We start from the raw sequence: 56,148 nt of genomic DNA, 5'->3' as shown, positions 1-56,148 counted from the left end.
TTTTTGCGGTTAATAATTTATAATTTCCTAAATCCTCTACCTTATCAACATCAACGTTTAGAAGATTTTCGCTTTGATTTTCAGCAATCTTTATAAATTCAGACCTAATTCCTAATTTGATCTTTTTATCCTTTAAATTAGATAAGTTTGTACTTGTTTTTATAATTGTATTATTAATTTTTACACTATCATTTGAAGATGCTTCAGTTTCAAATAAATTCATAGCTGGGGAACCAATAAAATATCCAACAAAAGTAGTGTTTGGTCTTTCAAATAATTCTTTGGGAGTACCTGATTGAACAACTTCACCTTCACTCATTACAATGATATTGTCTGCAAAAGTCATAGCTTCATTTTGATCATGTGTTACATAAACAAGGGTTGTTTTGAATTCTTCATTTATTTCTTTAAGCTTTCTTCTTAGTCTAAACTTTAAATCAGGATCAATAACTGTTAAAGGTTCATCCATTAAAACTGCCGCAACATCCTCTCTAACTAGTCCTCTTCCTAAAGATATTAATTGCTTTTGATCTGCTGTTAATTTTCTTGCAGGAGAATTTAAAAAAGATTGCAAGTTTAGTATATCTGCAACAGATTCTACTCTTTCATCAATTTTATCTTTTAAAAAATCTCTACACTTTAATGGAAAAGCTAAATTTTCATAAACTGTCATTGTATTATAAATCACTGGAAACTGGAATACCTGAGCTATATTTCTACTTTCTGTTTTGAGATCTGTTACATCTTTATCATCAAATAATATATTTCCTGCAGATGGTCTTACCAAGCCGGAAACAATATTTAACATAGTTGTTTTTCCACATCCTGAAGGTCCCAATATTGCATATCTTTTTCCATTTTCCCAAGTCATAGAAAATGGATTTAATGCATAGATAGGATTTGGATCATTTGGATTATACGAATGAGAAATATTATTTAAATCAATTTTAGACATATGAGCCTCCAAATGGTGATGAGGCTAAAGTTCCACTTTCATCAAACGCATATACCTTATTAATATTAAAATTAATTTTTATTTTATCTTTTATATTAAAATTCATAACCTCTTCTATTGAAGTTATAATTTTTGTATCTCCTCTTGTAAGATGCAGTAAAGTTTCCGAACCACTTATCTCAGCTAACTCTACTTCAAACTCAAATCCACCTTCACTTAATTCTATATCTGAGGCTCTAATACCTAAATTGAAATTATTACCTTTTAAATTAGACAAATGGCCTGGCAGTTCTATCTCTATTCCTTCAAACTTAATTTTATTAGAATCAATATTTGCTTTTAAGATATTCATAGGAGGGTCATTAGAAATTTCGGCGACTTTTAAAGTTTTTGGGTTTTCAAAAATTTCTTTTGCAGGGCCTACTTGTAATACTTTTCCTTCATCTATTACTGTAACTTCACCATTAAGCTCCATAGCTTCTCTAGGATCGGTAGTTGAAAAGATTACAATGCTTTCATCTGAAAGACCGTGTGAAAAAATACTTTTAAATTCTTCTCTTAGTTGTTCTCTTAATTTATAATCAAGGTTCACTAGAGGCTCATCAAGCAATAAAATTTTTGCATTCTTTACAAGAGATCTTGCTAGAGAGACTCTCTGTTGTTGACCCCCTGATAATTCTTGAATTTTTCTATTTTCATACCCTTCTAGCCCTACTGATTTAAGTGATTTTAAAACCACATCCTTTATTTCTTGTTTGGCTACTTTCCTTTGTTTAAGAGGGAAAGCGACGTTTTCAAAAACATTTAAATGAGGGTAATTGATAAACTGCTGATAAACCATAGCAACATTTCTTTCCCAAACTGGAACTTTTAAAAAATCTTTATCCTCAAATTTTATTACTCCAGTATCAGGAGTCAATAATCCGGCTATAGTTTTTAATAATGTTGTTTTGCCCGACAAAGTTCTTCCAAGAATAGTATAAAGGTTTCCTTTTTTAAAATTAAAAGATACTTCGTTAAGATGGAACTGTTCATCTGGTTTATAAGATAAGTTTTCAGCAACTAAATTCATTATTTAATAGCTCCTGATAGATTTCCTTTTGATAAATATCTTTCAACAATAAATGCAACTACAATTAATGGTGCAACTGAAACCAATGCTGAAGCAGATAAACTCCACCAGGGTGTAATCGAAGAGTTTAAAGCTACAATTTTTACTGGCAATAGTTGTACTTCAGTAAAAGTTAAGATGAAGGCGAAGAAAAAATCAATCCAACCAAATATTATGCAAAACATCCCGGCAACAATTAAACCTGGAACTGAATTGGGCAATACTACTTTAAAAAAAGCCTGATAGGGATTACATCCATCAATTAATGCCGTTTCGTCTATCTCCCTTGGAACTTTATTAAAAAAATCAACCATAATCCAAACTGCTATTGGCATTAATAAAACAATATAAACAACGATCAATCCAATTAAACTGTCTAATAAATTGATTGCCCCTAAAAATAAAAAAAAAGGAATTGATAAAACTATTGGTGGCATAATTCTTTGAGAAATAAAGAAAAATGTAATGTCATTATTTTTTACAAAACCTGCTTTGAATGTAAATCTAGAAAGTGCATAAGCAGACAATGTTCCAAGCACTATACTAATAAGGCTTGCCGTACATGTTACAAATAAACTATTAAAATAAGGTTCAATAATATCAACCCCACCATTTGCTGGAGATTTAATTAAAACTTTCCATCCTTCTAATTTTGGTTCAAAATCAACCCAAGGAATATATGTGGCACCACCATTTACCGAATTAAAATCCTTAAAAGAAGTTGTAAGAGCCCAAAGAAAAGGTGCAACTACAAATACTGTCCAAATCGTTATGAAAGAATATTTTAAAAATTTATATAATTTTGCCATATCTAATCTTTTAATAGTAATTTAGTTAGTCCTTTTGCAATAAAAGTTAAGCTTATGATCATTATAATTAAATAAGTGAATGACATTGAAGCCGCATAACCCATCTGAAATTCTCTTAATCCTTTAATAAAAATGTAAAAACTAGAAGTCTCCGTTGAGGTACCTGGGCCTCCAGAGGTTAAAACGTAAACAGTATCCATTATTTTTGAGGCTTCAATTAATCTAATAATAATTGCTCCAATTGATATTGGTGCCATTAAAGGAAATGTTACATAAATAAATTTTCTGATAGGACTTGCTCCATCAATGGCAGCTGCCAGAAATGGTTCCTTTGGAAGTGACAAAAGACCTGCTAATAATAGTAAAAACATGAAAGGTGTCCATTGCCAAACTTCTACAATGATGACTGTAATTTTAGCTAATGTAGGATCTGTAAGCCACTTAGGTGACATTCCAAAATTTGACAATATGTCATTTACTGGACCTAAAGATTCATGAAAAAAAGTTCTCCAAATAACGGTCATAATTACAGGTGTGGTCATCATGGGAATTAAAAACAGGACTCTAAAAAATCTTTGAAACTTAATATCTTTCCAAACCATGTGTGCTAAAGCAAATCCAATTACATACTGAAGTATGACAGTGGTAACAGATAAAAAACTTAATCTAAAAAATGATTGCCAAAATCTAGGATCATCTGTGAACAATCTAATGTAGTTTTCAAGACCAATAAAGTTTAATCCATTATAACTATTCCATCCTGATAAACTTAAACGAACAACAAAAATTATTGGAAATATTAATATTCCAATAAGCACAAATAAACCTGGAAATAAAAAAACGTATTTATGTTTAAAATTCATGATTTTAATATCTGATTATACTTTATGTGACCGCTTTTTATAAGCGGTCACATACAAACAAACTAAAAGTTAATATTATAACTTGTTGTCTTCCATTTTAACACCAACAGCGTAGTCTTCTTGAACATTCTTCATGCCTACTCTGTTAACTATTGCTTCCCACTCTTTTGCAACTTCGTCTAAAGCTTCTTGTGGAGACAATTGCCCCGCAAGTGCTTTGGAAGTTCCAGTGGCAACTGCACTAGTGAACTCAAATACCCCTCTAACTCTTAAAGGGAAAACTCTATTTTTACTTTTTTCCATATCTTTAAGTGTCTTAGTGTAACTGTTCGCAATCTCTGGATCCCAACCCATAGTATCAATATAAAGTTGTGGATCAAAATCTGAGTTCTTAAATGGGTTAACACCAAAGTTACCAATAGCTAAGTCAGCTTGGTGATTTGCACCGTTAGAAAAGAAACATAGGTAATCAAACGCCATGCTTTTAACTTTACTTTTCTTAGCAACACCTACTGCCCAACCCCATACAATGTAAGGAGCTTGGTTGTATCTATTTTCCCATCCATTAGTATTTCTGTTCCAAACTTTATCTGCACCTGGAAGAGGAGCTGCACCTACTTTGTTTTTGATAGGGCTATCATCTTGCATCGCTGCGATGAAAGCATCATCCCATGAAAAACTAAATAGAGTTTGACCACCACCAAATGATCCAATTTCATCACCTAGTCCAAAGTTAATTCCTCCTGGAGGAACATACTTAGTGGCCTCTACCCAATCAGTTAAAGCTTCAACAAATCCTGGGTTGTTAATATTTGGTTTCATAGTTTCTAAATCAAAAAAGAAACCACCTGGAGTACTTAGATTTTTAGCATACGCAACTGATCTGCTGAAAAAAGCTGCAAACATTAAGTCATCTTTTTTCATAACTTCAGCTGAACCATACTCTTTTTCTCCATCTCCATCCCAGTCCCAGCCATTAAAGTATTTAGCCATTTCGCCATACTCTTTCCATGTTCTTGGAACTCTTAACTCTTTACCAGTATCCGCTTTATATTTTTTTTGCATTTCAGGATTATCTATTACGTCTTTTCTGTATTTTAGATAATGTCTGTCACCATCAACTGGATATTGATACATAGTTCCGTCCCAAGATGAAACACCTACATGAGATTTCGTTACATCTTTCATCTCTGTAGAGTTCATATACTTTTTAGGTACTGGTGCTAGATATTGTCTCCAGTCATTAATAAAGTTAGAAAAGCCAAATACGATATCGTATGGAGCTTGACCAGCCTTAAAAGGAACCATAGCTTTTGCATACAAATCACCTGCTGGTGTATGTGTTACATCAACTGTTGCTCCAGTTAACTTAGCAAACTGTTCAGCATGAAGAGCTGTAGGCTGTCCAATTACTGGTACAGCATGCGTGTTAATCTTAAGAGTTTTTCCTTTGTAATTTTTCTTAGACATTTCTTCATAAGAACAATCACCAGCAATGTCTCCAGTAGCTTTAATATGTGGAAATTGATCACTCCACTTATCTGCATATGCCATCGGACTGAATATCAAAACACTTGATATTGCAGCACTTAAGCATGTTTTTATTATTTTCATTTTCTCTCCCCTTTATGTTGTTATGGAACTAAAACAGCTCGTCCCTTAACTTTACCTTCGTTAAGATCATGAAGTGCTTTATTAGCATCGTCCAGTTTATATTCCTGCATGGAAAGTTTAACCAAACCTTTATTGGCTAGTTCCATTAGTTCATACAGCTCAGACCACGTTCCCACTAAATTTCCTACTATATTTTTTTCAGCAATAATTACATCTACTGCTAAAATTTTTATTTCTTCTCCGTAACCTACGATATAATAATAACCACCACCTCCGGTCATATTTAGACCCATAGATGTTGATCCTTTTTCACCAACAAAATCAATTACAGCTTCTGCTCCTTTGCCGTTTGTAAGCTCCATAATTTTTTCAACTTCATTACCGTCAATCAATACGCCTTCATCTCCCCCTAAAGGCATTGCATGATCAAGCGCTGTTTTTGATTTTTCAACAATAATAATATTTGCTGCACACATTGCTCTTAAACATTGAATTGCAATATGTCCTAATCCACCTGCTCCAATTATTACACAGCTTTGGCCTGGTAATAAATGTCTAGAAGCTTTTTTTACAACTCTGTAAGCAGTTAAACCAGCATCAGAAAAAGGTGCTACATCTTTTGGTGTTAAAACTTTTGGTAGTTTTATTAAATTTCTAACACTAGTTTTTAATAATTCTGCATATCCACCTTCTTTAATATTTAGTCCAGGAAAAGCACCAGCTTCAGCATGCATATCATTTCCTCTTCTACAATCGAGACATGTTCCATCAGTTCCAGATATTAGAGGATGTAATATAACTTGATCACCTTTTTTAAAATTTGTAACATCTTTTCCAACTTCTTCTATCCAACCTGCATTTTCATGTCCCATTACACATGGAAGCAATTTATCATCTGGGTCTTGGATATGTTTCCATACTCCTTCAATAATATGTAAATCAGTTCTGCATACCCCTGCAGCACCTATTTTAACAATTACATCTGATGATTTTTCTAACTTAGGATCGGGCATTTCTTGTTCTGTCACCCATACTTTTTCTTTCATTTCTGGGTCGTACTTATGTAAAACTTGTGCTTTCATTAATTTCTCTCCTTAATTTTTATAAATCTTATTAAAAAATCGAATGAATAAGGAGTCAATGAAGGTTTTAAGTGTACAGAAAGTTTACAAATACAACCTGGAGTTGGTTGTTGAATGCTATAAATAAATCTAAAATTTAATTATGACAAATTTAACATCCGCTAATAAGGAGTATAATAATATTCTCAAAAAAAGAGGAATGACCTCATATCAAATGAGTGGGGACATCTCTGATAGCTGGTCAAGATGTATAGCTGAGGGTTTAAATCCATTTAAGAGTCCAAAACAAAGCGTAATCACTGCAGCTGAACTTAAGCAAGTTAAAGAACAAAATGAGTCTCTTAGAAAAATAATTATTCCTGAAATAGAACTTTTATATTCTCAAATAGCAGGCACAAATTTTATGGTTGCTTATTCAGATGATAAAGGTTTAGTTTTAGATACAATTTATGACAAGACATGTCTTCAAACTGATGTTGGAAAAACTGTAATTCCTGGCTCTATATGGGCAGAAAAAATTTGTGGCACTAATGGCTTGGGATTATCAGTTGAGATTAAAAAACCAATTATAGTATCGGGTAAGGAACATTTTTTCGTTGCTCATGAAAAAATATCATGTTTTGCCAGTCCTATAATAAACTATGATGGTAAAACAATTGGTATCATTGATGCTTCAACAGACACAAAATCAAGAGAACAGCATACATTAGCTTTAGTTAAATTAACAGCTAGAAGTATTGAAACAAAATTATTTATTAAAAAATTTACTAATGAATTAATTTTATCTTTTCACCCTAGATCAGAATATCTTTCAACTACGAGTGTTGGATTGTTAGCTATCAATGGTGATGGGGTCGTGGTTGGGGCAAATGGAAATGCTAAAATCATGCTTCATGGAATGGTAGATTTGAAAAATCAAAACTTTAATAATATTTTTACTAATACGTTTTCATCAATAGCATCTGATTTATTAAATAATAAGATATTAAAAATAACTGATCACCTGGGATCATCAGTGTTTGTAGTTAAGAGTCAAAACTTTGCTGAAAGTAAGATTAAAGAGACAAATATATCAAAAAAATTATACGCATGTAAAAATTGCAAAGATACAAAAATCAAAAGAGAAAAATGCGTATTAATAAGATCAACTTTTTTAGAGACAAATAATATTTCTGTCGCTTCAAGAAAGCTCGGTGTGTCTAGAACGACAATTTACAAACATTTAAATTAAAAATTTATTCTATTGGATTATCCCAAGCATTGGCACTAATTACTTTTAGTTTACTTTATTTTTACAGTTGCCTGTATTAAAAAACTCATCAATATTATCAATTGCAAGATTAGCCATTGCAGTTCTAGTATCTTTAGTTGCACTTCCAAGATGAGGAAGAATAAAAGCTGATTTGATTTTTAAATAACCTGGATTTAAATTTGGTTCACCTTTATAAACATCTAAGCCAGCTGCATAAATTTTTCTTCTATTTAAAGCATCAATTAAAGCATCATCATCAACTATATCTCCTCGAGCAACGTTTGTAATTACTGCTCCCTTTGGAAAATATTCAACTGTTTCTTTATTAATTAAATTAATTGTCTCTTTAGTTGCTGGACAACAAATTGATAAAACATCTGAAACTGAAAACAGACTTTTAAGACTATCGTGATAGATAGCTCCTTGTTCTTTGTCATCGCTTAATTTTGAACGATTGTGATAATGAATAATCATTCCAAGTGATTTTGCAATCTTTGCAATTTTTTGTCCAATTCTTCCCATGCCCAAAATACCAAGTCTAGATCCTGTCAGCTGTTTTCCTATTAAATAATCTGCCGACCATTTCCAATTACTTTCTTTTGCAGCTTCAATTCCCTCAGCTGCTCTTCTGCAAGCACCTAAAATTAAAAGAATTCCAATTTCTGCTGTAGCGTCTGATAAAACTTCAGGAGTATTAGTTACTACAATACCTCTTTTTTTTGCAGCTTCTAAGTCAATGTTTCCAAAACCTACTGCAAAATTTGATATAACTTTTATGGTTTCGGGTAATTTATTAATTGTTTCTTCGTCCATTTTATCAGTTAGAGAAGTTAAAACTGCATCACACCCTTGACTTAATTCAATCAGTTTTGATTGAGAATAAAGCTCATCATTAGTATTTAATTTAGCCTCAAAAATTTTAATTGCTTTATCTTCACAGTCTTTAAGCAATTTCCTTGTAACTAATATTTTTTTCATATGATATTTTTTTGTTAATTTAAATCAAAAATTTTTCCAGGATTCATAATATTATTTTCATCTAAACTTCTTTTAATTGCTTTCATCACAGGAATATTGTCAAGGTGCTCTCTTAGAAGATAGTGTTTCTTTTGTAGACCAATTCCATGTTCACCTGTTATAGTTCCTTCAAGCTCAAGTGCTTTGTTAATCAAATTATCACTGTATAGTCTAATTCTTTTTTGTTTTTCTTTATCTTCAGGGTCATATAAAATAATGGAATGAAAATTTCCATCTCCTACATGACCAACCATCGGAGCTGTTAAATCTAGTTTTTTAACTTCCTTCTCTGCCCATGAAATACATTCAACTAATCTTGATATAGGCACACAAACATCTGTGGAATATACTTTCATGTTATTTCCTAAAGCTTTAACAGAATAATAAACATCATGTCTTGCTTTCCATAATTTTTTTTGTTCTTCGGGTGAAGATGCCCATTGAAAGTCACTTCCATTATTATTTTTAGACAATTCTTCTACAATGCTTATTGCTTCATTATTTGTCATTTCACTTCCATGAAATTCAAAAAAAAGAGTTGGTGAGGGTTTAATATTATCTAATTTAGAATATTTAATACTTATCTCCATTTGATCTTTGTTTAGCATTTCAATTCTTGCTATTGGAACTCCATACTGAATTACTTCTTGTGCCGTTTTAACTGCTGAATCTAAATCTGGAAAATAACAAACTGCACTCATTATACTTTCTGGAATTGGTGACAACCTAACTTGTACCTCTGTAATTATACCAAGTGTACCTTCCGAGCCTATAAACAGATTTGTTAAATTATACCCTGCTGAAGTTTTTTTAGTTCTAGCACCAGTTTTAATAATATCTCCATTTGGCATAACTACTGTTAGACCTGAAATTACAGTTCTCATAGTTCCATATTTAACTGCCATAGTTCCAGAAGCAGATGTTGATGCCATTCCACCAAGAGCAGCATCTGCTCCTGGGTCAATTGGAAAAAAAACTCCATCTTCTCTTAAATATTCGTTTAATTGTTTTCTTGTAACATTTGCCTGAACTCTACAATCGAAGTCTTCAGCATTAACGGACAAAACTTTATTCATTTTCTCTAATGAAATTGTGATACCATTTGAATTACCAACTGCATTTCCTTCTAGAGAAGTTCCCGTCCCAAATGGAACAACGGGTATTTTGTGGTCATTACACAATTTTAAAATTTTAGAGACCTCTTCATTGGTTTCAGGAAAAACTACTGCTTGCGATAAAACTGGATCATAAGTATCCTCACCTCTTGCATAATTAGCTCTTGTAGACTCTGAAGTTGAAAATCTTCCATTAAAAATTTTTTTTAATTCACTTTGAACATGTTCATTCATAACAACAATATTATTAAAATTTTTTGATAAAATACAGCTTATTTAGCAAGCATTTTTTTGATATTTTCTAATGCATTAGAAATGTTATCTTGTGAAGCAGCAAAGCTGAATCTCACATAATCACCACAAGTTTTACCAAAAGCAGTTCCAGGAACTATTGCTACGCCAGCCTCATGCATAGCTTTCTTGCTAAATTCTGAACCATTCATTCCAGTACCTATTACTTTTGGAAATGCATAAAATGCACCTCCTGGCAAACTACATTCAACTCCTGGCAAACTATTTAAACCATCATGAATTAGTTTTCTTCTTTGGGTAAATTTTTCCATCATTTCATGAATTGAGTCATCAGGTCCATCTAAAGCTGCAATGCCTGCAAATTGGGCAGCTGCGTTTACACATGAAACACTGTTAATAAGTAATTTATTTACATGCTCGACTAAATTCTCTGGCCAAAAACTCCAGCCTAACCTCCAACCTGTCATCGAGTAGGCTTTGCTCCAACCCTCTAGAACAATCAATCTATCTCTTAATTCTGGATAATTAAAAAAAGTTGGCATTTCTTTATTGTCAAAAATTTGTCTGCTATAAATTTCGTCACTTAAAATTGTTACATGTGGATGCTTCTTTAATCCTTCAGCTAACTTGTCAATTTCTGGTTTTTCTACAAAACTTCCTGTTGGGTTATTTGGATTAATTAAAATTAGCAATCTAGTTTTATCAGTAATCAAAGATAAAATTTTATCTGCACTAAATTTTAAATCTTTATCTTCTGTTAAATCATATGGTACAGCTGTTGATCCAGTGTAATTAATCATAGACTCATAAATTGGAAAAGCTGGCGTTGGATGAATTATCTCTGCTCCTGGTTCACCAAAACACTGTATTGCATAATGCATAGTGGGTTTTCCACCTGGCATGATTAAAATTCTTTCAAAATCTACATCTGCATCATAACGTTTTTTAATCCATCTTGTGACTGCTTGTCTACATTCTGGTATTCCATTCGACATTACGTATCCATGATGACCATCATCTAAAGCTTTCTTTGCTGCTTCAACTACATGTTTAGGTGTCTTAAAATCTGGTTGACCTAATCCCAAATGTATCATTGGGTTGCCCTGAGCTTCCAGTTTTTTAGCTTCTGCCAAAATTGAAAAAGCGCTTTCTGTACCAAGTCTTTCAAGTGATTGTGCAAGTTTCATAATATTTTGCAACCTAGCTGAAAAGTTTGATGTTGTCTATTATTGATTAAGTAAAACTATCTATTAAAATTATTTATTATTTTTATAACTAATTAATTACGGTAAATAATTTTTGAATTATCTAAATCTTTAACACTTTTACATCCCATAAGTATCATATTTCTTCTAATTTCTTTGTGCATATTTTCCAGAAGTCTCTCAACTCCTTTTTGTCCACCTGCTCCAAGACTAAATAAAAAAGCTTTTCCAAAACTACAAGCTGTCGCACCTGCTGCTAAAGCTTTTAAAACATGAGTTCCTCTTCTAACTCCTCCATCTAATATAATTTCCAATTTATCTCCGACCGCATCAGATATTGCTTTTACTTGATCAAATGGAGATCTAGAACCATCAAGTTGTCTTCCTCCATGATTTGAAATCATGATAGCTGTGCAACCAATATCTATAGCTTTTTTAGCATCTTCTACTGACATAACACCTTTTAAAGCCATTGGTTTATTCCATTTTTTTATACAGTACTCAGCATCTTTCCAATTCATAGCAGGATCATATTGTTCGTTAATATATTCCATTACTGATTTTGCAATATTTGTTCCCTTATCAGTTTTGTTTTTGATATTAGCCAATTCAAATTTTTTGTTAGTAAAATAATTAAACACCCAACCTGGTCTCATAGCAAAACTTAATATGCTGTCTAATGTAAATTTTGGAGGTGTGGTAAAACCAGTTCGATGATCTCGCTCTCTATTTCCAGCCACTAATGTATCAACTGTAATACACATGCCATCAAAATTAGCTCTACTACATCTTTCAATTAAATCATCTGTTATTGATTTATCTTTATGAATATACAATTGAAAAAGTTTAGGCCCACTAGATATATTTGCAACTTCTTCAATTGAAAATGATGCCATTGTAGACATGCTATACATAGTGTTAAATTTTTCTGCTGCTCTAGCTGATGCTTTATCTCCCTCTGGAGTATAAAGACTCTGCATTGCAGTCGGCGATAGAAATAAAGGCATATCTAACTTTCTTCCAAAAACTGTAGTCGATAAATCTGGTTCTCCAACACTGTTTAAAATATTAGGAATTAAATCACAGTCATTAAATGAGTCTGTGTTTCTATGTAATGTAACCTCATCATCAGCACCACCATCTATGTAATGAAAAATTGGTGCTGGTAATTTTTTTTTTGCTAATTTTCTAAAATCATCAAAGTTATAACAATCATTTATATTCATAATTTTATTTTCTAAATCTTAGATTATTTCTGTTTAGGTCGCTTATTTTGGTACAACCCATTAATTTCATATCTCTTACCAACTCAGTTTTATATTTTTCTATTGCTCGCTCAACACCTGCCTGACCTCCGGCAGCTAAGGCATATAGATACAATCTACCACCCGAACAAGCTTTGGCACCTAATGAAAGAGCCTTAAGCATGTGGGTTCCTCTGTGTATACCTCCCTCACAAATGACATCTAGTTTATCTCCTACAGCATCAACAATTTCTGCTAGCTGATCAAATGGGGCTCTAGATCCATCAAGCTGTCTTCCTCCATGGTTCGAAACCATTATACCTGTACATCCAATATCAACTGCTCGTTTTGCATCATCAACACTCATAATACCTTTTAATGCAAAATGACCTCCCCACTGAGAACAAAGTTTTTCGGCATCCTTCCAGTTCATAGATTGGTCCAACATAGTAGAAAAATAATTCCCGATTGATGTGTTGGTATCTGTACCTTCTTTTACGTGATCTTGAAGGTGAGGAAGTTCAAATTTTCCCTTTGTTAAATAATTAATCCCCCACATTGGCTTTGTAGCGAAACTAAATAAACTTGATAATGTTAATTTAGGGGGTGAGGTAAAACCGGTCCTTAAATCTCTTTCACGATTTCCTCCGGTAATCGTATCTACTGTTAAAGCCATAACATCAAATTTAGCTGCTTTAGCCCTTTCCAAACAAGCATCATTTAAACCCCTGTCTTTATGAAAATAGAATTGAAACATCTTTGGAGTATCAATCATAGAAGATATTTCTTCCACACTTACAGTAGCTAATGCTGAAACACCAAACATGGTATTAAATTTTTTTGCAGCTTTTCCGACTGCCCTTTCACCATCATAGTGAAATAATCTTTGTAAGGCTGTTGGTGCCAAATAAAAAGGTAGCTCTAACTTTTTTCCAAAAATTGTTGTTGATAAATCAACATTCTCTACACCTCTTAATACATTTGGAACTAAATCAACGTCATCAAATGCACTGGTGTTTCTAGCATAAGTAATTTCATCATCTGCAGCTCCATCAATATAGTGAAAAATGGGAGATGGTAATTTTTTTTTAGCTAAATTTCTAAAATCACTAAAGTTGTGACAGTCTTGTAAATTCATTATTTTAATTAAAAGTTTTTAATAAAGTTAAACATGTAGCTATTTGCCCCAGGATTTTTGTCCCCTAAACTGGCATTAGATACATGATTGTACGATAATCCAACTTTAGAATTTCCAGAAAAATCATAAGAAAACTGAATTTCAGATTTAAATTCAAGTACATGACCTAAATCTTTTCCATCTCCTTTGTGGTACAAGCCAGGTGCAAAACTTGGTGTAAATGTTAAAGCACCCATATCTATGTTCCATTCAATACCTGTATAGACATATGCAGCTGAATTTTCTGTTATGAAACCACCAGTAATTGGTGAAATATTTCCCACAAAAGTGTTTCTTTCTAAATCTTCGTTTTGATGTTGAAAACCAAACAACATCGCTGATTGTTTATCATCACTAAAATCAAAGTTACCAGTGAAAAAATTATACTGGTGGTTGCTATTTTCAGCAGCAAGTAATTTAGTAGCAGTGAAGAATATAGCTAAAAATATATTTAATTTTTTAATACTCATTCTTTTTATTATCAGATTATTTTGATTTTTTTAAAAATTTATTAAATATTATTGCACCCCCTAAAAAGAATATCAATAGAGGTAATAACCATAGAAAATAAGTATTTTTATTAAATAAAGGATCATACAAGATCCAATCACCATATTTACTTTGAAAATAAGAATAAATTTGTTTTTCAGATAATCCCTCTTTAATCTTATTATCAACTAAAATTTTTAAGCTATTTGCAAACTCAGAGTCGGAGTCATAAATAGATTGTCCCTGACAAACTAAACAACGTAAGTTTTTAGTAATTTTACTTTTTAGAGCCTCATTATCTGCCTTCAAACTGTTGATAGGAAAAATAAAAAAAATAATCAAAAAAAATTTTATTATCTTCATTTTATATATGATTTAATTTCTTCAGCAGACTCTTTATTAAGTGGTCCTATATATTTTTTTATAATTTTTTTATTATTGATTAAAAAAGATTCTGGAACACCATAAGCGCCCCACTCAATGGCATTAGTACCTTTGTCATCAAAAATTATTTTATCATAAGGATTTCCAAGTTCCTCTAAAAAAATTTTAGCATTTTTTTTTGTGTCTTTATAATTCATGCCCACAACTTTTAATTCATCATTTTTTTTCAATTGCATTAAAATTGGGTGTTCATCTCTACAAGGAACACACCAAGAAGACCAAATATTCAATAGATATAATTTATCTGATTGAAAAATTTCAATTGTATTTACAGTCTGGTTGGTATCAAATAATTTAACTAAAGATGATGGCACTTCATAATTTGATTTTGAATCTGGAATGTAAATATTTGTTTCTTGAAGACCTTTATAAAGAATTATAAAAATAATTATAAAGATAATAACAATTGAAAATGGGAGTAATTTATTATTCATATCCTTTTTTTATAAAGCTAATTAATCCTCCTGTACTAATTAAAATTACCGATATCCAAATCCACAACATAAATGGTTTTACTTGATATCTAACATTTAAATATTCTTGGTTTTGCACAATGTTGATAACAATAAATTTATCAGATAATAATGTCGTTTTGATATCAGCTTCACTAGTAGCAATATTTGGTTGATTATATATTCTTAACTCGGGTGATAAATTTACTGATTTGCCTTTAGAGTCTTGAACAGTAAATTTCGCAATTATAGAATTATAATTTTTTTTCTCTTTTTGACTGATGCTCTCAAAAACTATTTTTGCCTTTGTATTCTCAAAAGTTTCTCCTACTTTTAAGTTTGTAATAATTTCTGTTGAAAATAAATTGTTAAATAAAATACTTAAAATTAATAAACTAAAACCAAAATGAGCTGTATTTTGTGATAAATTTTTAAATCTTTTGCTGAAAAAGTCTCTTAAAGTAGTAAAAAATAAATATAAGGCACTCGAGATTAATATCGAATTAATTAAAAAATTAGAGCTAAAATTTTTAACAATAAAAATAGATAACAAAATTGAGATTGTTAATACTGTAAATAAATAAGCTTTATCCTCTAAATTTGACTTAATCCATTTTAGCTTTGGTCCTATTGCCATAATCAATAAAAAGGGAATTAAAAATGGTATTATTAATTTATGATAAAAAGGCGGCCCAACTGATATTTTTTGAGATGATAGAACATCCAGAAAAATTGGATAAATTGTACCAATCAAAACAACCGACAAGAAATACATCATAAACCAATTATTAATTATTATTGCTGTCTCTTTACTAAGTAAAAAAAAGCTATTTGAATTACTTTCGTTAGTTTTATGAAAAAAGAAAAAAATAAATAATGATAAAAAAATTAGAGAAAATAAAAAAATTAATATAAATAAACCTCTTTCAGGATCATTTGCAAAAGTATGTACAGAATTAAGTATGCCTGATCTAACCAAAAATGTACCACTCATACTAAGAGCAAATGTAGATATTGATAAAATTATTACCCAAGAAGTTAAAATTAATTTTTTTTCTAAAACTAAAATACAATGTAAAAGTGTTGTTAATGCTAACCATGGCATCAAAGAAACATTTTCGACTGGGTCCCAAAACCAAAAGCCACCCCAGCCTAACTCATAGTATGCCCAAATAGATCCTAACAGAATTCCAAGAGTTAAAAAAAACCATGAACTTAAAACCCATTTTTTTATATGTGATGCCCATTTTTTTGAAATTAAATTTAGACATGTAGCAGCTAAAACTGAAGAAAAAATAATAGATGAACCAACATATCCTAAATATAAAATAGGTGGATGAATCGCCAGAGCAGGATCTTGAAGTATTGGATTAAGTCCCAACCCTTCTGTTGGTATTGGATAAATATGATTAAATGGATTTGATGTTTTGATCAAAAAAATAAAAAAACCTACAATTATGATCTGCTGAAATACTAAGGTTAATATTCTATATTTAATTGGTTGATTTTTAGTCTTTAATAAAAAAATAAGGATAAATAATGTTAAAACAAGCAACCACAATAATAAGCTTCCTTCATGATTTCCCCAGGTGCCAGCAATTTTATAAAAAATTGGTTTAGTTGTATGTGAGTTGTTAAAAACAGTTTCATTACTAAAATCAGATACAACAAATGATAAAACTAAACATAAAAAACTAATTACTACTAGAAAAAATTGCAAAAATGTAAATGATAAAATTTTAGTATCTACAACTTTTGAGTCTTTAAAATTTTTTGCAGAGAAATAAAAAAGAATTAATCCAAAAAAAAGTCCTAAAATTAATGAATAGTTTCCAATTGCACTAAATATCATCTTACTTTTCTCCAAGTGCTTGTTTTACCTCAGGAGGCATATAATTTTCATCATGTTTTGCTAAAATTTTAGATGCAGAAAAAAAATTTCTGTCTTTTAAAAAACCTTCTGCAACCACTCCCTTTTCTTCTTCAAATAGATTTGGGATTGCTCCAGTATAGGTAACATTTATTTCATTTTTGAAATCTGTAATTACAAACTTAACTTCATTAGAATTTATTGAAATAGAGTTTTTTTTAACCATTCCACCAACTCTAATTTTTTTTTTGTTTAATTCTGGTAAGTCTTTAATTTCTGAAGGTGATTGGAAATATACTACGTTTTCTTCAAGTGATTTTAAAACAAGAAATGTTGTAAGTATTAAAGTAATTAAAATAAGTACTACAAACAAAAATCTTAATTTAACTTTACGACCATACATGGTTTAAAAGTTAATTGTTTGTGGCGTTAGCTAAAATTTCTTTATTAATTCTTTGAGATTTTGCAGCTTCTGCTTTTTCAGAGTTTAGAGATCCAAATTTAGCTACAAATTTATTTTGTTCTTTAATAAATTGAACTTTTGTAATCAAATATAGAGCTGAAAAACTTAAAAGTGTAAAACTGAATGCAGACAATACGTAAACTCCGTATCCGTTCATAAAAAGTAATTCATTTATCATAGTCTATCTAAGCCTTTATTTTTAATTTTTATCAGTTCTGTATTATATTTCATTAAGAAAATTAGCAATGAAAAAAGAGCAAATGCCGCAGTCATTATTAGCAAAGGAAAAAGCATAGATGAATGAATTGAGCTTTTTGATAAAATATTAATTGATGCTGGTTGATGAAGTGTGTTCCACCAATCTACAGAGTATTTAATAATAGGAACATTAACTATACCTAGTATGCTAATAAAAGTTGAGATCTTGAAAACCTTTTCTTCACTTTCATAAATTCTCCATGAAATAAGGTACATTGCATAAAATAATGCTAAAATTAACATAGATGTTATTCTTGCGTCCCAAGCCCACCAAGTTCCCCAAGTTGGTTTTCCCCATATGGCCCCTGTTACTAATGCAATAATATTAAAAACAAATCCAGAAGGCGCTAAACTTTTTGCAATTAAAAAAAAATTTTTATTTTTAATTATAAATCCACTAATTGATAAAAAAGTAATACTTGAAAAAATTCCCAAAGAAATCCATGCAGCTGGAACGTGCACATACATAATTCTGACAGCATCACTTTGCTTGTAATCTTCAGGTGACAAAATTAGTGCTTCCGTTAATCCAACGGAAAACACAACCACAAATAAAAAGAAAACATATTTTGGAGCTTTAGAGGTTATCTGAAAGATCTTGTTTGGATGAAAAAATTTAAACATATTTATTAATGATTTTTAGTATGAAAAGGATTTCCGATCAAGAATGCAGAGGGAGATAATAATGTGAAATTAACGTTTAACACTCTTGATCAGAATATGAGAATAATTTAGTTAATTTATATGGCTTAGATTTGAGCTAAATGTGTTTGAAAAATGATACTATTAATTAGACATTTTAAAATAACTAGAGCCTTTTTTTCCTGAAAAAATCTCTTCAATTAAAGGATGCTTTATTGGCTCATCAGAGTCATCCATAAGAAGATTTTGTTCTGAAACATAAGCTTCGTAAGTTATTTCGTCATTTTCAGCTAATAAATGATAAAAAGGTTGATCTTTTCTTGGTCTCACATTTTTAGGAATAGACTGATACCATTCTTCAGAATTATTAAATTCAAAATCTACATCGTAAATTACACCTCTAAATTCGAAATGTTTATGTTTAACAATGTCTCCAATTGAGAATTTTGCTTTTTGGATTGGCATACGTAGTAGTATGGGTATTTAAAAATAAAAATCAATGCTAAAAAGATTAATGTTTTGCGATGTGGCAAATATGTTAATATCTTTTTAGTGAATAAATCTTTTTTAAAATTTGTTACAGATTTTGGGCCATTAGCTATATTTTTTTTCTATTACTATAATAGTGGTAAAAATTTATCAGTTGCTATTCCTCCACTTATAGTTGCAACTTTATTTGCATTAACTGTTGTTTGGTTTTTTGAAAAAAAAATTCCAATGATGCCATTAATAAGTGGAATATTAATTACATTTTTTGGTGGATTAACTATTTATTTTAATGATCCAATATTTATTTATGTTAAGCCAACAATTATCAATATTTTATTCGCTATGGCTTTATTTTTTGGAAAATATTTTACGAAAGAGCCTGTATTAAAAAAAATTATGGGTAAGTCAATTCCTCTCTCAGATTTAGGATGGGAATTGCTAAATAGAAGATGGATGTTCTTTTTCTTTGGCCTTGCGATATTAAATGAATGTGTTTGGAGAACACAAACGGAGGAGTTTTGGGTAAACTTCAAAGTATGGGGAATGTTGCCAATAACCATTGTATTTACAGGTTTTCAAATACCATTAATCAACAAACATAAAATTGATGCCTAGTAATCTAAAACTAGTAGTAAACAACCCTAATAAACAAATAGAAGAAAGACAATTTTTTGAAAGAGATGAACTCAAAGTTATCTTAGATTTATATGCAAAAATGGTTTCGGAAGGATCGTGGAAAGATTATGGTTTAAGTATCTCTAGCAAGCAAGTCAGTTTCAGTGTTTTTAGAAATGCTGCTGAAAATGCTCTATATAAAATTTGTAAAAATTTTAAGCCAAAAAATAAAAATCTTAAATACCTAATAACAGATACAAGTGGAAAAATTTTAAAAAACTCTTTTGAACTTAAATCTTTATTAAAAAATACAAATTGGAAAAAGTTACAAAAATAAAATTATCTTCTTTGTCCAAACAATCTTAGTAGCATTATAAATAAGTTTATAAAGTCTAAGTAAAGTGTAAGAGCACCCATCACAGCTTTTTTACCCATGACTTCGCCTGTATCACTTACAGCATACATGTTTTTAATTTTTTGAGTATCATAAGCTGTTAAGCCCACAAAAATTAAAACACCTAAAATTGATATTACAAAATACATCATTGAAGATTTCATAAAGATATTAACTATTGAAGCGATAATTATTCCTATTAAGCCCATCATTAAAAATGAGCCAAGTTTTGTTAGATCTCTTTTAGTTGTGTAACCGTAGATGCTCATTGCTCCGAAAGTCGCTGAACATATAAAGAAAACTCTAGTAACACTCATTCCAGTGTAAACTAGTAAAATTGAAGATAAAGATAGGCCCATTAGTCCTGCAAAAACCCAAAAAGTAGTTTGTGCTTTTGAAGCGCTCATCTTATTAATTCCAAAACTCATATAAAAAACTATTCCTAAAGGCGCCAACATTACAAGCCATTTTAGTCCAGACATATAAATTGCATTACCTACTGAGGTTAAACCTACGATTGATCCTGCATCGTTTGTAACTACTGACATTTTAAATGTTAATAATGCAACTATTCCTGTTAATAAAATTCCAGTTGCCATGTAATTATAAACTTTTAACATGTAGGCTCTTAAGCCTTCATCCATTACAACTGTTGACTGTTGAGCTACTTTAGCTCTGTTTAATATTCCGTTTTTATCAAATTTCATAATGAGTAATATATAATAGTCTTTTACTAATTATTCAAGATACCTTAAAAAGATTTAAAATATCCAAAATAAACAAAAACCATTATGAATTATAAAAAACTAGGCAGTACCGAACTTGATGTAAGCACAATTTGTCTCGGTACGATGACTTGGGGTGAACAAAACACTCAAGAAGAAGGTTTTGAGCAAATGGATTATGCTTTAGATCAAGGTGTAAATTTTTGGGATACCGCTGAATTATATGCTGTGCCCCCAAAAAAAGAAACTTACGGTGATACCGAAGTAATTATAGGTAACTGGTTTGAAAAGACAAAAAAAAGAGACCAAGTAATACTTGCATCAAAAGTTGCTGGTCCGGCAAGAGATTACTTAAGGAATGGAGAAAATAGTTTCACAGGTCCCAACTTAGAGTCTGCTTTAGAAAATAGTCTTAAAAGACTTAAAACAGATTACATTGATTTATACCAACTTCATTGGCCTGAAAGAAATGTAAATAATTTTGGAAGTCTAAGTTACACTCATAAAGAAAATAATTGGAACCAATTTGAAGACGTACTTGGAGAATTAAACAAATACATAGATAAAGGTAAAATCAGATACGTAGGTTTATCAAATGAAACTCCATGGGGTGTAATGAATTATCTAAAAGTTTCCAAAGAAAAAAATTTACCAAGAATGATGTCTATTCAAAATCCTTATAGTTTATTGAATAGATCGTACGAAATTGGATTATCTGAAGTATCAATTAGAGAGGAAATTGGTTGTCTTGCTTATTCTCCTCTAGCAAGCGGATATTTAACCGGTAAATATAGAAACAATAATTTTCCAAAAGGTTCAAGAATGGAACGAGATTTTGATTTTTGGACACGCTACAGAAAGCCTAATACAGAAAAAGCTATAGAATTATATTATGACATTAGTAAAAAATATGGACTAGATATGAGTCAAATGTCATTAAAATTTTGTGAAATTCAAGATTTTATGACTAGTGTTATTATTGGAGCAACTACAATGGAGCAGTTGAAAACAAATATAGAAAGTGTAAACATAAAATTAACTGATGATGTCATTAAAGAAATTAATAATGTTCAAAAAATTTATCCTAATCCATGTCCATAATTAAAAAAATTTTTATAATATTGCCAATATTATTCTTTGTATGTAACAGCCAATTGCATGCTGAAGAAGTTAAGAAAATTGGTAAATATAAAGATTGGGAGTCAATGGTTATAACAGAAACTTCTGGTAAAGTTTGTTTTGCACAATCATCTCCAATTCTGCAAGCTCCGAAATCTAATAAAAGAGATGCTAAATTATTTATTGCTTTTAGACCTTCCGATCAAATTATAAATGAAGTCAGCGTAACAGCGGGTTATGAGTTCAACAACAATACAGTGACGGCACAATCTGGAAAAAACAAATTTAAATTTGATATCAAAGAACAAGGTTTTGCATGGATTGCTGATAGTAAAATAGAATTTAGAATGATTAAAAGAATGAAAAAAGGATCTAGAATAATGATTACTGGATATAATCAGAATGGATCCCAAACAATTGATCATTATTCTTTGTTAGGCTTTACTAAAGCTTACAATGCTACAAAAAAAGCTTGTAGCTAAATAAATAAATGAAATCAAAAAAGAAAATTGTTCTAGCCTACTCTGGAGGTCTTGACACTTCTATAATCTTAAAATGGCTTCAGGAAAACTATGATGCAGAAGTGATATGTTATACTGCAGATGTTGGGCAGGAAATTAATAGAAAAAAAATTATAACAAATGCAAAAAAATTTGGAGTTAAAAATATTATAATCAAAGATTTAAAAGACACATTTGTTAAAGATTATGTATACCCAATGATCAGAGGACACGCAATCTATGAGGGTGTTTATTTATTAGGCACATCAATAGCAAGACCACTTATTGCAAAAGATCAAATTAGAGTTGCTAAAAAATTTAGAGCTTATGCAGTTTCACATGGAGCGACTGGAAAAGGGAATGATCAAGTTCGATTTGAATTGGGATATCATTACTTTGGACCCAGCATAAAAATTATTGCTCCATGGAGAATTTGGAAATTAAAATCAAGAACAGATCTTATTAATTACGCAAAGAAACACGAAATATCTATTCCAAAGGATAAAAAAGGAGCTCCTCCTTTTTCAATTGATGATAATTTATTTCATACTTCCACAGAAGGTAAAGTATTAGAAAATCCAAAAAATTCAGCACCTGAGTTTATATTTCAAAGATCCGTTTCACCTGAAAAAGCTCCTAACAATCCAAGCTTTGTAATTATCAATTTTAAAAATGGTGATCCATTCGGTATAAATGGGAAAAAACTTTCTCCAGCAAAATTATTAGAAAAACTTAATCAGCTTGGAGGGAATAATGGAATTGGAAGAGTTGATTTGGTTGAGAATAGATTTATTGGGATAAAATCTAGAGGAGTATACGAAACTCCAGGTGGTACATTGTTAATGCATGCACATAGAGCGATTGAATCTGTCACTCTAGATAAGGAAACAATGCACAAAAAAGATGAGGTAATGCCAAGATATGCCGAATTAATTTATAACGGATATTGGTACTCAAAAGAAAGATTTAAACTTCAAAAAATTGTAGACCTTAAAAAGAATAAAGTGAATGGTTCGGTTAAACTAAAACTTTATAAAGGAAACATAACAATAGAATCGCGACAAACTAAAAGCTCTGCTTATTCAATGAAAAAAGTTTCTTTTGAAGAAAACAAAACATTTAATAAATCTAATGTTGAAAGATTTATTAATTTTCATAAAAAAAAACTTCGTTCTTAAATTAATGAAAATAAATGTTTTTGCAGACACTATTTGCGGATGGTGTTTTATTGGGCACAGAAATTTGAATATTGCCTTAAAAAAATTTCCAAAGGTAAAGTTTGATATTAAACATGTTCCATTCCAACTAAACCCAGATATGCCAATGGAGGGAATTTCTAGAGATAAATATTTAGAAATAAAATTTGGTGGAAAAGATTATGCTGCACCCATGTATGAAAATATGAAATTAAAAGGAAACGCGTCTGGTATTAATCTAGATTTAGATAAAATAAAAAAAACTCCAAATACTGTTCTTTCTCATTTACTAATTATTTTAAGTGAACAATTTAATTTACAAAATGAAATTAAAGAAAAAATATATCAATCATATTTTATTAATGGACTTGACATTGGAGATATCAATATCTTGGTTGATGTTGCTAAGAAAAAAAATATTGCAGAAAATATTTTCAAAGATTTTATTAATGAAAAAAATATTGAACTTGTAAATTCAAAAATATCTATAGCTAAAGAGAAAAATATCAGTGGGGTTCCTTTTTTTGAGATAGGAAAAGATTTTATTTCAGGTGCTCAAAGCTCAATTCAATTAGAAAACGTCATTAGAGCAAATTTAAACTAATATTTAGGACAATTTAACAATTGTTATAATTTTAAAAAATTATAACTTGATATTATGGAATCACTTAAAAACTGGATGGCAGATGCTGCAAATATTTTATTTGATGACAGCAAAAATGACCTTAGATCTTTACCAAGGTCTGTAAGATTACAAATTTTATTAGTCTTAAGTTTTATTTGGACAACAGTTTTTAGCTTATATATTTTTTCTTATACAACATTTGCATTTGGTTGGGCGGGCCTTTATATTGCACACATTGGTTTAATATTTGCAGTCTACATGACCTTTAAGCATTTTCATAAAGCAGAAGAAAAATCTAGCAGTGTCTTTAAAACAAAAAACTTTGACCCTTTTAAAATAATGGTAATTGTTTTTGTTGTAGTATTTATTTTTGTATTCTCTAAAGGAATTGAGGTATTAACAAGCCCTAATCCAAGTTCTTATTCTATTCCTTATGATGGACCTTCTAAATCAGTGTTTGAAAAATGGCTACCATTTAGTAAAAGTAAATAATGGAAAAAATAGCAAAAAACTTACAGCTTGCATTAATGTGTATTATTTTAGTTAGCACAGTTATTGCTGTTGGTATGGAAATTAAAAATATGTTTCTTAACCAATCAGTAACATTAGCTGATTTGCTATTAATGTTTCTATATTTAGAGGTTCTTGCAATGGTAAGAGTATTTTGGAACCAACAGTCAATCAGCATAACTCTACCTCTATTAATTGCCATCACGGCTCTAGCAAGATTTATTATATTACAAGGAAAAGAAATGGACCCAACAGCATTAGTTTATGAGGCTGTTGCAATAGTTCTTATTGCGGCTGCGATTGTAATTCTAAGGTTAAGGCACAGTGATAAATTGGGTCTAAAAAGAAAAAAATCAAGATAATTTATTATGATATTTGAGGCCTCAAGGGCTAAGGCCGTTGATAAATTAAATAATTTTGTAGAAAAAAATTTAATTGATTATTCTAAGCTAAGAAATTTTGATTTAGGACCCAGCAACAGATCAAACATTTCATGTCTATCTCCATACATAACACACGGAGTAATAAATGAATTAGAAGTAATTGATAAATCTCTTAAAAAATTTTCATTTTCAAAAAATGAAAAATTTATTCAAGAAGTTTTATGGAGAACTTATTGGAAAGGTTGGCTTGAACTAAGACCAAATGTTTGGTCAGATTATTTAATAGAATTAGACAATGTTAGAAATCAATTTAAAAACAATCAAAATTATTTAGATGCTATTGAGGGAAAAACAGACATAGACTGCTTCAATCAATGGGTAGTTGAACTTAAACAAAACAACTACCTCCATAACCATACTAGGATGTGGTTTGCCAGTATTTGGATATTTACACTAGAATTACCATGGCAGATAGGAGCAGAATTTTTTATGCAACATCTTTATGATGGTGATGCCGCATCAAATACACTTGGTTGGAGGTGGGTAGCTGGGGTTCAAACTAAAGGTAAGCATTATCTAGCAAGTGAATGGAATATAAATAAATTTACTAACAATAGATTTCAAAACATAAAGCTTAATGAAAATGCCACACCAATATTCAGTGATAAAACTTATCAAGTAAATAAAAAAGATTTTTTAAATTCTGAAATTTTAGATGATCAAACTTTATTAATATTTGAAAATAATATGACTTTTGAATTTTCTGATTTTAAAGAGCATAAATTTAAAAAAATTTTGTTAGTCTTAAATAATACAAATAGAGCCATTAAATTAAGTGAAAAAGTACTAAAATTTAAGGCTGATCTTTTAGAAGATCAAAAAATAAGGTTAGAGGAAAAATCAATTAATTGTGAAATTATTAACATTAGTGATTTAAAGAATATTACTGAAAAAGTTTATGCTCTTTATCCAACTGTTGGTGAAAATTTTGATTTTATTCAGAATAATAATTTAAAAAATATCAAATTATTATATAGAAAGTTAGACCAGTTTTCTTGGCAATATTGTAATAAAGGTTTTTTTAACTTTAAAAATTATATTCCAAAAATTATTGCTAAATTTAATTAAGCTAAAAAGGTTTTAATACCGTCTAAAATATACTGAACACTTAATCCTACAAGAATAATAGCTACCACTCTTGATATAACCCCAATTATTTTTTTATTTATTATTTTAGAAAACTTTGAAGCTATAAAAAAGATTATAAAAGTTAGAGATAGTACAATTACCAATGAAAACATTCCTGCTGTTTGATTTGTAAAATTAGTTCCAATATCTGAAACAGAAACAATTACTGAAGTAATAGCTGCTGGTCCTGCAATAATAGGTGTTGCTAAAGGAAATACACTCACATTATCAGAATTTAAATCTATATCTTCTCCTTTCCTTTGCTGACGCTTGTCAAATAACATCTCTATTGCAATTATTAATAAGATGATTCCTCCTCCTATTGTAAAAGCTGGATAGGAAATATGTAAGTAGCTTAACAATGAGCTTCCAAGTAACGCAAAAAATAACAATATGATGGTTGCAATTATAGTTGCACTAAATGCAACTTTAATTTTTTGTTTTGTCTCCATGTGTTGAGTAATACTCAAAAATAATGGAGTATTTCCCAAAGGATCAATTACTATAAAATATAGGAAGAAAGTTTGAATAAATATCTCTGACATCAGGTTTATCTATCTCTTTAAAAAGATTTTACAATTTAAATTAAAACCAACGTATCATTCCAATAATACCAGCTGTTGCATAAAAAAATTGCAACAAAAGTATTCCTTTATGACCCCCTCTATAAGCCCAAATTCCAATTAATATTGCTGATATAAGTAATAAGCAGAAGCCAAAAAATTCTACTCCAATATTTAATGCAACAAACAACGAATATAAAATAGCAGTAATAACCCCCGTCCATTCAAAAAATTTATTATTCATTTTAGTTGATTAAATAAATCACAATATGGTTTTGAAATTCTCGTAAAGAATTTTAGAATAATTATTCATATCAGACATATTATCTTTTGCTACATTATCAAATTTTTCAAGAGCACCCTCTCCTAACTGATCTTCAAGGGCTTTTTTATATTCTGGAACACACCCCCATTCATTCACTGTGGTATCTTTAATTTCTATATGAAATTGAATTCCATAAGCATGGTTTTGGTATTTAAAAATTTGATATTTAGTTACAGGAGACGATGCTAACAAAGTTACATCTTTATTATTTTCTATTCCCTGCACCTCGTATGAATGCCATTGTAAACTTTTGATATGTTCTGGAAATTTTGAAAAAAAATTATCCTTATCTTTTTCTTTGTTAAAGTTAATATCCATAATTCCAATTTCTGGCGTACTAGATTTAATTACTTTGCCACCTACTACTTCGCCTAGTAACTGACAACCAAGACAAAAACCTAAGTAAGGTTTTTTTAAATCGATAACAAATTCTTTAATTGCTTTTTTTTCTTCAATTAACCAAGGATATTCTTTTTCCATATAGGTATCCATTGGGCCACCCATACAAAACATTCCATCAAATTGACTTAGATCATTTGGAATTTTTTCACCTTCATCTAGCTCGATTGTGGTTAACTTAACTCCATCAGCCAACATTAAATCCTTAATATAACCTGGATCTTCAATTTTAATGTGTTGTAAAACGATTATATTCATTAAGTTTCAGCTTAGCTTAGAGCACTTCTTAGAGCAATATTTTACTCTATCCCAATTTAACTTCCATTTTTTTCGCCAAACAAAATGTCTCTTACAAATTGGACAAACTTTTGAGGGTAGATATTCTTTTTTCACGAAATTGTATTTTGCTTAATAAATTTATCTGCTTCAGATAAAATCATTTTTTTTCTATCAGTTTTCATTTTATCAAAAATTCGAACCATCATAGAGAGTCTTGGATTCTTTAAAAAGAATTGTCTATTTCTATCTATAAATCTCCAATAAAGACCATCCATCGTGTTACACCAATCTCCTTTTTTAAAGTCCATCATTTTCATAAAATAAGCAGATCCACAAATGTATGGTTTAGTTGCAAAAATTCCACCATCACTAAATAATCCCATCCCATAAACATTTGGAACCATTACCCAGTCAGATGAGTCTACAAACATTTCCATAAACCATTTATAAACATAAGTTGGTTTTACCTCACAAAGGTTCATTATATTAGATAAAATCATTAATCTTTCAATGTGATGAGACCATCCATGATTAACTGCGTTTTTAATTGCATGATCTAGAGGTGGTAATCCTGTAGTTCCTTCATACCAAGAGTTCTTCATTTTTCTATTTTGTTTAAAAAAGTTTTTAGTTTCCATTTCATCAGAATAGCTTTGGTAGATCCCTCTCATAAACTCTCTCCAACCAATTACTTGACGAATATAACCTTCAAGTGAGTTCATTCTTATTTTGTGTTTTTTATGAAAATCCAAAATTTTTTGAATAATAAATTCAGGAGTTATTAATCCTAAATTAATATAAGGACTTAGTGCGCTATGAAATAAAATATTATCTCTTTGATTAACAGCATCTTCATAGTCACCAAATAAATTTGATTTTTCTTTTATAAAAAAATTTAAAAGTTTAACAACATCATCATATTCTGTCGCAAGCCAAAAGTTATTTGTGTTACCCGGATGACCTTTAAACAATTTTTCAATGATGGGTTTTAGTTTTTTTGTGTGATTAGTTTCATTTATTTTTGGGAATTTTGGAATTGAAATATCTTTGGGTAATTTATTTCTATTATCTTCGTCAAAACTCCACTTACCACCAATTGGGTTTCCATCTGAACCCATCAATATTCCAGATTTTCTCCTAACTTCTTTATAAAATGTTGCCATAAATGGCTTTTTTGATTTTCCTAAATAATTTTTAAACTCATCTCTTGAGTTTAAAAACATTGGAGTTTGAACAATATTCCAATTAATTTTTTCTTTTTTTAAAAACTCTTTAATTTTTTTTTCAAAAAATTTATCTTCAACTTCAAAACTTGAAATTTCAGTTATTTTATTTTTAGATATTATTTTTTTTAGCTTTTTGAAATAATCCTCTTTGAAATCTTTATCTTCAATTTTTAGATAATCTAATTTAAATTTATTTTTCTGTAAATTATCCGCATAAGAACGCATAGAAGATAGGAATAATAGGATTTTTTGCTTATGATGTTTTTCATAAGTGCATAATCCATTATCTTCCGCCATAAAAAATACATGATCCTTTTTGAAGCGGTCTAAGTATTTTAATGGAAATAACTGATTACCAAGTATAAAAAATAATTTCATAATTAAATATAACTAATAATAAAATTTATGTCAGAAAAATATCTAATCTTTGGTGCGACAGGTTCTATTGGTTCAAGTCTAGCTGAACAATTAAAAGACTCTAAAAATGATATTCATTTAATTGCAAGAAATGAAGTTGAAGTAAGTTCTATTGCAGAAAAATTAGGTTGCACATTTACAGTTGCTGATGTTTTAGAAGAAGGTTTTATTGAAAAAGTTAAAGCAGATATTTCTGAGATAAAGGGAATTGCATACTGCGTTGGTTCAATTGATTTGAAGCCATTAAGAATGGTTACTGAACAAGATTTTAATAAATGTATGAAATTAAATCTTTATTCAGCAGTAGAGGTTATTAAAGGATATCAAGAAAGTTTAAAAAAAAACAAAGGCTCTATTGTTTTATTTTCAACAGTTGCAGCTCAAAGAGGGTTTACAAACCATGCAATTATTGCATCAGCTAAAGCTGCCGTTGAAGGGTTAACGGTATCGCTAGCAGCAGAATTTGCCCCAAACATAAGAGTGAATTGTATTGCTCCAAGTTTAACAAAATCAAAAATTGCTGAACCAATGCTTAAAAATACTACAATAGCAGAAGGTATTGCAAAAGCTCATCCACTAAAAAGATTGGGTGAAGGAAAAGATTCTGCTTCTCTTGCAAAATTTCTAATAACTGAAGATAGTTCGTGGGTAACTGGTCAAATTATTGCTGTTGATGGTGGTAGATCAAAACTTTCTTAGAGTGAAAAAGTATTTTTTATTAATTTTTTTTTTATTATTTTCAGCAAATAGTTATTCTCAGAATTACAGTTTTAAAAAAATAACAAAATTAGAAGAGCCTTGGGGATCTACATTTATCAATAATGATGAAATAATTATAACTGAAAAAGATGGAAAAATAAAAATAGTTGATACTAATTCAAAAGATATTTTCGAGATTAAGCATAACTTAAATTATTTAAACGTTGGGCAAGGTGGATTATTAGATATTATTTACCAAGATAATAATATTTGGGTTTCATATTCTGAAGATAGAGGTAATAGAAAAACAAGTACTTCAATTGCTAAGGCAAGATTAAATAAAAAAGAATTAGATTTTAAAAATATATTTCAATCAAATCCACCTATAGACTCAGGTTATCATTTTGGCTCTAGGTTAGTGATTAAAGGTGAATATCTTTATACATCAGCTGGTGAAAGAGGAATGGGAATGATTGCACAAGATCCAACCAAACATCCTGGTAGTATTATAAGGATTCATACAGATGGCAGTATTCCAAAAGATAATCCAAAATTTGAGGGTAAATCAAATTGGTTACCAGAAATTTATCAAATAGGTGTTAGAAACCCTCAGGGATTAACATTATCTCCTTATGATGAAAAAATTTATTTAAGTAACCATGGAGCAAGAGGTGGTGACTGGTTTGGTGAAGTAAAAAAAGGTGAAAACTATGGTTGGAAAATATTAGGATGGGGTGGAAAGAACTATTCAGGTACCAAAATTGGACCAAAATGGATGCCTGGTTTTACTAAAGCAATTCAATACTGGGTGCCCTCAATTGCTGCTAGCGCAATAACTATTTACAAAGGAAATGAGTTTAAAGAGTGGAATGGTGATGCTTTGATAACCTCACTTAAAGATAAATCCTTAAGAAAACTAATTTTTAATGATTTATCTAATGTAAATGAAGAAGTTATTTTTAAAAATAAAATAGGAAGAATTAGAGATATTCAAATACATCCAAATAATGGAAAAATTTATTTTCTAGCAGGAGATGGATTGTGGTTAATGGAAAAAAAAAATTGATTTAAAATATGATAAAAAAACCTTGGCACCATCTTCCAGATGGAAGTTTCAGAAACCCTGAGGGATCACCAACTTCAAGATCAAGTTCTGGAAAATTTTCTTATAGATACTTTAATCAAGAAAAAAAGAAGCTTGATATGACCGTGCCAAAAGAACATGTAATAAATAAACAAAAAGTTTTAAATAATTTAGAAAATTTTAAAGATGATGATTATATTGCTTGGATTGGTCATGCTACTTTTTTAATTAAATTAGGAAAAATAACAATAATAACTGATCCAGTATTTTCAAAAAATGCAGGGCCATTAATTTTTGGTCCAAAAAGATTTACTGAACCAGCTTTAAAACTTAGTGAAATTCCAAAAACAGATATATTTCTATTAACCCATAATCACTATGATCATCAAGATATGTCTACAATTAGAAAGTTTCCTTTTAAGGATGCAAAAGTACTGGTTCCTTTAAAGTTAGGAAAATATTTTAAAAAATACAAAGATGTCAATGAAATGGATTGGTATGATGAAATTAAAATTAACGATCATATAAAAATAACTTTTTTGCCAGCAGTACATTGGTCAAAAAGAAGTCTAACTGATACCAACAAAACTTTATGGGGTAATTTTTTAATACAATATAAACATATAAAAATTTTATTTGCATGTGACACAGGCTATGGAAATATCTATAAAGAAATTGGCGAAAAATATGGTCCAATTGATATTACGATGATTAATATTGGAGCTTATGATTTTAGACCAATGTTTAACAAATCTATTTATCACACCACTCCTGAAGAAGCTCTTAATGTTGCTCAAGATTTAAAAAGCAAAAAAGTACTTGGAATGCACTGGGGAACTTTTGTTTTATCTCTCGAACCTATAATGGAACCTCCTATTCGATTTAAAGAAAATGCTGAGAAATTTGGGTTTAAAAAAGAAGACGCAATTACATTTAAAATTGGTGAGATTAACTCTTTAAAATCAATTCTTAAAGATTGACTTTAAATTTGTTTAAGAAAAAAATTTTTTAATTTAAAAATTACTTGTTTTGGATTTTGCTCAGGAATGAAATGACCAGAATTTATTCCGGACCCATAAACTTTTTTATAAGAGTATCTTTTCCAAATTTTGATTGAATCAAATTGTTTGCCTATTACTCCTTTTTTTCCCCATAATATCTGAATTGGGATATTAAGTTTTTTACTTCTATCTTTTTTATCATGATCTAAGTCAATTGTGGCTGAAGCTCTATAATCTTCACAAGATGCATGTAATCTTTTTTTTTGTTTAAATGATTTTAAATATGCCTCTTCAACACTTCCAAATTTATGATTACCAGACCATTTATCTAAACAGTTTTTTATCCATTTTCTTGGATTAGTCATAATCATTCTCTCTGGTAATGGGGCTGGCTGAATTAAAAAAAACCAATGAAAATAAGATTTAGCAAATTTTTCATTTGTCTTTTCATACATGTCTAACGTCGGGCAAATATCAAGAACGCTCAAGGCTAAAATTTTTTTTCTAAAATCTCTTGCCATTCTATGTGCAACTCTTCCACCTCTGTCATGACCTGCAACAAAAAAATGTTTAAAATTTAATTTATCCATCAATTGAACCATATCTTTGGCCATTTCTCTTTTTGAATAATTAAAATGGTTTTTTCCACCGGGCAAAACTAAACTATTGCCATATCCTCTTAAGTCAGCAACTACCACTGTAAAATATTTGCTTAATTCTGGAGCTGTCTTATGCCACATTAGATGTGTTTGAGGATAACCATGTAGTAAAAGTAAAGGTGGCCCATTACCTTTAAATCTACAAAAAATTTTTCCTCTATTTACTTTGACAAGTTTTTTTTTAAACCCTTCAAACATAATAAAAATTTAACTATTCAATATTTTATCTTTTGCTTTTTCAAATTCTTCTTGGGTTAAAACTCCACTTTGACGTAATTCATTGAGTTTTGTAATTTCATCACTTAGCTGATCATTACTAAAAGACATATCTATAGTTTCACTTTTTTCTGGCTCTTGAGGTGCATTATCAACCTTAGCCTTAAAGCCCTTCATGATTGCAGTACCTCCTAAATAAAAAACAAAACCAAGTATAGGAATTGCTAGTCCAAAAAATATTATTTTTTCCATAAATTAATCTTCATCCTCATCACGCCATCCTTTTTGATACATCAAGTATCCTGCTAAAATTACAGAAAAAGTTCCGGCTATCATGCCAAAATCAAAACCAACTTGTTTGCCATATAAGTGCCAGCCTAATTGAGTTGCACCAATTGGAACTGCTGTTAGCAATATCATTATCAATCCGATTCGATATTCATATGGTGGTTTTTTCATTTGAAAACTTTATCAAATAAAAAAAGAAATTAATTAACTTTTATCAATTTGAGACAATAAAACTTATTAACGAAAAAGTGTTTATTTTTGTGATCTTTTAAAACAATCTATTGTATTTTTTAATAAACAAGCAATTGTCATAGGTCCTACTCCACCTGGTACTGGAGTTAAAGCCTTAGCTACTTTTGAAACCTCTTCAAATGCAACATCACCTATTAAACCATTTTCTGTTTTATTAATTCCAACATCAATTACGATTGCATCTTTTTTAACCCAATCACCTTTTACAAGTTCTGGAATACCAACAGCTGCAACTATAATATCTGCTTCTAAGCATTCTGCTTTTAAATCTTTTGTTCTTGAGTGGGTAATAGTCACTGTACAATTTTCTTTAAGAAGAAGTTGTGTCATTGGTTTTCCATTTAAATTAGATCTTCCAACTACAACTGCTTTTTTACCACTTAAATTTGGCTCAACTTTTTTAATCATTAAATAACATCCAAGGGGTGTACAAGGTACAGAACTCTCATACCCTGAAGACAAATTACCTACATTCATTGGATGAAAACCATCCACATCTTTAGATGGAGTAATTGTTTCGATTACTTTTTGTTTGTCTATATGTTTTGGAAGTGGAAGCTGAACCAAAATTCCTGAGACAGTTGAATCATTATTTAATTCCTCAATTTTTTCTAGAACAGTTTTTTCTTCTACTGTATCAGGGTATTTAATAACCTCTGATTTTAAACCTACTTCATTTGCTGATTTTTCTTTGTTTCGTACATAGATTTGACTTGGGGCCATGTCTCCAATCAGAATAACAGTTAACCCAGGAACTTTGTTATATTTAGTTTTTAATTCAGCTACTTCTTGTTTTAATTCTTCTCTAAGTTCAGCTGCAGCTTTTTTTCCATCAATTAAAATCATATTTTTTCTTAAAAAATCATTGGTGCAATGTACAGCTTCATACACATTTCAATAAACCAAATCAATAAAAGAAGAATTATTGGAGATATATCCAAAGAGCCTAAATTCGGTAAAAAACGTCTGATTTTATATAAAATAGGATCAGTTAATCGATAAGTGAGCTCTAAAACAGAATAAACAAATCTATTTTGAGTATTTAAAACATTGAAAGCTACCAGCCAACTAATAACAACATTTGCTATAACAACATACGAATACAATTTTAAAATTTGTAAAACTAAATAGAAAATCGCTATCATTTTTTTTCGATATAAATCGACTGACTTGGGAAAGCAAAAGCTGCTTTATTATTTTCTACGATTTGTTTAATTTCAATTGCTAGTCTTTCCTTAACAGAGAGCATTTCATTCCAGCTGTTAGTTTTTGTAAAACAACGAACATACATATCAATTGAGCTATCAGAAAATTTATCAATTCTAACTGCTACACCAACGTTTACATCAAAGTCTTCACTCTTATTGATGTATGCTTCAATTTCATTTCTAATTGTTTTCAATTGATCAACTGTTGTGTCGTATTGAAGAGTAATTATCCAACTTATCAACCAATTAGATGTTTCACTTACATTTACAACCGCATTTTCTGCAAATTGAAAATTTGGAATAATTGCAAGTGACTTATCAAATTTTCTAATTGTTGTTGATCGAAATCCAATCTTTTCAACAATTCCCTCTATAATACCGTCAACTGCAATCCAATCACCTATCTTAAATCTTTTTTCAACTAACACTAAAATTCCTGAAATTAAATTTTTAAATAAATCTTGTGCACCTAATGCAACTGCTACACCGAACAGACCTAGTCCTGCAATAATTGGCCCTATCTTTATTCCCCACAATTCTAAAACTGCTGCAAGCCCTAAAATAAAAATTAAAATTTTTAGAGATTTAATTATCCATCCAATTAATTCTCTAGTTAATAATTTATCTAATCCGCTTAAGATGTAAGAAATTGGTTCAATGATTTGATGAATAACCCAAAATATTAATATTGTAATTAACGTTCTGTTAATAGTATCCACAACTTCTCGCCCATCATTTGAAAAAGTCATGTAATAACTTGCAATAAAAAAACCAAGAACAATAGGTAAAAATCTTGCAGGACCTTCTAGAGCTTTTACGAAAGTATCATCAAGTTTATTGGTTGTTCTCTTAGAAATTATTTCTAATTTTTTAATTATAAGCTTAGAGATAAGTCCTCTGAAAACTAAAAAAATAAAAAATATCCCAATTCCAATTAATATTTGAAAAATATCAACACCTAGAATTCCTTTTTTCCAAACTGATAAAAATATATCAGAAAAATTATTTATTATTTCCATAGTCAAATTTTATATAACAAAAACTCTTCTTCTCCAGGATTAAAAAGAAATATCTTCTTCCACTTAATTTCGTTCAATATTGACGAGGTTTTTTCACCAATACACATTAAGTTTGTATTCATCCAAAGACTTTCTGATTGATGCATCTTAATAAAATTCAGTAAACTTAAGGCACTATTTTGAGAATAAACATAAACCATATCAGGCATGTTAAGCTTTAATTGATTTACAAATTTATCATCAAAGTTTTGGTTATGAGTAGCTCTATAATTAATAACTCTCTTAATGTCATATCCTTCTTTCAATAATTGCTGATCAAGATCAACGGAAACTGTTTCACCACTTATATAAAGTAAAGTTCCATCTTTCTGATTAAAATTTTGCAAAAGTAGCTCTTTTAAATTTTCAACATTACCCTCAGCTACAATTACATTTTGAAAACCAACACTTCTAGCTTTTTTTTCCGTAGCACTCCCAACGCAAAAACATAAAAAATTTTTATTAATATTTTTTAAATCTAGAAATTTTACAGCATTTGCGCTCGTAAAAATAATACCTTTAATGTTTGAGAAATTAATCTCTTGATAGTTTACCTTATCTATTCTTAGTAATGGAAGGTGAGATACTTGATTTCCTAAAGATTTAAATTTTATGATCATTTCAGAACAGTCTTCTAACGGTCTAGTTAATAAAATATGCATATTATTTTTTATAAGAATTATTTGATTTTATTTTTAATATCTTCCCAACTTCTTTACCAAGTAATTTAGCATTTTCAATTTTTGAAGATTTTTTTTCATAATATCTCTGAGTGCCATCTAAAGAAAAAAGCTCAGCCTCTAAAATTATTTCATCACCATCAATAACAGCATGAGCTCCTACAGCAGTTTCACAGTCACCTTCTAAAACTTTGAGAACATTTCTTTCAGCATGAGCTCTTAAGGATGTTTTTTGATGATTTATCTTGTCTAAAATTGAAATAATATATTTATCACCGTCTCGACATTGAAGTGAAATAATTCCTTGTCCTGCACTTGGAATTATTTCTTGAGATGAAAACACTTCTGTAATTTCATCTTCAATTGATAAAGACTTAATTCCTGCATAAGATAATAAAATTGCATCATACAAACCATCTTTAAGTTTTTTAATTCTTGTATCAACATTTCCTCTAATAAGCTTACAATTAAGATTAGGTTTAATTTTTTTTATTTGAAACTCTCTTCTATAGGATGAGGTTCCAATTACAGCTTCAGCATCTAAATCTTTGAGTTTTTTTTTATCTTTGGTTATTAATATTTCTCTTGGATCGTTTCTTTCTAAAAATGTATCTGTTCTTAGACCATCAGTTTCAATAGCTGGCATATCTTTTAAAGCGTGAACGGCTATATCAATTTTTTTATCCTGAAGTTCTTTTTCTATGTTTGATGAAAATAAACCTTTTCCACCTACTTCTGATAACCTTTGATCTTGAAACTGGTCTCCCTTTGTTGTTATTTCTTTAATTATAACATCTTCATCATTTAAATTTGTATTTTGAATAATCTTATCTTTGGCATTTTGAGCATATATTAATGCTAACTTACTTCCCCTTGATCCAATAACGATTTTCTTATTCATAAATAAATATATTTCTTACTTGTATTGAGATTGTACAATTAATAAAAACTATTTGAATGAGTAAAAAACCCTTAATTCTTGGAATTGAAACTAGCTGTGATGAAACAGCAGCATCAATAATCACTGAAAATGAGCAAGGAATACCTGTAGTTTTATCCAATATTGTTTCAAGTCAAGTTGATGTTCATAAAGATTTTGGGGGTGTTGTTCCTGAATTGGCAGCAAGATCTCACATGGAAAAAATTGATTGGATTGTTCAAAAAGCAATAAATGAAAGTGGGAAAAAAATAGAGGAAATTGATGCAGTAGCATCAACAGCTGGTCCAGGTTTAATAGTATGCTTATCCGTTGGTCTAAGTTTTGGAAAAGCTTTTGCGTCTGTTTTAGAAATACCATTCATTGCTGTTAATCACTTGGAGGGTCACGCCCTAAGTCCAAAACTAAATTCAGAATTAAAATATCCCTATTTACTATTATTAATTTCAGGTGGCCATTCACAATTTTTAAATGTTCAAGGTTTGGGAAAATATCAAAGGCTTGGAACTACTATTGATGATGCCTTAGGTGAAGCATTTGATAAAACTGCAAAACTTTTGGGAATTGAATTTCCTGGTGGACCTCAAATAGAAATATTAGCAGAAAAAGGTGATCCAAATAAATACGATTTACCAAAACCTATTTTTAACAAAGGAGGATGTAACTTATCCTTTGCAGGTCTTAAAACAGCAATTTTGAAAATAACAAAAAATATTAAAACAGATCAGGAAAAATTTGATTTGGCAGCTTCTTTTCAGAAAACAGTTGAACAAATCCTATATAAAAAATCTAAGATTGCATTTAATAAATTTGAAAAACAAAATGATTTAAAAGAAAAAATATTTGTAGTTGCTGGAGGAGTGGCGGCTAATAAAAGAATTAGATCTATGTTAATTAATTTATGTAACGAGGAAAAATATCAAGGCATATTTCCACCAATTGAATTTTGTGGAGACAATGCCGCTATGATTGCTATGGTTGGTTTAGAAAAATTTAAATTGAAACAATTTGATAATTTAGATCATCCAGCAAAACCAAGGTGGGCCTTAGATGAAAAAGCTGCTTTTCTTAAAGGAGCAGGAGTACAATTATAATGCAGTACTGGTTAGTAAAGTCAGAACCCGATGTTTGGTCTATTGATCAACAAAAAAAAGCAAGTGCCAAAGGTGCTGCCTGGGATGGTGTTAGAAATTATCAAGCTGCCAAAAATTTAAAAAGTATGAAAAAAGGTGATCTTTGTTTTTTTTATCACTCAAATATTGGTAAAGAAATTGTTGGAGTTGTTGAAGTAATCAAAGAAGCTTATCTTGATAAAACTGATAAATCAGGACGGTTTGTAGCTGTTACAGTTAAATTTATAGAAAAATTATCCAAACCTATAACCCTTGAAAATATCAAAAAATCTAAGGAATTAAGCCATTTAGCTCTGATTAAACAAAGTAGACTGTCGGTAATGCCTATAGACTCTAAAAGCTGGAAAATATTAAATAAGATGAGTAAAATTTAAATATATAAAATTATTCCATGCCATTAAAAAAAAAGAAAAAAACTAATGTTAAAAAAAAAGTTATCAAAAAAGTAACAAAAAAAACTAAAGTTAAAAAAAAGGTAGTTAGCAAAGTTGATGATAAAAATTCAAAAGAACTAATTATTAAAACAAAATCTCAATGGATTAAAAGTAGTTTAGCTACAAAAGGCAAATACCAGGATAAATACTCCAAATCTATAAAAAGTAATGATGAGTTTTGGAGAAAAGAAGGAAAAAGAATAACTTGGATTAAGCCATACAAAAAAATTAAAGATGTAAAGTACAGTAAAAAAGAAGTTAAAATAAATTGGTTTCAAGATGGAACTTTAAATGCCTCAGCAAATTGTATAGATAGACATTTAAGAGATAAAAAAGATAAAACTGCTATCATTTGGGTTGGAGATGATCCTAAAGACAGTCAAAAAATTTCTTATAAACAACTTCATGAAAAAGTTTCAAAAGCTGCAAACGGCTTAAAAAAATTAGGAATTAAAAAAGGTGATAGAGTTACTATTTATTTAACAATGATCCCTGAGCTTGCTATTTTGATGTTAGCTTGTGTTAGAATTGGTGCAGTTCACTCAATTATTTTTGGGGGATTTTCAGCAGACTCAATTTCTGGAAGAGTGAATGATTGTGAGTCGGAATATATAATTACAGCAGATGAAGGTGTTAGAGGTGGCAAAACTATTCCTCTAAAATATACAACAGATGAAGCATTGGAGAGTTGCCCAAATGTTAAAAAATGTATTGTTGTTAAACGAACTGGAAATTATATCAATTGGGATAAGAAAAGAGATGTTTGGTATCATGATTTAATTAAAGATATGTCAAATCATTGTGAGCCTGAAGAAATGAAAGCTGAGGACCCATTATTTATTCTATATACTTCAGGCTCAACTGGTAAGCCTAAAGGAGTTTTACATACCACAGGTGGTTACATGGTGTATGCTTCAATGACTCATCAATATATTTTTAATTATAAGCCTAAAGACATTTATTGGTGTACAGCTGATATTGGTTGGGTCACAGGACACAGCTATATAATTTATGGACCTTTAGCAAATGGTGCAACAACCATTATGTTTGAAGGTATTCCTAATTATCCAAGCACTTCAAGATGGTGGCAAATTGTTGATAAATATAAAGTGAATATTTTCTACACAGCTCCAACAGCAATTAGGGCTTTAATGCGAGAGGGTGATAAACCTGTAAAAAAAACTTCAAGAAAATCTTTAAAATTACTTGGTACAGTTGGAGAACCAATTAATCCTGAGGCATGGATGTGGTACTACAAGACAGTAGGAAATTCAAATTGTCCTATAGTTGACACTTGGTGGCAAACTGAAACAGGTGGAATAATGATTGCACCTCAAACTGGAGCTATGAATTTAAAACCAGGATCAGCAACAAAACCATTTTATGGGATAAAGCCAGCGATTGTTGATAAAAAAGGTAAGGAAATTAAAGGAGCTGGAGAAGGCAGACTATGTATTACACAATCTTGGCCTGGTCAAATGAGGACCGTGTACGGCGATCATCAAAGATTTATAGATACTTATTTTTCACAGTTTGATGGAAAGTATTTTACTGGTGATGGATGTAGAAGAGATAAAGATGGCTACTATTGGATCACAGGTCGTGTAGATGATATCATTATTGTATCAGGACATAACCTTGGTACTGCTGAAATAGAAAGTGCGTTTGTAGCTCATCCAAAAGTTGCTGAAGCAGCTGTTGTTGGGTATCCACATGACATAAAAGGTAACGGACTATATTGCTATGTAACTTTGAATGTTGGTGAGAGAGAAACTGGCGATCTTGAAAGAGATTTAAAACTTTGGGTTAGGAAACAAATTGGACCCTTGGCTACTCCTGATTTAATTCATTTTACCCCGGGTCTACCAAAGACTAGATCAGGAAAAATTATGAGAAGAATACTAAGAAAGATTGCGGCTAATGAACATGACCAATTAGGTGATACAACCACTTTGGCTGATCCTAATGTAGTTGAGGGTTTAGTTGATAATAGAAAAAATATTTAAAATTCTATTAACTTTTTAAATTCCTGTTTAATAATATCCCATTTTAAAATCATAGAATTTAATACAATTTTTCGATCTAAAGTTTTAAGCTCTTCAGCAATCGGAGCCCACTTGTAAAGAGATAGGGCACTCGGATTAAATGGAAGATCTTTATAATAAATTTCCCAATCTAAATTTTGAAACCTTTCATCAAAACTTTTTTTCGCTTCTTCAATTATATTAATTGGCATCTTATTTGACGTTTCATCATCTAGGATTTTTAAATAAATTTCTTTGGCTTGATTTATATCTTCATAATTAAAATTAACTTTTAAATATGAAAAGGTAAAAAAAACAAGATCCTGTAAAGCGACAGAATAAATATTCCACTTAGCTAGATTTACAGACAACATAAATTCATCATTGTCAAAATGAAGAACATATCTAGTTCCCATTCTTGTTTTTAAATAACTATACAAAGTAACTTGAGTAACCCATGCAGATTTTGTTTGGATAAAAAGCTCAAGTTCATCTAAATTTTTTATTTTTTTCTTTGGAATGAAAGCTTTAAACAAAGCAAACAAATAAACTTTAAAATCATTAAAAGATAAATCTTTCCAGGATAATTTATATTTTTGCATAAAATCTTTGTTCGAGACAATTATACCTTAAAAAAGCATGTATTTAAGCACCTATTGTGAGTAATTTTCATCTTTTCAAAACCTTTATAATGGTTATGGTTTTCACAGTTATAACTAAAAAGAGAGGTATAAATGTCAAACGCAGAAAAACACTGGGAAAAAACCAGGTCACTGTTATTCGTAACACTGGCAATCTGGTTTGTATTCTCAATTGGCATCTTCCTTTTTGCAGCTGAAATGAATGAGGTTACTGGACCTTTTGGATATCCATGGACATATTGGTTTACATGTCAGGGATCTCTTGGAATTTTCGTAATCTTATGTTTCTGGTTTGCTAATAGGCAAGAGAAAATCGACGAAGAGTTCGGCTTCAACGAAAGAGGAGATGACTAATGATTAAAGGTAAATTTATAGACAATTTGCCAAAAGTTTACGGGATCTATACTGGAGGTTTTATAGGTTTCATAATCTTAATGGCAATTGGTGAGCAGATGGGTATGACTGCTAAAGCAATAGGTGTTGCTTTTGTGGCCTTTACAATATTCATCTACGCATTAATCGGTTATCTATCAAGAACAGCTCAAGCAGATGCATATTACGTAGCTGGAAGGCAAGTTCCAACTGTATTCAACGGTATGGCGACAGCAGCAGACTGGATGTCTGGTGCTTCATTCGTTGCAATGGCAGGTGGTATTTACTTCAAAGGTTATGGATATATGGCTCTACTTGTTGGTTGGACTGGTGGTTACATATTAGTTGCAACTTTATTAGCACCATACTTAAGAAAATTTGGATGTTACACAGTTCCAGATTTTGTAGGTACAAGATACGGTGGTAATTTAGCGAGACTATGCGCAGTAATAGTTTTAACTGTTGCTTCATTTACTTATGTGACTGCACAAATTAACGCTACAGGTACTATTGCTTCTGTTGCTCTAGATATCGACTTTAAATACGCTGTATATATTGGGCTAATAAGTATTTTACTTTGTTCAATGTTGGGTGGTATGAGAGCGGTAACTTGGACACAGGTTGCGCAATATATTGTACTAATTATAGCTTATTTACTTCCAATTTTTTGGATCAGTAACAAAATGGGAGCAGGTTTCTTCCCTCACTTTATGTTAGCTGATGAAGTAGCTAGAATTGGTGAACTAGAACAGCAATTTGGGTTTGTTAAAAACTCTGCAGCTGATTTAGCAACGGTACCTAAAGGGTTAGCTGGAATAACTAAAGCACACTCTGCAGTAAATGCAACGCCTTGGGCGTTTATTTCATTGGCACTAGCGATGATGATGGGAACAGCTTCATTACCGCACGTGATGATGAGATACTTTACTACTCCAAGTGTAAAAGCAGCTAGAAAGTCAGTGGGTTGGTCTTTATTCTTTATCTTCCTTCTGTATTCTTCTGCGCCAATGTTGGCAACGCTATCTAAACTGTCGTTGATTGATCCAAATTTATCTACAGGTATTATTGGTAAATCATTTGCTGAAGTTCAATCAATTGATTGGTTCCAAAACTGGAATCAAGCAAACTTGATGTTCATCAGTGACTTTAACGGAAATGGAACTCTTGAATTAAATGAGTTTTTCATGGGCGGTAAAGCGGTTGTGTTAGCAACACCAGAAATAGCTGGATTGCCATATGTGATTTCAGGTCTGGTTGCTGCCGGAGGTATGGCTGCTGCCATGTCAACTGCTGATGGTTTAATTCTAGCAATTGCAAATGCGATTTCTCATGATGTTTATTATAAAATGATTGATCCAAAAGCAGAGACTGCAAAAAGACTTCTTGTTGCAAGGATATTACTTGTAGTAATTGGTTTTGCTGGAGCAACTATTGCGGCAATGGAAATCCAAGGAATCTTGGGTTCAGTGATCTGGGCTTTTGACTTTGCGATGTCTGGATTGTTCTTCCCACTAGTACTTGGTGTATGGTGGAAAAGAGCTAACAGAGAAGGTGCTATTGCTGGTATGGTTTTAGGTCTTGCATCTGCTATTTGGTACCTAGTTTGGGTACGAACTGGTGGAAGTGGTTTCTTAGGACTTACTCAGTTAACATTTGGTATCTTCGGAGCAGGTGTTAGTTTTGTTGCTATGGTTGTAGTGAGTTTGATGACTCAAGCGCCTGATAAAGCAACTCAAAAAATGGTAGATGAAGTTCGAATACCTACTGGCAGAACTGTCACTGGTAAATAGAACTAATAAATCTTGATTCTAGGGGCGATTAATTTCGCCCCTTTTAATTTAATCTTTTTTCAAATATAAATTTCTTAATGTCAGCAAACTTTCATCCTTTAGTTTACTTTATTGACTACCTTTTTGGGGTGATCATGTGGACATTGATAGGAAGAGTTGCGATGAATATTTTTCAAAAAGAGGACTCAGAGTTTTTTTTTATGAAGATATTTGTAAAATATACTAATCCAATTATTAAAATTTTTAAGCCAATTACCCCGACTTTCATTATAGCCGCCCTCATTCCATTGTATGTTGCTTGGTTCTTTTATATGATTAGGTTTTACTTTATGCCTTGGGTCTTAGGATATTCTGTAATGGGCATGTTATCCTTTCCTTTAGAAAGCGAAATTTCTCGACAAATTTATCAATTATTTAATTCAATTAAATTTTAAAAATTGATACTAGTAGATCTAGCAACCAATGAAAAAAATACAAATTTCACCTTCAATATTATCTGCTGATTTCAGTCAATTAGGTAATGAGATTAAAAGACTTGAAAAAGGTGGTGCAGACATGATTCATGTGGATGTCATGGATGGTCATTTTGTTCCAAACCTTACTATTGGACCTCCAGTAATTAAAGCCTTAAAAAAACATTGCTCAATTCAATTTGATGTTCACTTAATGATATCTCCTGTTCATAAATACATTGAAGCATATTCAGAAGCTGGTGCTGATATTATTACTATCCATCCTGAAGCAACAGATAATATAGAAGACTCTATTTTAAAAATTAAAAGCTTAAATAAAAAAGTTGGTGTCTCACTTAATCCAGATTCTAAAATTGATCTAATTATCGACCACCTTAAAAAAATAGATTTAGTTTTAATAATGAGTGTAAATCCTGGGTTTGGAGGTCAAAAATTTATGCCTGAAGTTTTGGATAAAGTAAAACAACTTAAAGATATTCAATCTAAAAAAAATATGGACTTTGATATTGAAATTGATGGAGGAATTAATTTTGATAACTGTCAATCAGCTATTGAAGCTGGAGCCAACATACTTGTTTCTGGAACAACTGTATTTAAAAGTAATAATGGAGATATTAAAAAAAATATTGATTTATTAAAATTAAAATAAGTTAATGATCATTAATAATTTTACTGATAACTTAAACCAATTTTATTTTGATTTTAAAAAGAGCGTAAAGAAATTTTATCAAAACTCTAATTTCTACGATAAAAGAATATCCAAAACTAAAGATATTACTTTTGAATATAAACCAAGTCCCTACCTGTTATCTTCAATAGTAAAATATCAAAAAAAAAAATATAAAATTGAAGATTTTGCATTAGAGGAAATTTGGCAAAATAATATTAAACCTGAGGAATTTGAAAAATTAAATAATTTTTTTTGGTTTTTTAGTCTAGATCTAAAATCATCGAAACAAACAACTCAAAAAATTATTAACAACTGGATTAACAAAAACAATCATTATAATAAAAAAAGCTGGGATTTTGATATAACATCTAAAAGAATTATTTCATGGTTGTCTAATCACCAATTAACTTTTGAAGACTCTGAAGATAAATTTAAAAAAAAATTTAATCAAAGTATTCAAAAACAAACAAATCATCTTTTAAATGAAATTAAAAATTTATCAGAAGTAGAAAATAAAATTATTGGATGTGCAGCAATTATCTTAACAGGATTAGCATATAAAGATGATAATAAATATCTGAGTAGTGGGTTAAATTTTTTAAAAAAAATAATAAAATCTTCAATTAATAATGATGGTTTTCCAAAATCTAGAAATATAAAACAACTTATTTTTTACTTAAAATATTTTATAATTATTAGAGAGTGGTTTAAAGAGTCTCAAAATACAATTCCTGAATATATTGATGAAACAATATATTATCTTGGTCAAAACTATGCATTCATTTGGCAAAACATTAATCAAGATATTCTTTTTAATGGTAATTACGTTTCAAATAATAAAGAATTTGATCAATATCTAAAAAGATTTGGATATGTTTTTAAAAATGAAAATAAAGAAATTGCTGGTTATGCCATTCTAAGAAATAAAAAAATTATATTAACAATGGATATTGGAGAGAGTCCAAACAATAATTTTTCAAAATTTTATCAATCTGGAGTTCTTTCATTTGAGATTTTTTCAAATGGTAAAAAACTAATTACAAACTCAGGCTACTTTGCTAATAAACATAACAAATTGAATAAGCTATCAAAAAGTACAGCTTTACAAAGTACTTTGTCAATTGAGGATCATTCTTCTTGTAATTATAGAAAATTGAATAAATCAAATTTAATTGTAAAGAAGGGAGTTCATATAATTAAGAAAAACGTTGTATTTGAAGATAATTATTGGAAAATATCAGGCTCACATGATGGTTATCTAAAAAATTTTAAAACAATCCATGAAAGAGAAATTGAATTTTATCCGGAGCAAATGAAATTTATCGGTTTTGATAAATTATTAAGAAAAGATAATTCAATAGATACTAAATTTGATATCAGATTTCACCTAGACCCAAGTTCAAAAGTAATGAAAACACTGGATAATAAATCAATCTTAATAGAATTGGAAGATGAAGGTTGGAAATTTAATTGTGAAAATTTTGATATAAATATTGATAATGGATTATATTTAGGTATTAAAAATTCATATAAAGAAAATCAAAACATATGTATATCAGGAATAAGTAAAAAAGAGAGTCAAATTATAAAATGGGAAATCACTAAGCTTTAATGACAAAAATAAAAACTGCTCTTATTTCTGTATCGGATAAAAGAAATTTAAAGCCACTTCTTAGTTCATTAAAAAAAAATAATGTAAAAATTATTAGTTCAGGCGGTACCTATAATGAAATTAAAAAATTAAAATTTAAGTGCTTAGAAGTTTCAAAATTTACTAATTCACCTGAAATTTTAGAAGGTAGAGTAAAAACTCTTCATCCAAGAATACATGCGGGAATTTTAAATAAAAGAAAGAGTAAAACCCATCTAAGAGATATTAAAAATAATAATTTTGAAAATATTGACTTAGTTGTTGTAAACTTTTACCCATTCGAAGAAACATTAAAAAATACAAAAAATCACAACAAAATAATCGAAAATATCGATGTTGGTGGACCAACAATGGTCAGATCAGCAGCTAAAAATTACCAAGATGTAACAGTTGTTACCTCGTCAGATCAATATGAAGAGCTCGTTGAAGAATTAAAGAGAAATAAAGGTTCTACATCCTTAAAGTTTAGAGAGAAATTATCAAGAATTGCATTTACAGAAACTGCTTATTATGACTCAGTTATTTCTGATTATTTTAATAAAAAAACAAATATAATTTTTCCAGAAAAAAGAGTTTTTCATGCAAATCTTATTGAAAATCCGCGTTATGGGGAGAACCCTCATCAAGAAAGTGGCATATATTCAAAAAACAGATCTATGAAAATAAATCAAATTCATGGAAAACAATTAAGTTACAATAATTATAATGATATATTTTCAGCTTTAACAATTTCAAAATCACTCCCAAAAAATATTGGGACTGTTATTGTTAAACACGCTAATCCTTGTGGAGTGTCAATAAATAAAGATCATCTTTTAAGCTACAAATCTGCGCTTGCGTGTGATCCTATTAGCGCTTTTGGAGGAATAGTATCATGTAATTTTAAAATAGGTAAACGTCTAGCATCAGAATTAAATAAATTATTTCTTGAAGTAATTATTGCAAACGGCTTTGATAATGACGCATTAAAATTATTAAAAAAGAGAAAAAATTTGAGATTAATTGATGCTGCTAATTATTCTTTCAAAGAAATATTAAGATTTATATCCGCTAATGAAGAATTATTAATTCAGACAGAAGATGTAAAAAAATTTAGTAATAAAGATTTCAAAATTGTTTCAAAAAGAAAACCAACATCTAAACAGATGAAAAGTTTAATTTTTTCATTCAATATTTGCCGGTATGTAAAATCTAATGCGATAGTGCTTGCGACGAATGATGCGACTGTAGGAATTGGATCTGGCCAACCAAGTCGTTTAGACAGTTGTCAGATAGCAATAGATAAAATGAACAAATTTACACATAACAAAGAAGAGGTAGTAGCTGCATCTGATGCTTTTTTTCCATTTGTAGATGGTATTGAAAAATTAGTTCAATCAGGTGTTACAGCGGTTATACAACCTTCAGGGTCAATCAAAGATAGAGAAATTATTAATTTTGCAAACGAAACTGATACGGTTTTAGTTTTTTCAAAAACTAGACATTTTAGACATTAGTTAATTGATCTATTTTTGCTGCTAAAATAAAATCATTTTCAGAAATCCCCTCTATTGCATGTGTGGTTATCTTTATATCTGCATAACCCCAACCAAAAGATATATCTGGGTGATGACCTTCATTTTCTGAAATTTGTCCAATTTTATTTATAAAGTTTTGACTATCTAAAAAGTTTTTAAATTTAAATTTTTTATTTAGAAAGTAATTTTTTTTTCCATCTTTTAAAATATCCCAGCCATCTACTTTTTTTTGATATTTATGAATTTCAGATATATCAAACGGTAAAACACCTCCTTCGCAAGGAACACATTTTTTATTTAAAAGATCATTCATATTTAAATTTTGGAGCGGGCAAAGGGGGTCGAACCCTCGACCTTCTCGTTGGCAACGAGACGCTCTACCACTGAGCTATGCCCGCATATATTATCGTTATAGTTAGACTTTTTTTTTAATTCAATCAATACAAATTAATAACAGATATGGTATATTAATAAAAAATTATGAAAAAAGAAGATCTTCCAAAAAAAATATCTGTTTTTCCATTAAGTAATTTTATAATTTTTCCTAAAACTACCGTTCCTTTAAATATTTTTGAACCTAGATATTTAGATATGGTTAATGACAGCATGAAATCCAATAAATTAATAGGAATGATTCAACCTAAGTCCCTTGAAAATGAAGAAAATTTACCGGAACTACATAATATTGGTTGCCTTGGAAAAATAACTAGCTTTAAAGAAACAGAAGATGGCAGATATATGATTGAATTAAAAGGTTTGATTAGATTTAAAGTAATTAAAGAAATCAAATCTCAAAATATATACAGAGAATATGAAGTTGATTTTAAAGATTACTACGACGATCTAAGTGAAAAAAAAGAAGAACTTAAATTTTCAGAATTAGAATTAATTTTTAAAGATTTAAAATTATTGTTTGAAAAAAGAGGTTTTGTTATTAATTGGAAAGAACTTGAAAAACAAAGTTTAGATGAAATTATAAATGCTTTATCAATGGCATCGCCTTTTACACTTGAAGAAAAACAAGTTTTATTGGAAGCTAGAAATCTTAGTTTAAGAAAAAATAAAATAGCTGAGATCTTAAGTACATACGCTTATGATGTTTTCAACAATACAACATTACAATAATTTAAAGTAGAATTCCTTTATCAGCAATTTTTACAAAAATATTATTTAATGAAGAATTTTTACCTATGTATTGAACAGATTTACTTAAAATATCATTTTTAGTTTTTCTCTCAAAATTAAAAAATTTATGTACTAGATCAATTCCAGTTGAAAATATAAAATTATTATGTTTCGATCTACTCTCAAATTCATCATTTACAGAACTATCTAACGGTAAACCTAAATCAATTTTATTTTTAATAATATCTATAAGAATTTTTATATCCCTAATTGTCATATTAAAACCCTGTCCTGCTAAAGGATGAATTCTGTGCAACAAATCTCCAAAAGCTAAAATATTATTATTAAAATAAGTTCTTAAATTTAATGAACTTAATTCGATTTTATCAATTCTATCAATTTTTTTGATTTTATATTTGAAATTATAATTTTCAATTAATTCTATAATATTTTCTTTTATTTTGTTATTAGAATTATAAATAGAATAAACAATAGAAGTTTCAGTATTAGAAATTGGCAAAAAAGCTAAAGGGCCTTTTTTTGTAAAAATTTGTGTTGCAATATTATTTTTAATTTTTTCATGTTTAATAATAGTCGTATAAGAAAAACTATTATATTTCTTGATGATTTTCTTACTAAAATATTTAGTAGTAAAAGGATGAAAATAGTTACAATTGATTAATAAATCGTATTCTTTATTAGAAAATAATTTTTTTTTTAATAATAACTTTTTTTTAAAGAATTTATTTTTTAATAAATTCTTTTCTATTAAACCATATAGTTCATGATTTTTAACAATAGAAAAAAGTTGATCTTTGTTTTCAAAATTGAGTAATTTTTGTTTTTTTAAATTATCAGTGTATATTTCTATCTTTTGGAGTTTCCAGAGTAATTTTTTAATGCTAATTATATTTTTATTAAAAAAATCAATATTATTTTTCGATATTCCAATAGTTCTAGATTGACTAAATTTTTGATGTTTTTTTTGTAATAAAACATCAACATAGATATTTTGATTAACTAAAGTCTTAGCTAAAGTTAAACTTGTGAGACCATCGCCTATTATACAAACTTTCATATTATTTTTAATTTTAACAATAAAAATTAGATGATACAAAGTGATTAAATTGATTCATTTATATGAACATAAAAAAAACAGCGTATCTATTACTTAATTTCACAATTAAAAGGTTAGCAGAAATTTTTGGTATTATCATTTTTTTTACAGGTATTATACTTTTGATATCTCTATCAACATATTCCCCTGAAGATCCTAATTTTATTTTTCCAGATAATACTAAAATTAATAATGCACTGGGTTTTCAAGGAAGTTTTTTATCTGATTTATTTTTACAATCAATAGGACTAGTTGCATATTTATTCTCAATTACTTTAATTATAACCGGAATTAACATTTTTAGAACTAAAGAGTTTTTTTTAATTATAGAAAATATTTTTTTTGTTATCCTTTATATTATTTTTGGTACTTTTTTTCTTACCTATTTTTATTCAGAGAATTTTGTGCTCTATATAAATGGTAATGGTGGATTTGTTGGAAGTTATTTAAATCTTACTTTTTTAAATTCTTTGATAAAAACCAATGAACATATATTTTATTATATATTAATCTTGTTAATCTTATTTTTATTTTTAATTAGTATTAATTTTAATGTAAAAAGTTTTTTTATTAACTTAAAAAAAATTATTTCTTTCTTTTCAAAAGATCAAAGAAACTATACTGATAGAAGTGAAGTAATTAATGAGTATATTCCACAAGATGAAATTAAAAATCTTATTCAAGAGGATTTGCCATTTATTAAAAGTGAAAATAAGTCAGAAACGAAAATAAAATTTAAATTACCAAATCTTGATTTATTAAAGATTCCAACAAAAAAGGAGAGAGAAAATTTTGAAAAAAATGAAACTCACGATCCAGAATTTTTAGAAAAAATACTGATGGATTTTGGAGTTAGTGGTAATATAAAAAAGGTTAGTCATGGCCCAGTGGTTACTCTTAATGAGTTTGAGCCTGCAGCTGGAGTAAAAGTTTCTAAAATAATAAACCTATCAGATGATATAGCAAGAAATACAAGTTCAGAGTCAGCAAGAATAGCTACGATACCTGGAAGCAATACTATTGGGATAGAACTTCCAAAAAATATAAGAGAAAATGTTTATTTAAGCGAAATTTTAGCTAACGCAGACTTTAAGAAAAAAGAAATTAAATTACCTATAGCTCTTGGTAAAAATATTTCTGGTAAGCCAGTTGTTGGAGACTTAGCTTCTATGCCTCACCTACTTATTGCTGGAACTACAGGATCTGGAAAATCAGTTTGTATTAATACAATTATTTTATCTCTTCTTTATCGACATACCCCAGATAAATGTAAATTTATTTTAATTGACCCAAAAATGCTTGAACTATCAACATACGAGGGCATTCCACATCTACTGTGTCCAGTAATTACTGAAGCCAAAAAAGCAGCCTCAGTTTTAGGTTGGGTGGTGAAAGAAATGGAAAGCAGATATAGATTAATGACAAAAGAAGGTGTCAGAAACATCGATGGATACAATGCTAAACATAAACTTCCCATGCCTTATATAGTAGTCGTTGTTGATGAAATGTCTGATTTGATGTTAGTAGCTGGTAAAGAAATTGAAAATTATATTCAAAAACTCTCTCAAATGGCTAGAGCAGCAGGAATTCATATAATAATGGCAACTCAAAGACCAAGTGTTGATGTTATTACGGGTACTATTAAAGCTAATTTTCCTACCAGGATATCATTTCAAGTTACCTCAAAAATAGATAGTAGAACTATTCTTGGAGAACAAGGAGCTGAACAACTTCTAGGTAAAGGAGACATGCTTTATATGTCCTCTGCTAATAGAATAATAAGAATACATGCGCCCTTTGTATCAGATAATGAAATTGAAAAAATTAACAATTCTTTAAGAGCTCAAGCTGAACCAGATTATATTGATGAAATTTTAAACTTTGCTGATGAGAAAGAAATTGGAGATAATCAAAACCAAGGTGATAAAGATGAGCTATATCAACAAGCATTAGAAATTATACGTTCAGAGGGAAAAGCATCTACTTCTTTTTTACAAAGAAAACTTCAAATTGGTTACAATAGAGCAGCTAGAATTATTGATATGATGGAAGCTGATGGAGTTGTCAGTAAGGCAAACCATGTTGGTAAAAGAGATGTGCTTTAATGTTTAAATATTTTTTTATTTTATTTTTTTCTATCATGGTTTCCAACACTCAAGCAAGTGATAAAGATAAGATAATAGAAAAATTGCAAAATACTGAAAATCTAAATTTCAAGTTTGAACAAAATATAAATGGAAAAATAGAAAATGGAAATTGTACAATTCAATATCCTAAGAAAATATATTGTAAATATAAAAAAAATAATAAGATCCTAGTTTCTAATGGTAAATCATTAGTAATTAAAACTAGAACTAGCTTTTATAGATACCCCTTAAACAAAACACCACTAAATTTAATATTAGATAAAAAATTTTTAATCGGAAAAATATATAATTTAGAAGAAAAAAAATTAGATAAAACCCATATAAATTTTATAATAGAAGAAAATGATAATAAGATAAATATTTTTTTTGATAACAAAACATTTAATTTAATTGGTTGGCAGACGAAAGATATTTATCAAAATGTTAATGTTACTTATCTTTCCTCTATTCAATTAAATCAACAAGTTGATAAAAAATTATTTAAATTACCTACACAAAACTAAATTCTTATAGTTTCAGTTTTAAATATTCTCATACCTCTAGCAATATAATTATTCAAAGCATATTTATGATCCAAAGAGCATGTATGAAGCCAAACTCTATTAATATTTGTATCAAAAGATTTTTTAATTGCTTGAGATAATAAATATGATCCAAGCTTTTTATTTTGAAATTCTTCTAACAAACCAAAATAAGCAATTTCAACTTCTTTTTTTTCACTATGAAAAATCAATTCAAAGAAACCGGCTAAATCATTTTTATATTTAAATACATATGTTTTGACATTTTCACTAGAAGTATAATCTATCCATTGATTTTCTGTCCAAATCAATCGATCAATCCATTTATGTTTTTTTCCAATATTTTTATAAAAAAATTTATTTAATTGAAAATTAATTGGCTTTAATAAATTTAAAGAATAATCTTCAGAAGGATCAACAACTTCATTCAGATCTTGAATTGAGTTTATTTGTAAATAATTTCTTTGAACTTCTTGAGTCACTCAACCATTTTTCCAACTTTTTCACCTCCAAATAAATGAAAATGTAAGTGTGGAACCTCTTGACCACCATCATTGCTTATATTTGAGAGTGCTCTGTAACCATTACCTACTTCTGTTGAAATGCCTAGCTTTTTAGCTACCATATTTATACCCTTCAGTAACCCAACCATCTCTTCTGGAGAGGCATTTGAACTAAAATCATCTAGATCAACATATTTTCCTTTTGGAATGATTAAAGCATGAATTTTTTTTTGAGGATTGATATCATAAAAAGATAAAACAAAATCATCTTCATAAATTTTATTACAAGGTATCTCTCCTTTTAAAATTTTTGCGAAGATATTATTATTGTCATAGCTCATTTTTTTCTTTTTTCTAACTCCAACATTACTTCTTCAATTTTTACTTCATTCGCTTCGAGGTACATTAACAAATGGTAAAATACGTCTGCAGCTTCATGAATTATATTAGAATTTTCCTCTACTGCCTCAATCAACTCATCAACTTCTTCTAAAACTTTTGCTTTACTTAACAGTTTATCAGAAAGTAGTTTATTTGTATAAGATCCATCAACTGGGACTGATTTTCTTTCTCGAGCGAGTTTGATTAAGTTTTCTAATGTATCAAGCATATTAAATTCTAACAGGAATTCCTTTTGAATCCAAATATTCCTTAGCCTCTTTTACTGAATGTTTTCCATAATGAAATATAGATGCAGCTAAAACTGCACTAGCATTTCCCAATTTAATTCCATCTACCAAGTGATCCAAATTACCAACACCACCAGATGCAATTACTGGAATATTTACTTTTGAAGATATATTCGACATTAGCTCAATATCATAACCTACTTGAGTACCATCTCTGTCCATTGACGTTATTAATAGTTCACCTGCACCACTTTCTTCCATTTTTTTTGCAAACTCTATTGCATCTATCCCCGTATTATTTCTTCCTCCGTGAGTAAAAATTTCCCATTTATCTTGATTTTTTTTTGCATCAATTGCTACCACAATACATTGAGATCCAAATTTTTTTGAACTTTCAATTATTACCTCTGGATTTTGAACTGCTGCAGTATTGATTGAAACTTTATCTGCTCCACAATTTAATAACTTATTAATATCATCAACACTTCTAACTCCACCTCCAACAGTCAACGGAACAAAACATTTTTTAGATGTTCTATTTACCACATCATAAATAGTTTCTCTGTTTTCATTTGAAGCAGTAATATCTAAAAAACAAATTTCATCTGCCCCGCCATCTGAATAAATCTTAGCTTGCTCTACTGGATCTCCAGCATCTTTTAGATCAATGAAGTTAATACCCTTTACCACACGACCATTTTTAACGTCTAGGCAAGGTATAATTCTATTTTTAAGCATCTAATTCCTTCACTAATTCCTCTAACTTAATATCACCATCATAAATTGCTTTTCCAACTATAATACCTTCAATATTCTTGTTGTTTAATTCTTTGGCTTTTTTAATGTCATCAATTGAGGAAACTCCACCTGAGATAATCACTGGACAATTTGAAATATCAGCAACTTTCAAGGTTTCATCAAAATTAGGGCTTAGCTTCATACCATCTCGATTAATATCTGTATAAATTAATCTACTAGCACCATAGTCATTTACTTCTTTCAAATAATCCAAAGTCAACTGGTTAGAATTTTCCTTCCAGCCAGATACAGAAAGATAACCATCCTTAGCATCTAATCCTAAAGCAATTTTATTAGGAAATTTTAAACATGCTTCTTTTAGAAAATTTTTATCTTTTATAGCAGCACTTCCTAAAATAACTTTTTCTACACCAGCATCAGTATATTTATGAATATTATGAATGGTTCTAACGCCACCACCTACTTCAATTTTTAAATCAAATTTACTTACTATTTCTTGAATAATATTTAGGTTAACTGTTTCACCTGTTAAAGCTCCATCTAAATCAACTATATGTAAATTTTTAAAACCATGATCTTTATATTTACCAGCTTGTTCGACTGGTGACATTTCATATTCAGTTTTATTATCAAAGTCTCCTTTAACTAACCTCACACATTTCTTGTCTTTAATGTCTATTGCTGGAAATATTTTCATTTTATAAATTTATAAAGTTATTAATTATTTTAAGTCCCATTTTGTCACTCTTTTCAGGATGAAATTGAGTTCCAAAAATATTTTCTTTTTCAACAGAACAAACAATATTTGAAGAATAATCTGTTGTTGCTGATATCACACTTTTATCTTCAGGGATAAATTCATAACTATGAACAAAATACATATGAGAATTATTTTTTATATCTTTAAAAATTTTACTATCCTTAATTAAATTTATTTGATTCCAGCCAATATGAGGAAGCTTATATTTTCCATCTTGATTATCTATTTTTGATACTTTGCCTGGTACCCAGCCTAAGCCTTTAGTTTCTGTTTCTTCGTATCCTATATCTGCAAACATTTGTAATCCAACACAAATTCCAAGAAGAGGTTTTTTATTACTAATTACAAATTCATTCAAAGTATCTACTAAACCATTAATACTATTTAAAGCCTCAACGCAGCTCTTAAACGAACCCTGCCCTGGTAATACTACCTTATCGGTAGATTTAATCTTATTTAAATCTGAAGTAACTTCGATATTTACTTTGTCTTTAGCAACTTCACTAAACGAGTTTATTACCGAGCTGATATTG

At 29.5% G+C, this 56,148-nt stretch carries 67 protein-coding genes and 1 tRNA gene (2 of these 68 cut by a window edge); 25 read left to right on the top strand and 43 right to left on the bottom strand.

Features of this window, described 5'->3' with window-relative positions; genetic code table 11:
* The 6 genes from F754_RS0107445 to F754_RS0107420 form a co-directional block, all read right to left on the bottom strand.
* Positions 1–955, bottom strand: the 5' portion of a protein-coding gene (locus F754_RS0107445; protein WP_023649292.1) for an ABC transporter ATP-binding protein. The gene continues 119 nt to the left of window position 1, outside the view; 955 of the gene's 1,074 nt are visible here — the first part of the coding sequence; its start codon is at positions 953–955; its stop codon lies off the left edge, out of view.
* A complete protein-coding gene (locus F754_RS0107440) occupies positions 948–2,027 on the bottom strand; it encodes an ABC transporter ATP-binding protein (protein ID WP_023649291.1) in 1,080 nt (359 codons plus the stop codon). Before F754_RS0107440 ends, F754_RS0107445 begins: the two co-directional genes overlap by 8 nt.
* The gene (locus F754_RS0107435) at positions 2,027–2,875 is read right to left on the bottom strand and encodes a carbohydrate ABC transporter permease (RefSeq protein ID WP_023649290.1); all 849 of its coding nucleotides are present in this window, start codon (positions 2,873–2,875) and stop codon (positions 2,027–2,029) included. The genes F754_RS0107440 and F754_RS0107435 overlap by 1 nt, the downstream gene beginning before the upstream one ends.
* Before the next feature lie 2 nt (positions 2,876–2,877).
* Positions 2,878–3,738 carry a sugar ABC transporter permease gene (locus F754_RS0107430; RefSeq protein ID WP_023649289.1) on the bottom strand — a complete coding sequence of 287 codons (861 nt, stop codon included), beginning with the start codon at positions 3,736–3,738 and terminating at the stop codon, positions 2,878–2,880.
* A 75-nt stretch (positions 3,739–3,813) separates the two neighbouring features.
* A complete protein-coding gene (locus F754_RS0107425; RefSeq protein WP_023649288.1) occupies positions 3,814–5,352 on the bottom strand; it encodes an ABC transporter substrate-binding protein in 1,539 nt (512 codons plus the stop codon).
* Positions 5,353–5,372: 20 nt separating this feature from the next.
* Entirely contained in the window at positions 5,373–6,434 is a 1,062-nt protein-coding gene (locus F754_RS0107420; protein WP_023649287.1) for an NAD(P)-dependent alcohol dehydrogenase, read from the bottom strand.
* Positions 6,435–6,576: 142 nt separating this feature from the next.
* On the opposite strand from F754_RS0107420, the gene F754_RS0107415 reads away from it, so the two are divergent.
* A complete protein-coding gene (locus tag F754_RS0107415; RefSeq protein WP_023649286.1) occupies positions 6,577–7,665 on the top strand; it encodes a transcriptional regulator in 1,089 nt (362 codons plus the stop codon).
* A gap of 45 nt (positions 7,666–7,710) precedes the next feature.
* Here the strand turns inward: F754_RS0107415 and F754_RS0107410 are convergent, their stop codons facing one another.
* The 13 genes from F754_RS0107410 to hspQ form a co-directional block, all read right to left on the bottom strand.
* On the bottom strand, positions 7,711–8,664 hold the full coding sequence (locus F754_RS0107410; RefSeq protein WP_023649285.1) for a D-glycerate dehydrogenase: 954 nt from the start codon (positions 8,662–8,664) through the stop codon (positions 7,711–7,713).
* A gap of 14 nt (positions 8,665–8,678) precedes the next feature.
* The gene (locus F754_RS0107405) at positions 8,679–10,052 is read right to left on the bottom strand and encodes an FAD-binding protein (RefSeq protein ID WP_023649284.1); all 1,374 of its coding nucleotides are present in this window, start codon (positions 10,050–10,052) and stop codon (positions 8,679–8,681) included.
* Positions 10,053–10,090: 38 nt separating this feature from the next.
* Positions 10,091–11,257 (bottom strand): aminotransferase class I/II-fold pyridoxal phosphate-dependent enzyme, encoded by a 1,167-nt coding sequence (locus F754_RS0107400; RefSeq protein WP_023649283.1) that lies wholly within the window; start codon positions 11,255–11,257, stop codon positions 10,091–10,093.
* Between the two features lie 92 nt (positions 11,258–11,349).
* Complete coding sequence (locus F754_RS0107395) at positions 11,350–12,501, bottom strand: alpha-hydroxy-acid oxidizing protein (RefSeq protein WP_023649282.1); 1,152 nt, start codon at positions 12,499–12,501, stop codon at positions 11,350–11,352.
* Positions 12,502–12,505: 4 nt separating this feature from the next.
* Positions 12,506–13,657 carry an alpha-hydroxy-acid oxidizing protein gene (locus F754_RS0107390; protein WP_023649281.1) on the bottom strand — a complete coding sequence of 384 codons (1,152 nt, stop codon included), beginning with the start codon at positions 13,655–13,657 and terminating at the stop codon, positions 12,506–12,508.
* Positions 13,658–13,665: 8 nt separating this feature from the next.
* Positions 13,666–14,166 (bottom strand): acyloxyacyl hydrolase, encoded by a 501-nt coding sequence (locus F754_RS0107385; protein WP_023649280.1) that lies wholly within the window; start codon positions 14,164–14,166, stop codon positions 13,666–13,668.
* A 16-nt stretch (positions 14,167–14,182) separates the two neighbouring features.
* Positions 14,183–14,548 carry a cytochrome c-type biogenesis protein CcmH gene (locus F754_RS0107380; RefSeq protein WP_023649279.1) on the bottom strand — a complete coding sequence of 122 codons (366 nt, stop codon included), beginning with the start codon at positions 14,546–14,548 and terminating at the stop codon, positions 14,183–14,185.
* Positions 14,545–15,063, bottom strand: coding sequence for a DsbE family thiol:disulfide interchange protein (locus F754_RS0107375; protein WP_023649278.1), 519 nt, complete (start codon positions 15,061–15,063; stop codon positions 14,545–14,547). The genes F754_RS0107380 and F754_RS0107375 overlap by 4 nt, the downstream gene beginning before the upstream one ends.
* Positions 15,056–16,933 carry a heme lyase CcmF/NrfE family subunit gene (locus F754_RS0107370; protein ID WP_023649277.1) on the bottom strand — a complete coding sequence of 626 codons (1,878 nt, stop codon included), beginning with the start codon at positions 16,931–16,933 and terminating at the stop codon, positions 15,056–15,058. The genes F754_RS0107375 and F754_RS0107370 overlap by 8 nt, the downstream gene beginning before the upstream one ends.
* A 1-nt stretch (position 16,934) precedes the next feature.
* Positions 16,935–17,354 carry a cytochrome c maturation protein CcmE gene (ccmE, locus tag F754_RS0107365; RefSeq protein ID WP_023649276.1) on the bottom strand — a complete coding sequence of 140 codons (420 nt, stop codon included), beginning with the start codon at positions 17,352–17,354 and terminating at the stop codon, positions 16,935–16,937.
* Between the two features lie 10 nt (positions 17,355–17,364).
* Positions 17,365–17,592 carry a heme exporter protein CcmD gene (locus F754_RS0107360; RefSeq protein WP_023649275.1) on the bottom strand — a complete coding sequence of 76 codons (228 nt, stop codon included), beginning with the start codon at positions 17,590–17,592 and terminating at the stop codon, positions 17,365–17,367.
* Positions 17,589–18,296 carry a heme ABC transporter permease CcmC gene (gene ccsA, locus F754_RS0107355; RefSeq protein WP_023649274.1) on the bottom strand — a complete coding sequence of 236 codons (708 nt, stop codon included), beginning with the start codon at positions 18,294–18,296 and terminating at the stop codon, positions 17,589–17,591. The genes F754_RS0107360 and ccsA overlap by 4 nt, the downstream gene beginning before the upstream one ends.
* 162 nt (positions 18,297–18,458) lie before the next feature.
* On the bottom strand, positions 18,459–18,779 hold the full coding sequence (gene hspQ, locus F754_RS0107350; protein ID WP_023649273.1) for a heat shock protein HspQ: 321 nt from the start codon (positions 18,777–18,779) through the stop codon (positions 18,459–18,461).
* Between the two features lie 87 nt (positions 18,780–18,866).
* Between hspQ and F754_RS0107345 the strand changes: the two genes are divergently transcribed.
* Both F754_RS0107345 and F754_RS0107340 read left to right on the top strand, forming a co-directional pair.
* A complete protein-coding gene (locus tag F754_RS0107345; RefSeq protein WP_023649272.1) occupies positions 18,867–19,418 on the top strand; it encodes a septation protein A in 552 nt (183 codons plus the stop codon).
* Positions 19,411–19,755: a DUF2794 domain-containing protein gene (locus F754_RS0107340; RefSeq protein ID WP_023649271.1), complete on the top strand. Its 345-nt coding sequence runs from the start codon at positions 19,411–19,413 to the stop codon at positions 19,753–19,755. The genes F754_RS0107345 and F754_RS0107340 overlap by 8 nt, the downstream gene beginning before the upstream one ends.
* A gap of 2 nt (positions 19,756–19,757) precedes the next feature.
* Here F754_RS0107340 and F754_RS0107335 read toward each other — a convergent pair whose 3' ends face one another.
* Positions 19,758–20,519: a Bax inhibitor-1/YccA family protein gene (locus F754_RS0107335; protein ID WP_023649270.1), complete on the bottom strand. Its 762-nt coding sequence runs from the start codon at positions 20,517–20,519 to the stop codon at positions 19,758–19,760.
* 84 nt (positions 20,520–20,603) lie between these two features.
* Between F754_RS0107335 and F754_RS0107330 the strand changes: the two genes are divergently transcribed.
* From F754_RS0107330 to F754_RS0107300, 7 genes are read left to right on the top strand one after another with little or no spacing between them, the layout of a single operon-like run.
* Positions 20,604–21,638 (top strand): aldo/keto reductase, encoded by a 1,035-nt coding sequence (locus F754_RS0107330; RefSeq protein ID WP_023649269.1) that lies wholly within the window; start codon positions 20,604–20,606, stop codon positions 21,636–21,638.
* Positions 21,629–22,138 (top strand): invasion associated locus B family protein, encoded by a 510-nt coding sequence (locus tag F754_RS0107325; protein WP_023649268.1) that lies wholly within the window; start codon positions 21,629–21,631, stop codon positions 22,136–22,138. The genes F754_RS0107330 and F754_RS0107325 overlap by 10 nt, the downstream gene beginning before the upstream one ends.
* 8 nt (positions 22,139–22,146) lie before the next feature.
* Positions 22,147–23,334, top strand: a complete 1,188-nt coding sequence (locus F754_RS0107320; RefSeq protein WP_023649267.1) for an argininosuccinate synthase — start codon at positions 22,147–22,149, stop codon at positions 23,332–23,334.
* Positions 23,335–23,338: 4 nt separating this feature from the next.
* Entirely contained in the window at positions 23,339–23,956 is a 618-nt protein-coding gene (locus F754_RS0107315; RefSeq protein ID WP_023649266.1) for a DsbA family oxidoreductase, read from the top strand.
* Positions 23,957–24,010: 54 nt separating this feature from the next.
* Positions 24,011–24,469: a UbiA prenyltransferase family protein gene (locus F754_RS0107310; protein ID WP_023649265.1), complete on the top strand. Its 459-nt coding sequence runs from the start codon at positions 24,011–24,013 to the stop codon at positions 24,467–24,469.
* Positions 24,469–24,849 carry a phosphate-starvation-inducible PsiE family protein gene (locus tag F754_RS0107305; protein ID WP_023649264.1) on the top strand — a complete coding sequence of 127 codons (381 nt, stop codon included), beginning with the start codon at positions 24,469–24,471 and terminating at the stop codon, positions 24,847–24,849. The genes F754_RS0107310 and F754_RS0107305 overlap by 1 nt, the downstream gene beginning before the upstream one ends.
* Positions 24,850–24,855: 6 nt before the next feature.
* A complete protein-coding gene (locus F754_RS0107300) occupies positions 24,856–25,998 on the top strand; it encodes a deoxyribodipyrimidine photo-lyase (protein ID WP_023649263.1) in 1,143 nt (380 codons plus the stop codon).
* On the opposite strand, the gene F754_RS0107295 is transcribed toward F754_RS0107300, so the two are convergent.
* Genes F754_RS0107295 through F754_RS0107280 form a run of 5 tightly spaced genes read right to left on the bottom strand, consistent with a single transcriptional unit; the run spans position 25,995 to position 29,228 of the window.
* On the bottom strand, positions 25,995–26,603 hold the full coding sequence (locus F754_RS0107295) for a MarC family protein (RefSeq protein WP_023649262.1): 609 nt from the start codon (positions 26,601–26,603) through the stop codon (positions 25,995–25,997). The genes F754_RS0107300 and F754_RS0107295 overlap by 4 nt on opposite strands.
* 40 nt (positions 26,604–26,643) lie before the next feature.
* Complete coding sequence (locus F754_RS0107290) at positions 26,644–26,865, bottom strand: hypothetical protein (protein ID WP_023649261.1); 222 nt, start codon at positions 26,863–26,865, stop codon at positions 26,644–26,646.
* An 18-nt stretch (positions 26,866–26,883) separates the two neighbouring features.
* Complete coding sequence (locus F754_RS0107285) at positions 26,884–27,603, bottom strand: type 1 glutamine amidotransferase (RefSeq protein ID WP_023649260.1); 720 nt, start codon at positions 27,601–27,603, stop codon at positions 26,884–26,886.
* Between the two features lie 6 nt (positions 27,604–27,609).
* Positions 27,610–27,738, bottom strand: coding sequence for a DUF2256 domain-containing protein (locus tag F754_RS07735; protein WP_082254675.1), 129 nt, complete (start codon positions 27,736–27,738; stop codon positions 27,610–27,612).
* Positions 27,735–29,228 (bottom strand): cryptochrome/photolyase family protein, encoded by a 1,494-nt coding sequence (locus F754_RS0107280; protein WP_023649259.1) that lies wholly within the window; start codon positions 29,226–29,228, stop codon positions 27,735–27,737. The genes F754_RS07735 and F754_RS0107280 overlap by 4 nt, the downstream gene beginning before the upstream one ends.
* 27 nt (positions 29,229–29,255) lie before the next feature.
* Here F754_RS0107280 and F754_RS0107275 point away from each other — a divergent pair, with 27 nt between their 5' ends.
* Genes F754_RS0107275 through F754_RS0107265 form a run of 3 tightly spaced genes read left to right on the top strand, consistent with a single transcriptional unit; the run spans position 29,256 to position 32,030 of the window.
* Entirely contained in the window at positions 29,256–29,966 is a 711-nt protein-coding gene (locus F754_RS0107275) for an SDR family oxidoreductase (protein ID WP_023649258.1), read from the top strand.
* Positions 29,941–31,032, top strand: a complete 1,092-nt coding sequence (locus F754_RS0107270) for a PQQ-dependent sugar dehydrogenase (protein WP_023649257.1) — start codon at positions 29,941–29,943, stop codon at positions 31,030–31,032. The genes F754_RS0107275 and F754_RS0107270 overlap by 26 nt, the downstream gene beginning before the upstream one ends.
* Positions 31,033–31,040: 8 nt before the next feature.
* A complete protein-coding gene (locus F754_RS0107265; protein ID WP_023649256.1) occupies positions 31,041–32,030 on the top strand; it encodes an MBL fold metallo-hydrolase in 990 nt (329 codons plus the stop codon).
* A 2-nt stretch (positions 32,031–32,032) separates the two neighbouring features.
* On the opposite strand, the gene F754_RS0107260 is transcribed toward F754_RS0107265, so the two are convergent.
* The 8 genes from F754_RS0107260 to hemC all read right to left on the bottom strand — a co-directional run bounded on the left by F754_RS0107260 (position 32,033) and on the right by hemC (position 37,313).
* The gene (locus F754_RS0107260) at positions 32,033–32,908 is read right to left on the bottom strand and encodes an alpha/beta hydrolase (protein WP_023649255.1); all 876 of its coding nucleotides are present in this window, start codon (positions 32,906–32,908) and stop codon (positions 32,033–32,035) included.
* A 9-nt stretch (positions 32,909–32,917) separates the two neighbouring features.
* Positions 32,918–33,178 (bottom strand): SHOCT domain-containing protein, encoded by a 261-nt coding sequence (locus F754_RS0107255; protein ID WP_023649254.1) that lies wholly within the window; start codon positions 33,176–33,178, stop codon positions 32,918–32,920.
* 3 nt (positions 33,179–33,181) lie between these two features.
* Positions 33,182–33,385 carry a hypothetical protein gene (locus F754_RS0107250; protein WP_023649253.1) on the bottom strand — a complete coding sequence of 68 codons (204 nt, stop codon included), beginning with the start codon at positions 33,383–33,385 and terminating at the stop codon, positions 33,182–33,184.
* 81 nt (positions 33,386–33,466) lie between these two features.
* Positions 33,467–34,312: a bifunctional methylenetetrahydrofolate dehydrogenase/methenyltetrahydrofolate cyclohydrolase FolD gene (gene folD / locus F754_RS0107245; protein WP_023649252.1), complete on the bottom strand. Its 846-nt coding sequence runs from the start codon at positions 34,310–34,312 to the stop codon at positions 33,467–33,469.
* Positions 34,313–34,320: 8 nt separating this feature from the next.
* A complete protein-coding gene (locus F754_RS0107240; RefSeq protein WP_023649251.1) occupies positions 34,321–34,611 on the bottom strand; it encodes a YggT family protein in 291 nt (96 codons plus the stop codon).
* A complete protein-coding gene (locus F754_RS0107235; RefSeq protein ID WP_023649250.1) occupies positions 34,608–35,693 on the bottom strand; it encodes a mechanosensitive ion channel family protein in 1,086 nt (361 codons plus the stop codon). Before F754_RS0107235 ends, F754_RS0107240 begins: the two co-directional genes overlap by 4 nt.
* Before the next feature lie 2 nt (positions 35,694–35,695).
* Positions 35,696–36,394, bottom strand: coding sequence for a uroporphyrinogen-III synthase (locus F754_RS0107230; protein ID WP_023649249.1), 699 nt, complete (start codon positions 36,392–36,394; stop codon positions 35,696–35,698).
* Position 36,395: 1 nt separating this feature from the next.
* Positions 36,396–37,313, bottom strand: coding sequence for a hydroxymethylbilane synthase (gene hemC, locus F754_RS0107225; protein ID WP_023649248.1), 918 nt, complete (start codon positions 37,311–37,313; stop codon positions 36,396–36,398).
* A gap of 56 nt (positions 37,314–37,369) precedes the next feature.
* On the opposite strand from hemC, the gene tsaD reads away from it, so the two are divergent.
* The 3 genes from tsaD to acs are packed head-to-tail and all read left to right on the top strand — an operon-like array spanning position 37,370 to position 40,922.
* The gene (tsaD, locus tag F754_RS0107220) at positions 37,370–38,443 is read left to right on the top strand and encodes a tRNA (adenosine(37)-N6)-threonylcarbamoyltransferase complex transferase subunit TsaD (RefSeq protein ID WP_023649247.1); all 1,074 of its coding nucleotides are present in this window, start codon (positions 37,370–37,372) and stop codon (positions 38,441–38,443) included.
* A complete protein-coding gene (locus F754_RS0107215) occupies positions 38,443–38,856 on the top strand; it encodes an EVE domain-containing protein (RefSeq protein WP_023649246.1) in 414 nt (137 codons plus the stop codon). The genes tsaD and F754_RS0107215 overlap by 1 nt, the downstream gene beginning before the upstream one ends.
* Positions 38,857–38,873: 17 nt before the next feature.
* Positions 38,874–40,922, top strand: a complete 2,049-nt coding sequence (gene acs / locus F754_RS0107210; RefSeq protein WP_023649245.1) for an acetate--CoA ligase — start codon at positions 38,874–38,876, stop codon at positions 40,920–40,922.
* On the opposite strand, the gene F754_RS0107205 is transcribed toward acs, so the two are convergent.
* Positions 40,919–41,542, bottom strand: a complete 624-nt coding sequence (locus tag F754_RS0107205; RefSeq protein WP_023649244.1) for a hypothetical protein — start codon at positions 41,540–41,542, stop codon at positions 40,919–40,921. The genes acs and F754_RS0107205 overlap by 4 nt on opposite strands.
* 132 nt (positions 41,543–41,674) lie before the next feature.
* Here F754_RS0107205 and F754_RS0107200 point away from each other — a divergent pair, with 132 nt between their 5' ends.
* The 6 genes from F754_RS0107200 to purH all read left to right on the top strand — a co-directional run bounded on the left by F754_RS0107200 (position 41,675) and on the right by purH (position 48,033).
* A complete protein-coding gene (locus F754_RS0107200) occupies positions 41,675–41,935 on the top strand; it encodes a DUF4212 domain-containing protein (RefSeq protein ID WP_023649243.1) in 261 nt (86 codons plus the stop codon).
* A complete protein-coding gene (locus F754_RS0107195) occupies positions 41,935–43,743 on the top strand; it encodes a cation acetate symporter (protein WP_023649242.1) in 1,809 nt (602 codons plus the stop codon). The genes F754_RS0107200 and F754_RS0107195 overlap by 1 nt, the downstream gene beginning before the upstream one ends.
* Positions 43,744–43,820: 77 nt before the next feature.
* Complete coding sequence (locus F754_RS0107190) at positions 43,821–44,177, top strand: hypothetical protein (RefSeq protein ID WP_023649241.1); 357 nt, start codon at positions 43,821–43,823, stop codon at positions 44,175–44,177.
* A 28-nt stretch (positions 44,178–44,205) separates the two neighbouring features.
* Complete coding sequence (locus F754_RS0107185) at positions 44,206–44,865, top strand: ribulose-phosphate 3-epimerase (protein ID WP_023649240.1); 660 nt, start codon at positions 44,206–44,208, stop codon at positions 44,863–44,865.
* Between the two features lie 4 nt (positions 44,866–44,869).
* Entirely contained in the window at positions 44,870–46,498 is a 1,629-nt protein-coding gene (locus F754_RS0107180) for a heparinase II/III-family protein (protein ID WP_023649239.1), read from the top strand.
* Complete coding sequence (purH, locus tag F754_RS0107175) at positions 46,498–48,033, top strand: bifunctional phosphoribosylaminoimidazolecarboxamide formyltransferase/IMP cyclohydrolase (RefSeq protein WP_023649238.1); 1,536 nt, start codon at positions 46,498–46,500, stop codon at positions 48,031–48,033. The genes F754_RS0107180 and purH overlap by 1 nt, the downstream gene beginning before the upstream one ends.
* Here the strand turns inward: purH and F754_RS0107170 are convergent.
* A complete protein-coding gene (locus tag F754_RS0107170; protein WP_023649237.1) occupies positions 48,023–48,367 on the bottom strand; it encodes a 4a-hydroxytetrahydrobiopterin dehydratase in 345 nt (114 codons plus the stop codon). The genes purH and F754_RS0107170 overlap by 11 nt on opposite strands.
* A 10-nt stretch (positions 48,368–48,377) precedes the next feature.
* Positions 48,378–48,452: transfer RNA gene (locus F754_RS0107165), tRNA-Gly, on the bottom strand.
* Positions 48,453–48,534: 82 nt separating this feature from the next.
* On the opposite strand from F754_RS0107165, the gene F754_RS0107160 reads away from it, so the two are divergent.
* Positions 48,535–49,179, top strand: coding sequence for an LON peptidase substrate-binding domain-containing protein (locus F754_RS0107160; protein ID WP_023649236.1), 645 nt, complete (start codon positions 48,535–48,537; stop codon positions 49,177–49,179).
* Position 49,180: 1 nt separating this feature from the next.
* Here the strand turns inward: F754_RS0107160 and F754_RS0107155 are convergent, their stop codons facing one another.
* Positions 49,181–50,296, bottom strand: a complete 1,116-nt coding sequence (locus F754_RS0107155) for a ubiquinone biosynthesis protein UbiB (RefSeq protein ID WP_027303493.1) — start codon at positions 50,294–50,296, stop codon at positions 49,181–49,183.
* Between the two features lie 23 nt (positions 50,297–50,319).
* On the opposite strand from F754_RS0107155, the gene F754_RS0107150 reads away from it, so the two are divergent.
* Together F754_RS0107150 and F754_RS0107145 are read left to right on the top strand one after the other, a co-directional pair.
* Complete coding sequence (locus F754_RS0107150) at positions 50,320–52,401, top strand: DNA translocase FtsK (protein ID WP_023649234.1); 2,082 nt, start codon at positions 50,320–50,322, stop codon at positions 52,399–52,401.
* Positions 52,401–52,946 carry an outer-membrane lipoprotein carrier protein LolA gene (locus tag F754_RS0107145; RefSeq protein ID WP_023649233.1) on the top strand — a complete coding sequence of 182 codons (546 nt, stop codon included), beginning with the start codon at positions 52,401–52,403 and terminating at the stop codon, positions 52,944–52,946. The genes F754_RS0107150 and F754_RS0107145 overlap by 1 nt, the downstream gene beginning before the upstream one ends.
* On the opposite strand, the gene F754_RS0107140 is transcribed toward F754_RS0107145, so the two are convergent.
* The 6 genes in view from F754_RS0107140 to hisH are tightly spaced (at most 1 nt apart) and all read right to left on the bottom strand, a layout consistent with a single transcriptional unit that may run on beyond the window.
* Complete coding sequence (locus F754_RS0107140) at positions 52,943–53,446, bottom strand: GNAT family N-acetyltransferase (RefSeq protein ID WP_023649232.1); 504 nt, start codon at positions 53,444–53,446, stop codon at positions 52,943–52,945. The two genes, F754_RS0107145 and F754_RS0107140, sit on opposite strands and share 4 nt — an antisense overlap.
* A complete protein-coding gene (locus F754_RS0107135; RefSeq protein WP_023649231.1) occupies positions 53,443–53,808 on the bottom strand; it encodes a histidine triad nucleotide-binding protein in 366 nt (121 codons plus the stop codon). Before F754_RS0107135 ends, F754_RS0107140 begins: the two co-directional genes overlap by 4 nt.
* Complete coding sequence (gene hisE / locus F754_RS0107130; protein ID WP_023649230.1) at positions 53,805–54,077, bottom strand: phosphoribosyl-ATP diphosphatase; 273 nt, start codon at positions 54,075–54,077, stop codon at positions 53,805–53,807. The genes F754_RS0107135 and hisE overlap by 4 nt, the downstream gene beginning before the upstream one ends.
* Before the next feature lies 1 nt (position 54,078).
* Positions 54,079–54,834: an imidazole glycerol phosphate synthase subunit HisF gene (gene hisF / locus F754_RS0107125; protein ID WP_023649229.1), complete on the bottom strand. Its 756-nt coding sequence runs from the start codon at positions 54,832–54,834 to the stop codon at positions 54,079–54,081.
* Positions 54,827–55,552, bottom strand: a complete 726-nt coding sequence (hisA, locus tag F754_RS0107120) for a 1-(5-phosphoribosyl)-5-[(5-phosphoribosylamino)methylideneamino]imidazole-4-carboxamide isomerase (RefSeq protein ID WP_023649228.1) — start codon at positions 55,550–55,552, stop codon at positions 54,827–54,829. The genes hisF and hisA overlap by 8 nt, the downstream gene beginning before the upstream one ends.
* 1 nt (position 55,553) lies before the next feature.
* Positions 55,554–56,148, bottom strand: the 3' portion of a protein-coding gene (gene hisH / locus F754_RS0107115) for an imidazole glycerol phosphate synthase subunit HisH (RefSeq protein ID WP_023649227.1). It continues 32 nt past the right edge of the window; only the last 595 of its 627 coding nucleotides appear in the window; its start codon lies off the right edge, out of view — the gene reads right to left on this strand; the stop codon is at positions 55,554–55,556.

This window comes from Candidatus Pelagibacter ubique HTCC8051 (genome assembly GCF_000472605.1).
Taxonomy (GTDB): Bacteria; Pseudomonadota; Alphaproteobacteria; order Pelagibacterales; family Pelagibacteraceae; genus Pelagibacter; species Pelagibacter communis_B.
The sequence above is the reverse complement of the archived record's forward strand: the minus strand, read 5'-3'. Positions and strand labels throughout refer to the sequence as shown.

Excerpts from the sequence above, each read along its gene's own strand:
- hisE (WP_023649230.1), bottom strand. The coding sequence starts at position 54,077 with ATGCTTGATACATTAGAAAACTTAATCAAACTCGCTCGAGAAAGAAAA.
- F754_RS0107160 (WP_023649236.1), top strand. The coding sequence starts at position 48,535 with ATGAAAAAAGAAGATCTTCCAAAAAAAATATCTGTTTTTCCATTAAGT.
- ccsA (WP_023649274.1), bottom strand. The coding sequence starts at position 18,296 with ATGTTTAAATTTTTTCATCCAAACAAGATCTTTCAGATAACCTCTAAA.
- F754_RS0107400 (WP_023649283.1), bottom strand. The coding sequence starts at position 11,257 with ATGAAACTTGCACAATCACTTGAAAGACTTGGTACAGAAAGCGCTTTT.
- F754_RS0107270 (WP_023649257.1), top strand. The coding sequence starts at position 29,941 with ATGGTGGTAGATCAAAACTTTCTTAGAGTGAAAAAGTATTTTTTATTA.
- F754_RS0107215 (WP_023649246.1), top strand. The coding sequence starts at position 38,443 with ATGCAGTACTGGTTAGTAAAGTCAGAACCCGATGTTTGGTCTATTGAT.
- F754_RS0107430 (WP_023649289.1), bottom strand. The coding sequence starts at position 3,738 with ATGAATTTTAAACATAAATACGTTTTTTTATTTCCAGGTTTATTTGTG.
- F754_RS0107375 (WP_023649278.1), bottom strand. The coding sequence starts at position 15,063 with ATGAATAATAAATTACTCCCATTTTCAATTGTTATTATCTTTATAATT.
- F754_RS0107330 (WP_023649269.1), top strand. The coding sequence starts at position 20,604 with ATGAATTATAAAAAACTAGGCAGTACCGAACTTGATGTAAGCACAATT.
- F754_RS0107135 (WP_023649231.1), bottom strand. The coding sequence starts at position 53,808 with ATGAGCTATGACAATAATAATATCTTCGCAAAAATTTTAAAAGGAGAG.
- F754_RS0107150 (WP_023649234.1), top strand. The coding sequence starts at position 50,320 with ATGAACATAAAAAAAACAGCGTATCTATTACTTAATTTCACAATTAAA.
- F754_RS0107370 (WP_023649277.1), bottom strand. The coding sequence starts at position 16,933 with ATGATATTTAGTGCAATTGGAAACTATTCATTAATTTTAGGACTTTTT.
- F754_RS0107185 (WP_023649240.1), top strand. The coding sequence starts at position 44,206 with ATGAAAAAAATACAAATTTCACCTTCAATATTATCTGCTGATTTCAGT.
- F754_RS0107190 (WP_023649241.1), top strand. The coding sequence starts at position 43,821 with ATGTCAGCAAACTTTCATCCTTTAGTTTACTTTATTGACTACCTTTTT.
- F754_RS0107320 (WP_023649267.1), top strand. The coding sequence starts at position 22,147 with ATGAAATCAAAAAAGAAAATTGTTCTAGCCTACTCTGGAGGTCTTGAC.
- F754_RS0107280 (WP_023649259.1), bottom strand. The coding sequence starts at position 29,228 with ATGAAATTATTTTTTATACTTGGTAATCAGTTATTTCCATTAAAATAC.
- F754_RS0107420 (WP_023649287.1), bottom strand. The coding sequence starts at position 6,434 with ATGAAAGCACAAGTTTTACATAAGTACGACCCAGAAATGAAAGAAAAA.
- F754_RS0107195 (WP_023649242.1), top strand. The coding sequence starts at position 41,935 with ATGATTAAAGGTAAATTTATAGACAATTTGCCAAAAGTTTACGGGATC.
- F754_RS0107205 (WP_023649244.1), bottom strand. The coding sequence starts at position 41,542 with ATGCAAAAATATAAATTATCCTGGAAAGATTTATCTTTTAATGATTTT.
- F754_RS0107200 (WP_023649243.1), top strand. The coding sequence starts at position 41,675 with ATGTCAAACGCAGAAAAACACTGGGAAAAAACCAGGTCACTGTTATTC.
- F754_RS0107315 (WP_023649266.1), top strand. The coding sequence starts at position 23,339 with ATGAAAATAAATGTTTTTGCAGACACTATTTGCGGATGGTGTTTTATT.
- hisF (WP_023649229.1), bottom strand. The coding sequence starts at position 54,834 with ATGCTTAAAAATAGAATTATACCTTGCCTAGACGTTAAAAATGGTCGT.
- F754_RS0107260 (WP_023649255.1), bottom strand. The coding sequence starts at position 32,908 with ATGTTTGAAGGGTTTAAAAAAAAACTTGTCAAAGTAAATAGAGGAAAA.
- ccmE (WP_023649276.1), bottom strand. The coding sequence starts at position 17,354 with ATGTATGGTCGTAAAGTTAAATTAAGATTTTTGTTTGTAGTACTTATT.
- F754_RS0107440 (WP_023649291.1), bottom strand. The coding sequence starts at position 2,027 with ATGAATTTAGTTGCTGAAAACTTATCTTATAAACCAGATGAACAGTTC.
- F754_RS0107380 (WP_023649279.1), bottom strand. The coding sequence starts at position 14,548 with ATGAAGATAATAAAATTTTTTTTGATTATTTTTTTTATTTTTCCTATC.
- tsaD (WP_023649247.1), top strand. The coding sequence starts at position 37,370 with ATGAGTAAAAAACCCTTAATTCTTGGAATTGAAACTAGCTGTGATGAA.
- F754_RS0107425 (WP_023649288.1), bottom strand. The coding sequence starts at position 5,352 with ATGAAAATAATAAAAACATGCTTAAGTGCTGCAATATCAAGTGTTTTG.
- hemC (WP_023649248.1), bottom strand. The coding sequence starts at position 37,313 with ATGAATAAGAAAATCGTTATTGGATCAAGGGGAAGTAAGTTAGCATTA.
- F754_RS0107250 (WP_023649253.1), bottom strand. The coding sequence starts at position 33,385 with ATGAAAAAACCACCATATGAATATCGAATCGGATTGATAATGATATTG.
- F754_RS0107360 (WP_023649275.1), bottom strand. The coding sequence starts at position 17,592 with ATGATAAATGAATTACTTTTTATGAACGGATACGGAGTTTACGTATTG.
- F754_RS0107265 (WP_023649256.1), top strand. The coding sequence starts at position 31,041 with ATGATAAAAAAACCTTGGCACCATCTTCCAGATGGAAGTTTCAGAAAC.
- F754_RS0107390 (WP_023649281.1), bottom strand. The coding sequence starts at position 13,657 with ATGAATTTACAAGACTGTCACAACTTTAGTGATTTTAGAAATTTAGCT.
- hspQ (WP_023649273.1), bottom strand. The coding sequence starts at position 18,779 with ATGCCAATCCAAAAAGCAAAATTCTCAATTGGAGACATTGTTAAACAT.
- F754_RS0107410 (WP_023649285.1), bottom strand. The coding sequence starts at position 8,664 with ATGAAAAAAATATTAGTTACAAGGAAATTGCTTAAAGACTGTGAAGAT.
- folD (WP_023649252.1), bottom strand. The coding sequence starts at position 34,312 with ATGATTTTAATTGATGGAAAAAAAGCTGCAGCTGAACTTAGAGAAGAA.
- F754_RS0107335 (WP_023649270.1), bottom strand. The coding sequence starts at position 20,519 with ATGAAATTTGATAAAAACGGAATATTAAACAGAGCTAAAGTAGCTCAA.
- F754_RS0107435 (WP_023649290.1), bottom strand. The coding sequence starts at position 2,875 with ATGGCAAAATTATATAAATTTTTAAAATATTCTTTCATAACGATTTGG.
- F754_RS0107235 (WP_023649250.1), bottom strand. The coding sequence starts at position 35,693 with ATGGAAATAATAAATAATTTTTCTGATATATTTTTATCAGTTTGGAAA.
- F754_RS0107290 (WP_023649261.1), bottom strand. The coding sequence starts at position 26,865 with ATGAATAATAAATTTTTTGAATGGACGGGGGTTATTACTGCTATTTTA.
- F754_RS0107285 (WP_023649260.1), bottom strand. The coding sequence starts at position 27,603 with ATGAATATAATCGTTTTACAACACATTAAAATTGAAGATCCAGGTTAT.
- F754_RS0107340 (WP_023649271.1), top strand. The coding sequence starts at position 19,411 with ATGCCTAGTAATCTAAAACTAGTAGTAAACAACCCTAATAAACAAATA.
- F754_RS0107180 (WP_023649239.1), top strand. The coding sequence starts at position 44,870 with ATGATCATTAATAATTTTACTGATAACTTAAACCAATTTTATTTTGAT.
- F754_RS0107415 (WP_023649286.1), top strand. The coding sequence starts at position 6,577 with ATGACAAATTTAACATCCGCTAATAAGGAGTATAATAATATTCTCAAA.
- F754_RS0107275 (WP_023649258.1), top strand. The coding sequence starts at position 29,256 with ATGTCAGAAAAATATCTAATCTTTGGTGCGACAGGTTCTATTGGTTCA.
- acs (WP_023649245.1), top strand. The coding sequence starts at position 38,874 with ATGCCATTAAAAAAAAAGAAAAAAACTAATGTTAAAAAAAAAGTTATC.
- F754_RS0107325 (WP_023649268.1), top strand. The coding sequence starts at position 21,629 with ATGTCCATAATTAAAAAAATTTTTATAATATTGCCAATATTATTCTTT.
- F754_RS0107145 (WP_023649233.1), top strand. The coding sequence starts at position 52,401 with ATGTTTAAATATTTTTTTATTTTATTTTTTTCTATCATGGTTTCCAAC.
- F754_RS0107240 (WP_023649251.1), bottom strand. The coding sequence starts at position 34,611 with ATGATAGCGATTTTCTATTTAGTTTTACAAATTTTAAAATTGTATTCG.
- F754_RS0107385 (WP_023649280.1), bottom strand. The coding sequence starts at position 14,166 with ATGAGTATTAAAAAATTAAATATATTTTTAGCTATATTCTTCACTGCT.
- F754_RS0107300 (WP_023649263.1), top strand. The coding sequence starts at position 24,856 with ATGATATTTGAGGCCTCAAGGGCTAAGGCCGTTGATAAATTAAATAAT.
- F754_RS0107295 (WP_023649262.1), bottom strand. The coding sequence starts at position 26,603 with ATGTCAGAGATATTTATTCAAACTTTCTTCCTATATTTTATAGTAATT.
- F754_RS0107230 (WP_023649249.1), bottom strand. The coding sequence starts at position 36,394 with ATGCATATTTTATTAACTAGACCGTTAGAAGACTGTTCTGAAATGATC.
- F754_RS0107305 (WP_023649264.1), top strand. The coding sequence starts at position 24,469 with ATGGAAAAAATAGCAAAAAACTTACAGCTTGCATTAATGTGTATTATT.
- F754_RS0107255 (WP_023649254.1), bottom strand. The coding sequence starts at position 33,178 with ATGGAAAAAATAATATTTTTTGGACTAGCAATTCCTATACTTGGTTTT.
- hisA (WP_023649228.1), bottom strand. The coding sequence starts at position 55,552 with ATGAAAATATTTCCAGCAATAGACATTAAAGACAAGAAATGTGTGAGG.
- purH (WP_023649238.1), top strand. The coding sequence starts at position 46,498 with ATGACAAAAATAAAAACTGCTCTTATTTCTGTATCGGATAAAAGAAAT.
- F754_RS0107395 (WP_023649282.1), bottom strand. The coding sequence starts at position 12,501 with ATGAATATAAATGATTGTTATAACTTTGATGATTTTAGAAAATTAGCA.
- F754_RS0107405 (WP_023649284.1), bottom strand. The coding sequence starts at position 10,052 with ATGAATGAACATGTTCAAAGTGAATTAAAAAAAATTTTTAATGGAAGA.
- F754_RS0107170 (WP_023649237.1), bottom strand. The coding sequence starts at position 48,367 with ATGAATGATCTTTTAAATAAAAAATGTGTTCCTTGCGAAGGAGGTGTT.
- F754_RS0107310 (WP_023649265.1), top strand. The coding sequence starts at position 24,011 with ATGGAATCACTTAAAAACTGGATGGCAGATGCTGCAAATATTTTATTT.